Source organism: Priestia sp. AB (genome assembly GCF_028369225.1).
GTDB classification, from domain to species: domain Bacteria; phylum Bacillota; class Bacilli; order Bacillales; family Bacillaceae_H; genus Priestia; species Priestia megaterium.
The window spans coordinates 1-57,671 of the sequence record NZ_JAQMYN010000002.1; the positions used below are offsets into that span (position 1 = coordinate 1).

Here is a 57,671-nt window from a genome sequence, read left to right on the forward strand (position 1 = left end):
TAGTCCAAGGGTCCTTTTTCCGGAGTATGCAGCTTTTTATACATTGTTGACTGATCAACGTTTTCTCAGTAGGTGGATGAGAAACTAATGTATAAGAAGTGCACCTTTTATACATATGTTAATTTTAAAAAATATAGTATTTTCAGGTGAAATTTCCTCTTTTTTTAGTAAACCTTCATAAGATAGTCTGATAACATCCAAATTTGAGATGATATACAAATTTCTATTCTGCATGCTTATAAACATCCGGTCTCAGGCTTTCAAATATTGGAATGTATGTTTGTTGTTCTGTAACTTTCTGTATATGAATTTCCGCTGTTATAATTTCTTCTTGATCTCCCCCCTCTTCTACGATGTTTCCATTTGGATCAATGACCATTGAATGCCCTGCGTATGTGTTGCCGACATGATTTTCATTACTCACTTTTCCCACGCTGTTACATGCAATGACATAAACACAATTTTCTATAGCTCTTGCCCTCAATAGTATTCTCCAATGGTTTATATTTCTGGTAGTCCATTGTGCAACGTAGAATATGACTTTTGCACCTTGAGACGTTGGGTAGCGTGTGATTTCTGGAAAACGTAAATCATAGCATATAATTTGACTGGCTTTGATATTGTTAATCTCAAAGACATCTGGGACTTCATCTCCCCCTGTTAAATAATGATGTTCATCCAACATCGGCACGAGATGTATCTTATCTTTTTGATAGAGCAGCTTACCCGCTTTTGATACAGCAAAGGCTGTATTATAAATATTTTCATTTCTTTTATTTGAAACTGAACCTGCAATGATATTCACTTGATGGTTAATTGCTAAACGTTGAATAAAGGGAAAAGTTCTCTTTAAATCAATATCTGCTTTTTCTGCTACATTTTTTAAATCATAACCTGTATTCCACATTTCAGGTATCACAACAATCTCCGTATCTATATGCAGCTTTTCTTCAAATAAGGACTCAATGCGGTTTTCGTTTTGCTTAACTTCACCTTCTATAATCTCCGTTTGAAATAATTGTATTTTCATTTTTCTCCCTCTTATTCATATATAAATTTATAAATAGGATATAAATCACAGTTGTATTTGACATCTTCGCCATGTGATGAAGAAATAATAGAAGGTTTAATTTTATCTATAATTCGTCCGCTATTAATATTTTCACCCATATCAACTGTAAACTTTCGAATCGGCGGATGTAAGGATTCAGCATTAGAAAAGAATAAGTCTCCAGTTAGCAGCACATTGTCATCTTTATGATGGTATATCACATGTCCTGGTGTATGACCGGGTGTTAAATACACATCTACAGGTAACTTTTTAATGATGTTGTTACTTAGACTTTCGACTTGATGTTCCACCCCTGTTGTTTCCTTTTCTGCCTTATTTGGATATGGTTTTTCGCCATTGATAAAAGGCACTTCAACTTCGTGGGCGTAAATAGGAATATTTAAATTATCTCTTAAATACTTGGCGCCATTAATGTGATCTAAATGGCCATGTGTGAGTAAAATACTTTTGGGGATACCTAAAGATTTTGCTATATTTAACTGAGTATGTGCATAGTCTTTCATTCCTGTATCAATGATATGAACACTCTCACCATCTAGCACGTACCATGTATTAATTTTTACAGGAATTCCCACAACAGTTTTGTAAGTAAGTTTGTAAATATGTCTAGAAATTTGGACAAATTCCAATTGATGCACCTTCTTTTGTTTTATTTGATAATATAAGTTTAGTAAGAAAAAATAGACGTAACAAGAAGGCACAATTTTGTTACTAGCCATTGAGGTGAAAAAATGTCAGACTTTAAAAGTGATCAATACGGTCCTTGTACGTTAACTGTAAAGCGTGCTTGTCCAATTGAGTTAACGATGCATATGATGGGTGGTAAATGGAAAGGTATTATTTTATCTTTGTTATCAAAATCACCCATGTATTATAATGCAATGCGCCGTGAAATACCGGGTATTACCCAGCGTATCCTTACACTGCAGCTTAGGGATATGGAAAAAAACGGATTGATTGAAAGAGAAGAAACAAACGATAACCCTAAAAGGGTTTTATATTATTTAACAAACCTTGGAGAAAGCTTTGTTCCAATACTAAAATCTTTAGAGAAGTGGGGCAATGCTTATATAAGTCAGCAGGAAGAAGAATTAAAAAAATTGTAACGTTTTAAATAAACTCCTTAAATATATTTTACTTCTTTTTAATAAAGCCTTGTTTTTTTATAATGTAAGTACTTAATTAAGTAGTATCCGCGAAACTATATTAACTTGAAAATGCAAACTTATTCAATGAGAAAAACCTTTACCATGGCGGTAAAGGCTCTTCCTATGCTCTTCCCTAATGGGAATCTCTTGTTATCTTTATCTCTATTTTTAATTAAGGTCTATGAAAATTGACTGTTTTCTCGTCATCTCCTGTTCGTTCAAACCATCCTCTGAAAGCCCAGTTATCATAACCTCCATCGCCTTCATTAATAAATGTTCCTTCTTCAAATACCCAGACACCATAGGTAATACCATCATAATCTACGGTGTCAAAATATTGAACACCTTGTAATTGATCTGAATTATATCCTTGGCTCAAATTCATAACCATTACATTGTATTGTTGACCTGATTCAAAGAATGCTTTTTCCATTGCTCCCTTGACGAAACCATTTCGATTGTCGGCTGTTTTAGCCGCATCTGCAATCGCTTGTCCTATGGCTACGGGATCAACTGTTACGTCTCCTCCAACTTCTGCAGCTTCTGCGGAGCCTGCAGAACCTCCTAAATTCGGTAGAGCTAATGGCGTCGCTAACACAGCTAAACCTACGGCAGAAGCTACAACAGCTTGTTTCGCTTTTCTCATTTGATCTCCTCCTATTTTTAGGTGATTCTTAGAATATTTACCCTTTTTTTCCACGTTAAAACAAAAAATACTGTAATTAAAAATAGGAGGTAAACCATTTCATTCTTTTGAAGCATCTGTTCAACCAAAAATAGGCTTATAAGTTTTTTTCTAAAATCTCGCCCACTTTTTCTGCCATTTCTCTCGGTGAACATGGCATCTCATTTTTGAGCCATTATTCTACTATGACGCCGTATTGGAAAAAGTTGAGGTAACTCATTCAACATGATAACCAACTATTATTTAATGGATTTAGTTGCCAGATAACAAGGCATATATTCAGTGATTTTCCCTTTGTGGTGATGATCTTCATAAAGATCTTGTAGAGTGAACCCAGCTTTTAGCTGTCCACCAATTTGAGTTTCTAAAGAATGACTAAACTGTACACCGCCATCCTTTAGAAGTTCTTCATCATTTTCTATCATACTTTTAGTTCCGTCATAAGGTAATTTATGAACTACTTGTAATTCTTTCTCATCTTCTCCAAATAAATAGAGAGTAGGGTTTGCAAAGCCAGATAGCAGAACGCCACCTTTTTTAAGAACTCTAAAACATTCTTGCCAAACGTGTTCAACATCTTGAATATAGCAGCTTGATACGGGATTAAAAATCATATCGAACTTCTCATCTTCAAAGGGAAATGTCTTACTCATATCGCCTTTAACTAAATCAATAGAATAGCCTTCTCTAGCGGACACCATTTTTTCTAATTCTAATTGTTTATCAGAGTAGTCAAACACTGTAACTTCTGCATGCTGTGCTGCAAAGACTGGGCATTGCTGTCCTCCTCCGCTAGCAAGTCCCAATATTTTTGCTTTTTTAAATGGAATAAACCAGTTATGTGGAACAGGCTTACAAGGTGTTAAGTAAATATCAAAAATACCTTGAGTTGCATCTGCGAAATTTTGATGATTAATAGCTAATGACCATTCTCCTCCAGCTGAAGCCCACTCATCCCACATTTTTGAGTTGATTTTTGTATAATTAGCTTTTTGTGACATAGTTACTCCCCCTTTACCTCTTTTAGTATTTTGTTTAATTTTACCATGTCGCTAGAAGAATAATTTAGATATACTAATTAATTTTTTCCGTTTCAGATAATTAATCTGTACTGGAGAAGTACTTAATAGATATTTTTAAAAATAAAAACACCCTCTTAAAAAATTAAAAGGGTGTTTTTATCTTAAGTATAAAAGCTTGTATATAAATAAGATACGAGTTTTATTTTTAATCGCTTGTCTCGAAGCTTTCAGCCATCATTAGATCATTTTTGTAGGCAGCCATTGCGAGTTCATATCTCACCTTTTGACCCGCTTCTACAAAATCAGCTTCCTTCACAAGGCCTGATACTGAATATTGGTGACCTTTAAAATCTACGTTCAGTTCAGTAATTTGATTGAATTGAAAGCTCTCTATAGGAATTCCATTCACATCTTTCAGCAAATACTGGCCATATTTCTCGTTACATGTTTGTGCTACTTGCTCCATTACTTTGAAGGCATCTTCCGGATTTTGTCTATAGTTGAGAATAAGACTTTCATTTACCCGGCGTCTTCCTCGGGTTCCATTCTGAAGTTCCGTAATGTTGCTATATGAAACGGTATAGAGGTAGCCGTCATACTGGCGAATCTTTAAATAGCGCATAGTAATTTCTTCTATTTTCCCTTGACGGTTTCCGTTGAGAATAACATAATCTCCGTGATGGATCTGACGTTCAAACAGGTAAGTCAGTCCCATTATATAATCACGGATAATATGCTGGAGGATTATTGCCAGGGCACTGGCCAACACTACCGAACTAGTGAGAATCTTTCCGAAGTCAAAGAAATGGCTAAGCACATAAATAAAGAAAAAAGCCAGCCCCAATACCCTTGTCACCTGATTAGAAAAGTGCATGAGCGTCTCTTCTCGTTTTTCATCTAAAAAGCTCGTTTTATCAAAGAAAAGCTTAATGAATTTGCGAATAAAATAAACGATAAGTACAATCAGCAGCCCTACCGTTAAAACCTTTACGGGAAACTGCTGGAAAAATTCAGTAAAAACCAACTTACCCACTCCTTATTTCTAACACTATACCAAAAGAATGTACGTAAAGACAAAAATCTTTTGTTCTTTATAAACCTTAATGATAATAGCACGGTTTCATCAAAAAAAGAAGCGGTATCTATGCTTCTTGAAGGTCGGTATATTGATGATAATCTCTCAATTAATTGAAATTAAAGGGGGTAAGGTGAACTTTAATAGACTAATTTTCTTCGTTATATCTTGGTAATTAAGTCAATATACTGTCTATTTTAATTTTAACTATTCTAAGGAGATTATTCTGTTACACTAAAGTAGGCAAAGAAATCATGATCGTTCCTAAGGAAAAGTTGTCCTTTCTTTATCCAATTAGATATACTAAAAAGGCACTCTAATTTAATACTGCTCTTAAAAAATGTAAGAAAACCGATATGAAGTAAAGGAGAAAAGACATGAACCAACACACACAACCTTTAAGCTCTATCGCCTTCCATCTTGGTCCACTTGAAGTCCATTGGTATGGAATTATCATAGGAATAGGAGCTTTCTTAGGCTTCTTGTTAGCCTCGAAAGAAGGAAAGAAACAAGGGATCTCTTCAGAAACCATCTCTGATTTACTTCTGCTAGCACTACCCATTGCTATCATTACTGCTCGAATTTACTACGTACTTTTTGAATGGAGTTATTATAAAGACCACCTAGGCGAAATTATAGCAATTTGGCATGGAGGCATAGCTATTCACGGTGGAATTATTGGCTCTGTATTAACAGCTATATGGTTTTGCAGAAAAAAGAATCTTTCTTTTTGGAAAATGGCTGATGTTTTAGCTCCTAGCTTATTATTAGGCCAAGCTATTGGCCGGTGGGGAAACTTCATGAATCAAGAAGCACATGGCGGACCTGTTACACGTCAGTTCTTAGAAGCTTTACATTTGCCTGATTTTATTATTAACCAAATGTATATAAATGGAACCTACTACCATCCTACGTTTCTCTATGAATCACTTTGGAACATAGTAGGTGTGCTTGTCCTAATCGTACTAAGAAAATCCTTGTTAAAAAGAGGCGAAGTCTTTCTTACTTACCTGCTATGGTATTCGATAGGAAGATTTTTTATAGAAGGACTGCGTACAGATAGCTTAATGTTAACCTCTCATATCAGAATAGCTCAATTAGTTTCTTTCCTTTGTGTGCTAGGCAGCTTGATTCTGCTATGGTATAGACGCAAAAAAGGCTTAGCAACTAGTAAGGCTGTCTTTCTCTCATAAGAACCGATATTTTTATGCGGTTTTGTAAAATTAGTAGTTGATGGATTATGTTTCAGATATCAAAACGTGTAATGAGAAATAAAAAACCAATAAAAGCAGCAAGTTGATTTTCAGTGAATCTGAAAATCAACTTGCTGCTTTTACGCATTAATTATTAATATTTTTAATCTAAATTATGATTTATATATATTTTACTAATAATAAACCTTCTTTTATAGTTAAAGTATACTCTTCTTGTGTGAAGCTGCACTTGATAAGAATTCATATTGGAGATGAAATGTATGTTAAATATAAATAAAGCCCAAAAACGGACTCTATTCTCACGAACAAATGCCCAGACGTCACCTAATGTTTTTTTATGGGCTGAAGGAATTGCTTTTACTTTTCTTTTTGCTTTACTTGCTTATGGCTTAGCGAAAGTCCCGGGGTTCGATCATATTGGTCCACTAGCCTGTTCAATTATAATGGCAGTCATTTATCGTCAAATTTGGGGATACCCTGAAAAAATAAGATCTGGAATTGAATTTTCTTCTAAAAAGCTGTTACGCTATGCCATCATTTTATATGGCCTAAAGCTTAATATTGATGTTGTTATTCATCACGGGTTAGGATTGTTACTTCGCGATGTGGGAACGGCTGTATTTGCGATTGTTTTAACGGTTTTTCTAGCCAAATGGATGAAGGCTGATAGTGGTTTATCCCTTCTTTTAGGGATAGGAACAGGAATATGCGGTGCTGCAGCTATTGCGGCTGTTTCTCCGATTGTAAAAGCAAAAGAAGAAGATACTGCTATCGGAGCTGGTGTTATTGCTTTAGTGGGAACCCTATTTGCGATTGGATATACCATTTTAAGACCTTATATACATTTAACAAATATTCAATATGGAATTTGGTCAGGCGTAGGTCTCCATGAAATTGCCCATGTAGCTCTAGCTGCAGCACCGTCTGGACGCGATGCTCTAGCTATTGGACTGTTGGCTAAGTTAGGCAGAGTGCTCTTACTTGTGCCATTAAGCTTTATCTTAATGTACTGGATGAAGCGAACAGGAAAAATTGAAAAGGATACCAAGATTGAATTCCCTTGGTTTTTAATAGGTTTTATAATCATGAGTATTTTTGGGAGTTATGTCGTTGGTAAGCACCTTATAATACCTAAGACGATCATGAATGATATTTCAACTCTAACTACCTTTCTTTTAACAATGGCTATGGTCGGGCTAGGGTTAAATGTAAGTTTGAAGGCTCTTCGAACAAAAGCATTAAAGCCGTTGATTGCGATGTTTATTACCTCTATACTCTTATCATTTCTTACGTTTTGGACGATGTAAAGACAAGTAAATTAAAATGATTAAGTAACAACTAATATTTCCTATGCAACTGTTAATGCGAAAAAAGTTTCTTATTTCTCAGGTTTTAAATTTCTTCCCAAATTTATGGATTAATTATAGAGCAATCTAAACCTATAACCTAGATACTAATGGCAGTTCCCTCCCTAATAAACAGTTTCACTTAAAAAACAATCTTTATTGCAGTAAGTAGTGATGTAATAAAGGTTGTGTTTGTATATACTAGGGGTTGTAGTGCTGAACTTGGTGTTGTTTTAAGAGCATCAAGCGGATAAAAAGCCGAAGCATCTCCTACCATGAAATGCAGTAAAGCAGTGAAACATTTAGAAAATACATTGACGCCTCTGAATCAGTCATGGTATAAACACAATAGGAGAGTTTAGCACTTAAAAGCATAAAAGCGATAAAGTTTAAAACAATATTTATATAAATAGAATACATAGGAGGAAACAACTACCATGGGACATAATAGCAAAATTATAGACTGTACCATTCGTGACGGAGGTTTAATTAATAATTGGGATTTTAGTGTTGAATTTGTGCAAGACTTATATAACGGCCTAAGCGCAGCCGGCGTTGAATATATGGAGATTGGTTATAAAAATTCACCTAAGCTTCTTCAAGCAACCGAGCCCAATCCATGGAGATTTCTTGACGATAACTTTCTCAAAGAAATTATCCCTGAGAAAAAGTTTACGAAGCTATCTGCCTTAGTAGATATTGGGCGCGTAGATGCAAACGACATTCTGCCGCGTGAACAAAGTATGTTAGATATGATTCGAGTGGCATGCTATATTCGCGAAGTAGATAAAGGCTTAGAGCTTATAAAAATGTTTCACGATTTGGGCTATGAGACTTCACTTAACATTATGGCACTGTCTAGCGTACCGGAAAATCAGCTTATTGAAGCATTTGAAATGGTAAAGAAAAGCCCTGTAGATGTTGTATATATCGTTGACTCCTTTGGAAGCCTAGACCCTGCGGATATTGAGCATCAAGTAAAAAAGTTTCAAGCCATGATTCCTAGCAAACAGCTTGGGATCCATACGCATAACAACATGCAGCTAGCTTTTGCTAATACATTAACTGCGATGCGTAATGGAGTTACATTCCTTGATTCATCTGTTTATGGTATGGGCCGTGCAGCTGGTAACTGTAACACAGAGCTGCTTGTTAGCTACATCCCAAAACCAAGCTATGAGATGAAGCCGATTCTTGGCGTAATTGAAAAACATATGCTTGAAATGCGTCAAAAGTGGGAATGGGGCTATATCATTCCTTACATGATTTCTGGTGCACTGAATGAACATCCACGTGTTGCTATGGCTTACCGTGATAGCGAGGATCGTGACAAATTCGTAGATTTTTATGACAAAGTAACGTCTCCAGAAGTTACTACGTCTCCAGCATCAAAATAAGTTAAAATGCTAAAAGTACCTCTGTTAATCGGGGTACTTTTTTGTTTACGTACAAAGAGCCCGTGATTGTATAGCATCTACTTAAACTTTGATACCCTCGATCTCGACAATTAGCTAAATGTAAACAGTCACACTCTTCTTAAACTATTATTTATGTATGTAAACCGGCGTTCCAATGGGAACTACAGAGGAAAGTTCTAGAATATCTTCATTGTCCATTCTGACACATCCATGTGACATATCTCTGCCAATAGAAGCTGGATCATTAGTCCCATGTATTCCATATGTAGGTTTTGAAAGTCCCATCCATAAGGGACCAAATACAGCTGGAGGGGTAGTATCTTTATTAATAATTTTAAATTTTCCAGTTGGAGTTGGAGTGATCATTTTCCCTACAGCAATAGGATATGTCTTTACTAATTTAGCTCCATCATATAGTTTTAATTGATGCTGCTTTATTGAGACATCTATCCTTTTTGCCATAGCACTGCCTCCAATCTCTTATAAGTTACTATAAATAGAATTTTTTTATTGTTAACCACGTATATCGAATAACTGTTAACTGAAAAATATCTAAATTGATTCATAAAAATTAGTGCTATTTATACCGTTCTAATAGTGAAAAATTTCTTTAAAAGCCAAGGCCCTGGCGTAAATCCAAGTGTTAATTGCCAAGCTCCTATTGCTTGCAAACCAAATTTACGAACTAATACCATTTTTTCACTCATGCTTCTTACATCTTCAAACCATACTTCGTGCATCTGTCCCGCTTGATCTCTATACTGAAAAAATGGTGATTTATACTCCTTAGAATATTGGATGGGAGACTGATATTTCATCGCTGTTTTAATCGCATCTTGATTGGATATAGCAGATGCTACTGTGCCGGGCTTGTAAGGAATTGACCAGTTATATCCATACAAAGGGACTCCAATGATAAGTTTTCTTCGCGGAACACTTTTTATCGCAAATTCTATTGTTTTTTTTACTTCAGTAATAGGTGCAACAGGCCCTGGTTCGCTGCCTGCATGATGCCAATCATATGCCATAATGAACATATAGTTAACAACGGCACCTATTCCTCCGTAATCATATCCTTTTAACCAAGGAATATCTTCGCTTGTCTTCGCTGGAACCGCTATGGTCAGCACGTATCCGGCAGGTTTTAAACGTTCACCCAGCTGACGTAAAAATCCTGTAAAAAAATCTCTATCCTCGGCCTTTACACGTTCAAAATCAATATTCACCCCGCCGTAGCCTTTTCTAGATACTAAATAAAAAATATTATTAACAAGATTGTTTCTTGCTTGAGGATTATTTAAAACTTGATGGGCAAGATCAGAACTAAACCCTTCAGAAGTTAGATTAGTAATCGTAACTAACGGTGTAACTCGGTTTTTCCAAGTCGTTTCAATTGCTACTAAATCGTTTAAATCATTCATAATATCTCCATTGCTGCCAAAATGATATTCAAAGATAGAAATGGACGAGGAATAAGTTGCAAAATCAGTAATTAAATCGCGATCTAATTCTGGATTTCGAACGGCATAATACTCCAGTGTACCTGCAATATAGTCTGATATATTAGGGATTTTCATTTTCATTCCCACCTGCAAATAATTATAATGGACTGAAGGATTCGCTCTTTTTAATTGTTCTAAGGATACATAAGCTTTTTTAGCAATACTCCTCATCGTATCACCAGGTTGAACTGTGTATACATAAGAAGCTATAAGTAAGGCTTGACCTGGAACAATATTTGTTTCTTCTAACCCATTTACCCTCCTAAGCTGCGCAATGGGATAATCATATCTACTGCTTATTGAAGACAGGGTATCACCAGGTTGAACTATATGAACAAACATGTTTTCTCCTCCTGTGTACTCTTTATCGAATTATGTTTTATTTCGTGACAAGTTTAAAGAAGCCATTCAATAAATGTATATGAGTATTGTTTGTTTATATAACATAAAGAGGCAGGCATTTATAAAACAATCCAAACGGTTTCCTTACCTACAAGAAAACGATGGATTATTCCTTCTACACAGAGAAATATTGAATATGAGCAAAACTAGTATAACAACTGATATTGGATCATAAAGTAAAGGTAATTAAAAGTATAGTCTAGTTGTACAATTCTGCTAAAAAGGCAGCCACATATGTGGCTGCCTTTTTAGCCTTTTATTTTCTTGAAGACTCTGTGCCTTTATACATCCAAAACATCGTTTTTATCTTTGGGTTGCTTGAAAGGTTGGTAAAAAATACTGAAATATATTGCTACTATGCTAATAAAAACTGTTAATATCATTGAGATAATTAAGGATGCGTCTAATAACAAAATGAACCCTAATCCGGCTATGGAAGTAATAGTGGAAAGTATTGTCCATGTTGAAAATGTTTCTTTCATACTTAATCCAAAATATTCTTTAATCATCCAAAATCCTGCATCATTAACATGTGAGCAAATTGCACTTCCCGCTCCCGTTGCAAGAGTGACTAGGGCTAAATTAGCATCGTATTGAGACAGCATTGGAATAACTAATCCTGCAGTGGATATAGCCGCAACTGTGGCTGATCCTAAAGAGATACGTAATAGCGCAGCAACTACCCAAGCAAGTATGATAGGTGACATTGAAGTTCCTTTAAACAATTCTGCTACATAATCTCCTACACCACCATCAATTAGTACTTGTTTGAAGGCACCCCCACCTCCAATAATTAATAGCATCATACCAATTGCAGCGATTGATGATGTACAAGAGTTCATAACTTCTTTTATAGGAGTATTTCTTGCTATTCCCATTGTATAAAATGCAAGAATTAAAGATATTAACATTGCAGATGAAGGGTTTCCTATAAGACGAATTATTTCAATCGTTGTATCATCTTCAAATCCTACTGATTTTTGAATCATATCTAGAATTGTAGATATAGACATTAATAAAACAGGAAACATTGCAGTTAATACGCTTATGCCGAAACCTGGTGTTTCGTTAAGTTTGAATGTTTTTTGTTCACCTAAAGAAGCTATATTACCCGTCTTCTTGAATGCATCAGGTACAATTTTTTTAGCCATCTTAGTATATAAAGGACCTGCTATAATGACGGTTGGTATTGCAACAATAATACCGTAGAGTAAAACTAATCCAATGTCAGCACCATACTCACCAGCTATGACTGTTGGTCCTGGGTGTGGGGGAAGGAAACTATGAGTTGCTAATAAAGCTGCAGCCATAGGAATACCTAAGTGCAAGATAGAGGCTCTTAATTCTTTCGCAATCGAAAATACAATTGGGATTAATAAAACTAATCCTACTTCAAAAAATAAAGCTATACCTACAATAAACGAAGCAACTACAACAGCCCACTGAATTCTTTTTTCTCCAAATTTGTTAATTAGAGTCATGGCGATACGCTGAGCTCCCCCTGCGTCAGCAATTAATCTCCCAAGCATTGCACCAAGCCCAAATATTAAAGCTATATGACCAAGTGTACCTCCTAATCCAGCTTCAATGGATGTGACAACCTTTTCCATAGGCATTCCAAGTGCTAAAGATACAACAAAAGATACAATTATCAATGAAACAAATGTATTTAATTTAAATCCAGTAATCAAAATTAGCAACAGAATAATCCCAATCGCTACTATAAATAATGGCATGATATACCTCCAAAAAATAATTAAAATATTTTTACTTGCTCCACTTATTGAAACACTAACTTTATATTTTAATTAGTAAGTAACTCTAGGACGCTTATGCTATTTTGTTTACTAGTCATAAAGTACAATTATTCGAAAAAACGCCCTTTGGTAAACGCTTTCAATTAAGGCCATAAATATTTTTAAATTAATATTAATAGGTTAATTCTGTACTAATGTTTTTTCTTTGTCTAATGCTTCTACGCCTGCTTTTAGAACCTCAATAATTCGATCTGTGTCATAGATATTTCCACGCCACGTTCCTCCACTAACCGATTGAAGCGCAGCCCACAAACGAGTATCATCTGGAAGACCCGGATCCGGTTTTAGTTCTGGATGAAGGTCACGTTCTTGCAGGACTTTAGTTGCTTTTTCTAAAGAAAGTCTCGTATTCTCAGTTCCAACAAAATTAACTGAACCCACTAATTGATTACGGTCAATAATGATTTCAATTATGTCTCCATCACGCAATTTTCCAATTGGTCCCCCAGCTAATGCCTCAGGTCCAATATGTCCGATACATGCACCAGTAGAGACACCAGAGAAACGCGCGTCTGTAAGTAAGGAGACATGTTTTCCAAAAGACAAATGTTTTAGTGCCGATGTTAATTGATATGTTTCCTCCATTCCGGTTCCTGAAGGACCACCGCCCATAACCACCATTATATCTCCTGCTTCTATGCCTCCTGTTTTAATCGATTTTATGGCTGCTTTTTCTGAAGTAAAGACCTTTGCTTTTCCTATATGTCGATATACCCCATCTTCTCCTACCACAGATGGATCAATAGAAGTTGATTTAATTACTGATCCTTCAGGGGCAATATTTCCTTTCGGGAATGTAACTGTAGAAGTTAGACCTTTTTCTTTTGCTTTGGCTGGATCCATAATAATATCATCAGGATTGATTCCATCAGCTTCTAACAATTGTTTTTTCATAATTGCACGTCTTTCTGATTTTTCCCACCAATCGAGGTTTGAACCAAGAGTTTCTCCAGTAACTGTTAGTACATCTTCATGCAAGACACCTAATTTTCTCAAATGAAGCATCACCTCCGGTACTCCCCCTGCTAAGAATACCTTAACAGTTGTATGGCCTACAGGACCATTTGGTAGTACATCGACCAAACGAGGAACTTTTTTATTGATTCTAGTCCAATCTTCAACGTTAGGTATCTTACAATTAGCTGCATGAGCAATTGCTGGAATATGAAGTAATAAATTTGTTGAACCCCCGAAAGCTGCATGAATGACCATAGCATTCTCTATAGCTTTATCTGTAATTATATCTTTGGTGAAAATCTTTTTCTTCTCCATTTCTAAAGCCGCACGTGCTGATTGCTTAGCCATCTCCATCCATACTGACTGGCCTGAAGGTGCTAGCGCTGAGTGGGGTAAAGCCATTCCAATTGCTTCCGCAACAACTTGAGAGGTACCAGCTGTCCCAAGAAATTGGCATCCTCCTCCCGGTGTAGCACAAGCACGACATCCAAGGTCAGCAGCTTCTTGCAAAGTAATTTCGTTGTTTGCGTATCTTGCCCCAATTGTTTGAATCTTCCCTGCATCTTCTCCATTTGTAGGTGGAAGAGTAACACCTCCAGGGACAATGATAGTTGGCAAGTCATGCATTGATGCCAGAGCTACCATCATTGCTGGAAGACCTTTATCACATGTAGCTACTCCAATAACTGCTCTGCGAGTAGGCAGTGAGCGAATTAATCTTCGATAAACTATAGCCGCGTCATTTCGAAAAGGAAGGGAATCAAACATACCAGCAGTTCCTTGGGAGCGCCCATCACATGGATCGCTTACGAATCCTGCGAAGGGCACGCCACCTTGTCTACTGATCTCTTGGGCTGATGCCTTCATTAATAAACCTATTTCCCAATGCCCAGTATGATAGCCTAATGCAATTGGAGTACCATCATGATTCCTGATTCCACCTTGAGTACCGAGAATTAGAACTTGTTTTCCAAGTAGATTTGAAGGTGCCCAGCCCATACCAACATTTTGTGATAATCCAAAAAGGTCACCACTTGGTGAATCTAGCAACATTTCGGGTGTAAGTGGGAGTGAACCTTCTGCTCCCTTCGAATGAGTTTGAATTTTATAAAGAGATACATCCTCTTCGCCAAATATGGATTGCAATGACATATGTATTCCTCCGTTAATAAGATTTTTTATAAAAAAAGATATATTTTTATGTTGCTCATACTATTTTCTATTAATTGGAGAATATAGGTTCCTCGAAAACAACATCTTTCATTAATAATTTATGAAAATTTTTCTGTCCCTAGTGCCTGGCCTAGTATTTGTTCTACTTGTTCCTTCTTTCTTTCACTAAGTTCGCGAGCTGGAGCGATCATGTTTGTAGAAACTTTTATCCCCCTTAAAGAAAGAGCTTCTTTAATTACACTTACAAAAGGCTTATCTATTTGATATAAGGATAATAAACCTGACAATAGACGATGTGATTCAATTGCGCGAGCATAGTCTTTTTCCATAAAAGATTGATAAATATTTACAGAAAGCTCTGGTGCAAAATTTGCAGTGCCGGGAATGGAGCCATCTCCACCAAGAGATAACGTGTTTAAAAAATGATCATCGTATCCTGAGAAAACAGCGAAATCAGGATGGGCAGCTTTTACAGTTAAAATCATTTCCCTTGTATGAGAGACTGCATCAACGGTTTCTTTAATGCCTACAACATTAGGATAAGATTTGACTAATTTAAGAACAAATTCTGGCGATAAATCTTGGCCTGTTAATGCTGGGAAATTATATAAAAGGGTGGGCATATCTACTTTTTCAGCAATTTGAGCAAAATGCTGAAAGAGATTGTCCTCAGATAACGGCCAGTAATATGGGTTAATAACTACGATTCCGTCCGCCCCTATTTCTTTTGCATGCATACTTAGTGAGATAGTCTCTTTGGTGCTTGGAGTTCCAGTGCCAATTAAAACTGGCAAACGTCCATTTACATACTGAACTGCAAATTCTGCTACTTTCTTCCTTAAAGAAGTTGACATTTGACTAAATTCTCCGCCCGACCCTAAAAAAAATAGCCCATTTACTTTAGACTCAATTAGAAAGTCAATTAAATTTTTCATTCCTTTTTCATCTAAGCATTCATTTTGATCTACTATTGTAGAGACAGGCGGAATTACCCCATGAAACCTTGTTGTTTTTTTCATTATATTTCCATCCTTTTAAAATTTAATAAAAACAAATTTTTTAAGCTCATATAAAAACTTAACTTAATTGTTTAAATATAATTTTTTTGTATTTTGGCAAAAAGATATAAGAGATTACTATATCTTCTATTTGTTAAGAATTGACTTTCTTCTAATAAAGGGTCTCTTTAGATACGTGTAGTAGCTAGAATTGTTTCTTTTTAAATGCTTTAATTAACCTAATAATAATTTAGTTATTATTGGCTAAGCAATGTTATTATAAATCTTTGCTTAGCCTCCTTAATATCACATTATTTATAGTCATTTTATTATTCTACTCTCTCTTGAATAGGGTTTTTCACTAAAAACCAATAACAAAGTGCTGCACATCCTGCAATAATACCACCTGATATGAAGGCAAGAGAGTAAGATCCAGTCTTATCTACAATTAAACCTGCTATAAAGGGTGAGAGTGCACCTCCAAAATAACCTCCAAAGTTTTGTATAGCGCCTACAGATGCAACCATAGAAGGAGGGGCAATATCACCAGCAAGAGCCCAAGCACTTCCTGTAATTGCGGAAATAAAACAAAGTGCTAGTGTGAATAAAGTAATTTTTATAGCAAGACTATCCACAAAAGGAACAAAAATCACTACAATAGCAGCTAATATAGCACAGATACTAATTAGCGCACGTTTTGCCTTAACTGGAGAAGTTATGCCCTTATCTACTAGTTTTTTTGTAAGATACCCTCCAAAAATAGCACCAAATATTCCACCCACCCACGGGATACTTGCATAAATGCCTAGCTCTTGAAGCGTAACCCCATGCACTTCAACGAGATATAGAGGAAGGAAGACTAAGAAGATATTCCAAATCCAAATGGTACAGAAGAATCCTAAAATCATTCCCCAAACAGTTTTGTATTTAAATAACGATCTCCATTTAATTTTTGAATTTACTAGGTTTTCCTCAAAGCCAGCACCTTCTGATTGAATATATTCGAATTCTTCTTTAGAAAGTTTTCTGCTATGTTCAGGGTTTTTATAAAAAATCCAAAAAGCAATACTAAATAACACTCCTGCAATACCGGTAATATAAAATAATGATCTCCATCCAAAAGCCAACATGATTGCGACTAAAAGAGGAGGAGCAATAGCAGGACCCCATTTCGATGACGAATCCCAGAGGCCTGTTGCAAATCCTCTTTCTTTTTTTGGAAACCAATAAGATGTTATTTTTGCACCTGTTGGCCAGCAAGGTGCTTCACCAGCCCCTAGTAGTAACCTTACAATAATAAATGAAGGTAGCTTATTAAAGAGTCCCATCATAAATGTAGCTCCACTCCACCACAAAACTGCAATTGAATATATCTTTTTTGTGCCAAAACGATCAATTAGCCAACCAGCAGGAAGTTGCATTAAAGCATAAGACCATGAAAAAACTGTACCTAAAAGTCCTATATCTGTTTTTGTTAAATGTAACTCTTTCATCATTTGCGGAGCAGCAATGGATAGATTTGCCCTATCTAGGTAGTTGATAAACCCACCTATAATTAACCAGATTACAACCGTCCATCTCCAATTTTTTTTTGGTGCAGTAGAAAGCACGGGCTCTTTAGTTTCAATTTGCATTTGTTTATCTCCTAATCAATTAAAATAGATGAAAACAAACGAAGTGATAGTTATGCACCTCCTTATCATTATTTAATTTCATACAATGATTAAAGAATGGAGTTACGGTTTTACAAATACTGTTTTAATAGAAGTAAAGAATTCAATTGCAGCTTGACCTTGTTCACGAGAGTGAGAGCTAGATTGTTTCATTCCTCCGAATGGTGCTTGTAATTCTACCCCGGCAGATTCTGCATTGATACGCACAAGACCAGCATCCATCTCATTTACGAATGAAAGCATACGCCCAATTGATTTCGTGAAAATGGAAGCACTCAGTCCAAACTTTACATCATTTGCAACATTCAGTGCTTCTTCTAACATTTCAACTTTCATAAGGGCAAGTACTGGACCAAAGATTTCCTCTTGAGCGATAGTCATACCACTAGTCACGTTTTCGAATATAGTAGGCTCCATATAGAAACCATCAGCCAAATTCCCTTCATCTAGACGTTTACCACCATAAGCTAACGAAGCCCCTTCTTCAACACCTTTTTCTACGTAGGCAAGTACCGTGTTAAGCTGGTCTTCACTTGCACAAGGCCCCATCCAAACATCTTTTTCAAGGCCATTTCCAACTTTTATTTCTTTCACTTGTTCAATCAGCTTTTCTTTAAACTCATCATAAATTTTACTTTGTACAATTACACGACTTGTAGCTGTACATTTTTGTCCAGTGGAACGCAATCCTCCACTAATAGTTGCCTCTACTGCTTGTTCAATATCGGCATCGTTAGCAACGATAACTGGATTTTTCCCGCCCATCTCTAATTGATATTTTGCACCACGTTTTAGTGCGCCTAAACCAACTTGTTTACCGACTGCATCAGACCCTGTAAACGTAATCCCATTAATATCTGGATGATCAATAATACCTTGTCCGATAACAGAACCAGAACCCGTTACCATATTAATCACACCACGTGGCAAACCTGCCTCTGCAAAACATTCCATAACTTTTGCAGCAGTAACTGCTGCTTCTCGAGCTGGCTTCAAAATAACAGTATTTCCATAAATAAGAGCAGGAGCAATCTTCCAAATAGGAATAGCTACTGGGAAATTCCAAGGTGTAATAACACCCACTACCCCAAGAGGAGCACGGGTTGTGTACATAAATGCTTCAGAGTCTGTTGAAGGTAGGACATCTCCCACTTTTCTTAGACCTTCTCCTGCATAGTAGCGAAGAATTGCGACCCCTCTTGCAGTTTCACCTTTTGCTTCTGGAAATGTTTTTCCCATCTCGCGGGTCATTGTCTTTGCTATTTCATCTAGGCGCTGCTCAAGCATATTTGCTACTTTATACAAATATTCACCACGAGCAGCCCCGGACAGTTTATTCCAGGAAACCTGAGCTTTTTTTGCAGAAGCAACAGCGTGATCTAAATCTTCTTTTTCAGAATGCTGTACATAACCGACTACATCATGTCGATTAGCAGGATTGGTGCTGCTATCCACTTGCTCCACAGAACCCGTTACCCATTCTCCATCAATATAGTTTAAATACATTTTCTCTTCTGTTGTTATATTCATCATATTTCCCTCCATATTATCTGAATCAAAAGTTAATAAATTCATAAATTTCTGATATTTAAAATCAAAAAAATAATTTGAGTTTAATAATTAAGTTTGAAATCATTTAATTAGACCGAAATTTTGCTTGGTAACCTTACACTATTTTTTAATATACCAATGCTAGGAATTTCAATTTCAATCTGATCACCTTCTAATAATGTAAAGTCATTTGGTGGTACAATACATGTGCCAGTTAATAATACGGTGCCATCAAAAATTTCATTATCACGCACTAAGAACGAAACCAATTCTTCAAATTTTCTTTTTAATTGACGTGTACTAGCTGTTCCCTCTACTGCAAGGTTTCCATGACGATAAATACGGCATATGATATCAAAGTCATATGGATCTTTTACGGATTCGGTGAGGAGAATGGCTGGTCCAATAGAACAAGAATGCTTCCACATTTTTGCCTGTGGTAGATAAAGAGGATTTTCTCCCTCAATATCACGGCAGCTCATATCATTTCCAATTGTATAACCAAGGATTTCACCTTCCTGACTAATAATCAAACCTAGTTCTGGTTCAGGGATTTGCCATTTAGAGTCACTACGAATATAAACTTCCTGATTGGGTCCAACTGTGCGAGCAGCTGTAGATTTAAAGAAAATTTCTGGACGTTCTGCGTCATATACTTTGTCGTAAAATGTGGTAGCGTCTAATTTTCCATCTGTAGCTTCATAGTTTCGAGCATCGCGGCTACGTTCGTAAGTAACTCCGGAAGCCCATACTTCTTGAGCAATAATAGGTACAAGTAATGAAAGTTCTTCAATAGATTGTGGGATAGGCTTAGACTTAGAAATCATATTTTGAACAAAAGAAAGAGGAGAGATCTTTTGTGCGTTCGCTTGATGAATTAGTTCTATAAACCCTTCCTGCTCAAGAGGGTAAACTGTTTCTTCTAATGTAAGGGCTGCCAAAACAGGTTTTGAATCTTCACTTAAATATCGAATAATACGCATATAAATAACCTCCATTTGTTTTATAATATAAAACTCAGTTTTTTAATATAGACAAAAGAGAAGGGAACCTCTTTATTAAATCGGTATCCCATACCCCATCTGCTCTGATAATTCGGAAGCTGCTTGTTTCAGTTGCTGAACAAAGATTCCTAACTGAATGTCATCTACTCCTGCGATAAGTGTCGAAAGACTTATAGCGGCAATAACCTTATTTTCGTGATTTCTAATAGGTGCTGCAATGCAACGGACACCAGGTTCATTCTCTTGATTATCGACGGCATAACCCTGACTTTGAACTTTTTCAAGTTCCTGCAAAAATTCAATTTCATTTGTAATGGTGAATTCGGTTTGCTCAGTATACTCATACCCAGATAAAATTTTCTCTAGTTCATCCTTTTCTTTAAAAGCAATCAAAGCTTTTCCTACTGCAGAACAGTGAAGTGGAATTCTTTTTCCTATTCGAGAATAAAGAATAACAGCCATAGGACCTTCAACTTTATCAATATACGTTCCTTCTTTACCATCTAAGATGACTAAATGTGTAGTTTGTCCTGTTTTTGCTGATAAATCCATCAGATATTTTTTAGCTAATTGTCTAATATCTAAAGACTGAATAACATAGTTTCCTCTTTCAAAAAGTTTCATCCCTAGTCCATACTTTCCATTCTCGAGGTTCTGATGAATGTAGCCACGTTGTTGAAGCGTTTTCAATAATGAATGAACAGTGCTTTTGTGAAGACCAATTTGATCACTTATATCTGTTATTTTCAATTCTGTCGTATGTTCATCAAATAGGTCAAGGATACGAAGGGCGCGATCTACTGATTGAATAATAGGCATGGAGTTTCACCCTTTTGTTTTATATTATAAAACTTGTTTTTATTATTACAAACAATTTTATAATATAACTATAATACTAATTATTCTGAAAAGTCAACCACTTTTTTAGTTAAATGTAGAAGACTATATTACAAGTCATGATTTTTGAGAATTGATTATAATCAATTCTTTTCCTTCATAATCATATCTTATTCCTGTTTTAAAACTTACTCAAAATCTATGTATCATAAATGTGTGTTTTTGGTGTACTTGAAAAAGATCTTTTTTGTCAAACAGGATTTATATATTAGGAAGTAAAAAGAGCAAGCTCTCTAGCATGAGAGTTTGCTTTTCACAATTATAGCGAGTGTACGTTTGCCTGAGTAAAAGAGAACATTAAACTTAGTCTTAAAACAGTTTTACATGGGGGGATTCACCAAACATTTCTTAAAAAAACACCTATTTTCAATGAATAATTGAAACCGAAAAATCTTCTACTCTGTTAGGTAGAAGGTTTTTCGTGTGATTGAAATGTTAGTGTATCGTCTGTAAGAAAGGTAACAAATTTATTGATTGCCGATAAGTTTATTATTTAAACGAAAGTGGAAGAATACAAGTAAATTTGAGTAACATCATTTATTTGAGAGCCAGGCTTCCATACCACAGATAAATTAAAGTCCTTGACCTACTTTAACTTTATTTTCACCTGTACTCCTATAAGCCCATATGATAACCGGAATTAATATCAAAGATAGAATTCCTCCACTTAATGATAAAACGGCATAACTTGATTGAGCCACAACTATTCCTGATAAGGCTCCTCCTGAAGCTCCTGCTAAAGCAATTAAAACGTCTATAGTACCTTGTGTTTTCGCACGTGTTAATGGTTCTGTAGCATCCACTATTTGAGCTGTCCCGCTAATTAAACCTAAGTTCCATCCTAATCCAAGTAACGATAGAGCAACCACTAGAAGAACCATTGAATCACTCGGTGCCATAGCTGCTACCAGCCCAGCTAAAAGAAGGATAATTCCTGAAGCAATTGTCATCGCCGTTCGTCCAATTTTATCAATTAAGACCCCTGTAAATAATGAAGGAAGATACATAGAACCAATATGAAAGCCAATTACAACTCCTACTTCAGTTAGCCCGTGGCCATGATGTTTCATGTGCACAGGTGTCATGGTCATTATAGCAACCATCACAATTTGAGTAAGGACCATAACTGTGGCCCCAACAGCCACTCCTTTTTTGTTCGTTGATTGCTCAGTATTCATTAAATTTTTTTGAGTGTTACGTTCTTGTTTATTCGCTTCTATTGCTCTTGCAATCAGTAACGGATCCGGACGCAGCATAATATAAAATACAAGACCAGCTACTATATATGCAACTGCTGCTAAAATGAAAGGTCCCGCAAGTGCTGGGGCACCAATAGAAAGAGCAAAATCTCCCATTACATCAACTAAGTTCGGACCTGCAACGGCTCCAAATGTAGTGAAAACCATGGCCATACTAACAGCGGTCCCCCGTTGTTTTGCTTTGGCTAAATCTGTTCCTGCATAACGCGCTTGCAGATTAGTAGCTGTTCCTGATCCATAAACGAGGAGCGAAAGAAAAAGAAGAAAAACACTATTAAGAATGGCAGAAAAAATAACACCAATTGCTCCAACTCCCCCTAAAATAAAACCCGTCGTAAGTCCTGCACGACGCCCTTTTTTTTGAGAAAGCTTTCCTACTAACCAAGCAGCTCCTGCAGATCCTAAAGTAAATAGAGCCGTCGGTACTCCTGCATAGGCATCTGTACCAAGCATTTGCTGTGCAATAAGTGCACCGACAGTAACTCCTGCTGCCAATCCTGCACCGCCAAAGATTTGAGAAACACTTACAACAAATAAGGTTCGTTTATATAAAGCTTTTTGTTTCTCTGGTGAATTAACATATTCTTGTAAACAAGTTGGTTGAGTGTCTGAAGCTTTTACATGATCCTCGTTTACCATCATAACCTTCCTTTCAGAAAACTCATTCTATTTTTGAAAATATTCTTACTAGATTTGGATTATCATAACACGCATAAAAAAACCATACAATATTATAATTGTATGGCAAACAATATTATAAATGGTCGTTAAGTAAACGTTTAAGGATAATCAATCCTTGCTCAAGCTCTCCAATCGTTTTCGGTGCACAGACAGCGATCCTTACAGCTCTGTCTGGACAACTGTTTCCCACTACAAAGCGTTCTGCTGCATACACTTGTACGCCCTGCTGCGCAGCTAATGTTTCAAATTCAGCACCTGTAATCTTTTCTGGTAATAGTAACCAACGAAATATACCATTTTCCATACCTAAACACGTGTAATTTTCTAAATGTTGATTTGCAATTCGATTTCTGAGAATAGCTTGTTGACGATGATTCTCTACTAAGGATTCAAATTGATTTGACACAATAATACGTGCTGTTAGCTCTGCTAATAATGGTGAAACTGATATATTTAAATTATAAAGTGCTTTTGAAATAGGCTCTTTAAATCGACTAGGCGCTGCTACATATGCTAGACGTAACCCCGGTGCTATTGATTTTGATAAACTCGCAATATAGATGACTTGTTCTGGTGCATATGATGCCACTGCTGGCATTGGTTGCTCATGATGGAGATGATACGTTGCATCTTCAATAATAAATTGGTTATATTTTTTTGCAATCACGGCAAGCTTTTCTCGGTTTTCAACAGACATACAGCAAGCAGTTGGATTATGGTAGTCTGGTATCAAGTAAATGCCTTTAATATTATCATTTTTACATGCATATTCAAAAGCAGTTGGACTCATTTCATAATTCTTTGATTTTATCGGTACTAATTGTACACTAAGCATAGCTGCAACCGTTTTTAAACCTGGATAAGTGTGATGATCAACCCCGATGCGATCTCCAGGCTGACAAAGACTCGCTAGTATTGCAGCAATTGCATTTTGTCCTCCATTTGCAAATAAAATGTGATCAACTGTTGTTTTGAATCCGCCTCTTCTCATCAGCTTTACAGCTGCATCTTTTTGCCAAAGACTTTCACCTGGCCTCCCATAACTAAACCACTTTTCGTAATCAGTCTCTTGTAGCATATCTTTTAGTTGAAGGAGAAGTGGCTCGTATGAATCATTGTCTGGCAGTGTCGCGCCCATTTCAATTAAGTGGCTAGGCTTTATATCTTCGAGTAAATACGCATTCGATAACGCATCATACGATACGAATGTACCGCTTCCAACAGTAGCACTTAATAAACCCTTTAGCTCGCACACTTTAAATGCTTTTGAAATCGTACTCAAATTTAAATCTAAATAATCGGCTAGCTCTCTCTGTGGAGGAAGTTTTGTTCCAGGTAATAAAACTCCCTTGATAATATTCTGTTCCAATTGTCCTGCAATGGCTTGGTAAATAGGCTTTCTTGTTTTATCAACAGATGGTTTCCAGCTCATCGGATAGTTTTCAAACGAATTAATCGGCATAGTATCCATCCTTTTTTCACACAATTATATACTTGCACTGTTTATATCACAATTATCATTATTAATAATTTCCAAGAATCTATGGTTTTTGAGGCTTGATTATGATCAATTATTTTAACGATTAAATACAATTGCTCATACTTTTCTACACCTTTTTTTCATGTTTCTAAGCCTCTTGTGACTACTACGAAGAAACATTTTTGTCCTACTGCTAAGAGTTAATAGAGGAGAAACACATGCTGAAGGTACCAACTCACGCATGTGAAATATCTTAACCTTATCCTAGAGCAGGATCATCAGGGGATGATGTTTTTAGAGGCTATCTCCTATTCAATAAAGGAGTCTTTTGTAAAGAGGAAGTCCATTCTTTCTTAAACTTTTTAAAATTTTTTGACCTTAATAGTGCTTAATGAAAAATAGATTTTTCAGTCTAGATACTGATAAATCTATACAAATCTTTACCTACTGTTGTAGATAAATGTTTACAGTTTAACTTGTGTTCCTTTTACTTATTTCTTTTTTTTCCATTTTATAACCTGGATGTTAACGCCATGGTCTTCTTGAGATGATATGGTGAATTCGTCCATTAATTTTTTCACCCCTGATAAACCAACGCCTAACCCTCCTGACGTTGTATAGCCACTTTCTAGCGCTTTTTGAATATTTTTAATGCCTGGTCCTTTATCTATAGCTATTATTTTGAGTCCTATTTCAGGTTTTTCCTCTATTATTTCCATTGTAATTTTTCCGGTAGTGGCATATTTATATATATTTCTGGATAATTCTGAAATAGTCGTAATAATTCGGGCCTGATCAAGTGCGCTGAAGCCTAAGCAGTTAGAAAACATTCGCCCTTTCTGACGCGCTTCTACTATATCCACTTCCGTGTGTATCTCAACAGTTAAAAGTTCCTTTCCTTCATCCGATTGAAATAGCATAATTATCACCACTTTCTTTATTTTAATAGTAGTAAAAAAAACAATAGGCCAAAAAGAAAGGTTATATAACCTTTCTTTTTGGCCTACATCTAGTTCAGTGCCTAGCTTATCAATGCCGTTATGAAGTTGGGTTTAAAATCAGAAGAATTGTACTTTTATCTTTATGAAAGTCCCATGCTACTAGTATATCTGTTACCTTTGAATCTAAAATTACTTCTAACGATTGACTATGTTCATGAAGTAGCCTTTTTTCGAGATTTCTTTTAGCCAAAGTAAGGTTTTCTTCAAATCCTAATTGAACTAGCTCTTTCTCTATAGTTACCATAATACCTTCCCTGATTATAAGAAGTGTTCTCTGATCTAATAGATAAGAAGAAACATTGTGAGGGAACTTTTCTGCTTTTTGAGTTACTTCCTCAACTTCTTTATGCAGCAATTTCTGATTTTTATAGGAATGATTAGCTATGTTTTCTTTATCCGAATGGATCATGATAAACATCCCAGACTGCAGCTCTAAATTCCAATCATAATAAAATTCTTCAATATCTAAATGTATATTTAATTGTATATATCCTTTTATCTCTTCAATTAGAGTCTCCATTAACAAATCACGTGTTTTTTGAACATAGATAACTTGTCCCTTGTCTAACAAAGTCTTTTCTAAAGGTAATAAAAAGGCTTTAAAATAAACGGTTATAAAAGGAGGAGAAATGACGGTGAATACACCTCCAGGACCTCTTCCAAAGTTTTCACGAAGTAACCTTCCCATATAGCTACTTAATTCTTTTTCCAGTTTCGTTTTATCCATAGATGGTGCACCTAGTTTCTAGTTTCATAAGGTATACTATTCGTGATGTTTTATGAAAAATCCTTCTTCCTCATAAGATCATTTTCGGCAATAAGAATTCACTTTTTATAAAGTGTAAACGAGGCATACTAGTATAACTTTAATAGATTGGTTTCTGTTTAGCTTTGTATTTCCTGTGTTTAAAGATTCTTCTTTTATTTAAAATTCCAATTTTACTTCCATAGATAATGGTACTTAAAAGTAGTATATCCTTGCTAATTTCTTCTTTGTATAATTCATTGTCATACTTTTGGTAATCCTGCAACAATCGATAAAGCTCTTTCATAAACAATACAATCTCATGATTATCAGCCATCCCGACCAAATCCTTTCTGTTGGCACATCCTATTTTTAGGTGCTGTTTTAGGGGATTATTCCGTTACAAAAGGACTTACTCTTTTTAGACAACAAAAATAAGCCGAAAAAGAAAAGGTATGTCCTTTGCTTCCTCGGCTTATGTTTGGCACAGTGTGTCCAATTCATTACTGCCTCATTAATTTTTTGGTTTTAAGATAAGTGTAATAATACTATTATCCTTTTCAAAATCCCAATCTACAAAAATATCAAGAATGTCCGCATTTAATATCTCATCATAGTCATCGTTTTGTCGTAAGATTCCTTTTTCCAAAGGACGTTTAGAGATGCGTAAGGTGTCATCAAAACCTAACGAAATTAGCTGCTTTTCAATAGCCACCAGTATTCCCTCGCGTACGATGACCAATGTACGATCGCTTAATTTATATGAAGAAATTTTTTCAGGTCCTTTTTGGGCAATCTCACTCATCTTTATAATTCGATCATGAATTGCTTGTTTTCCTGGGTAAGGGTCCCCCTCAGTCAAATCGGCTTTCAAATCGTCCAGACACACTCCCACAAAAATTCCGGAGTGGTGATCTAAGTTCCAATCATAATATAAGTGCTGTATGTCGAGGTCTGTAATCCCTTTAATTTGCCCAGTGATTTGAGGTTCAAGAGTCTTTACCAACAGCTCTCTTGTAGTCATAACCTGAAGTTCTTCATTTTGGTTTAACAGTACTTGCTCCATAGGTGATACGAAGCCACTGACATAAATAACAACATAAGGTTCATATATCGTAACATGAACAGCCTCAGGGCCTTTTCCAAAGTTATCTCGTAACAATTTGCCCACATTATTCGCCAGCTTTGTTTGCTGAGCCTTAATATCCATATTTCTTCATCCTTTATTAAGAAAGAAGCATCATATCTTCTTTCCATCATTTTATTGTACCACCACGAACGAATAATTTAAATATACAGAATAAATAAAAAATAATTTGTTGCCTTATGTTTAACCTAATTATAAACGTTCAAAACCTCTTCTTTCTATTGCTTGGGAAGTATTTTGAATGTCACTGGAAAATACGAATCCGTTAGATTCGTATTGCTGTTTTCAATAAAGAAATTTATTATAAGATGATGAATGGAATTTTTTTATTCAGTCGGGACAGATAACGAATTTTTTAATTTCTTAGTAGAAATCTATATATTTTTAGAGCGAGGACAATTGTTTGTAAAAGAGTATTAAGCTTTAGAAACGTGCAAGAAAGCACTTGGCTGCGGCTGCTTGCTTATTTCTTACTTTACTTATTCATAATCGTAGCCTTTCTTAAATCCCTTGTTTTCAAGGAATTCTTTTTTGTTCAGATTTCAGAAAAAAGGGATTTCTGTAACAAAAAATGTAATATATTACTTTTCTCTGCTGATCACGTGCTTTTTCTTGAGTATAAATCAGCTCTTAAAATCATCTAATCTAGTGAAAAATTCCTGAAGGAAATCATAAAATAACTTTTCCGTTGGAAGTAGTGCTCGTTCCTTTGGGGTAATAACGCCTACAGTCCTTGTTACGCTTGGTTCAACCAATGGTATTTTCACTGTTGAGCGCGGCAAGCTATCGACTAGCGTGACTTCTGGCATGAGTGTTACACCTAAACCAGCAGAAACTAACCCTTTCAACGCATCGATATCATCCCCTTCAAAGGCAACATTTGGTATGAAGCCGAGATTCTGACAAGCATTCACAACAATATCTCGAAAGACAAAACCCTCAGGTAATAAAACAAACGGTTCGTCTACTAGTTCTTGAAGTTTTACGGAGGATTCTTTTGCAAGGCGGTGGTGAATTGGCAAAAGAGCCACAATATTTTCTGTAAATAAAACTTTTTGTTGAAGTTTTTTTTCTTTGAGAGGAAGTGGACCTATCAGACCAAGATTAAAATCTCCTTTAATCACACCTTCAATTAATTCCTGGTAAAGCGCTTGTTTTAACTGAAATTTTGCTTCCGGATAGCGCAATCTAAATGCATAGATTACAGTTGGTAATGTATACGCTGCTAAACTTATCGGAAAAGTAATGCGTATTGTTCCTTTTTCAGGATCTAAATATTCCTTAACCTCACGTCTCGCATCGTCTATCACATTCATGGCATGTTTCATTCGTTCAAAAAATATTTTTCCAATTGGCGTTAAATGTACCCTTCTTCCTTCTCTGATAAACAAATCAACTTCTAATTCATTTTCTAAATTTACTATTTGTCGACTTACCGAGGATTGTGCTACATGTAAAGAATGGGCGGCTTCAGTTACGTGTTCGCGTGTAGCCACCTCCATAAAATAGCGGATTTGTCTAAAGTCCATTTTATATCCTCCTTATTAGTTAATGCATAAAACGCATTGATATTATCGTTTCTTTATATTGATTCGATCATTATTTCAATTATAAAATATTTTATAATAACAAACCTAAAAAATTACGGCGAATTTTTTAAATTTTCATTATAAATCAATAAATAGGAGACGGATAAGTATGATAACAATTGAAAAAAATCAATCGGCGAATACAGAAAGCATGCAGAATTATGTTGATCAAGTATTTGAAACAGTAAAAAAACGAAATCCAAGTGAAAGTGAGTTTCATCAGGCAGTCAAAGAAGTATTCGATTCTTTAATACCTGTTCTTATAAAAAAACCTCAGTATATTAACCAAGCTATTCTGGAGAGAATCGTTGAACCTGAGAGAGTCATCTCTTTTCGTGTACCTTGGGTCGATGATATGGGAAATGTTAGAGTTAATCGAGGGTTTCGCGTCCAATATAGCAGCGCAATTGGTCCATATAAAGGCGGATTAAGATTTCATCCATCTGTCAACGCAAGTATTATTAAATTTTTAGGATTTGAGCAAATTTTTAAAAACTCTTTAACTGGTCAACCAATTGGCGGCGGTAAAGGCGGTGCTGATTTTGATCCTAAAGGAAAATCAGATGGAGAAATAATGCGTTTTTGTCAAAGCTTTATGCTAGAACTTAGCAAATATATCGGACCTGATACGGATGTTCCTGCAGGTGACATTGGTGTAGGAAGTAAAGAAATTGGCTTTTTGTTTGGGCAATATAAAAAAATGCGTAGCACCTTTGAAGCAGGTGTTCTAACAGGAAAAGGCCTTAGTTATGGTGGAAGTTTAGCTCGTAAAGAAGCAACTGGATATGGAACAGTTTACTTTGTTGAAGAAATGTTAAAAGATAATAATCTCAGCTTTAAAGGCAGTACAGTTGTTGTGTCAGGGTCAGGAAATGTCTCAATTTATGCAATTGAAAAAGCGATGCAGCTAGGGGCTAAAGTGGTCGCGTGCAGCGATTCGAATGGTTATATCTATGACAAAGATGGTCTTAACTTAGAGACAGTTAAACGGATTAAGGAAGTAGAAAAAAAACGCATAAGTACTTATGTAAATGATCATCCCGAAGCGGTTTACGTGGAAAGTTGTAATGGGATTTGGACAGTACCATGTGATATTGCTTTACCATGTGCTACTCAAAATGAAATCGATCAAAACTCTGCAGAATTATTAGTTTCCAATGGAGTAAAAGCAATTGGTGAAGGTGCAAATATGCCATCTACATTAGAAGCTGTCGAGATTTTCTTAGAGAACAATATTTTATTTGCCCCTGCTAAAGCAGCAAATGCTGGTGGTGTTTCTGTATCAGCATTAGAAATGGCTCAAAATAGCACTAGGCTTTCTTGGACTTTTGAAGAAGTCGATAGCAAATTACATGCGATTATGAAAAGTATATACCAAAATAGCAAGAAAGCTGCTCAAGAATACAACGCTCCTGGTAATCTTGTCGTAGGTGCAAACATTGCCGGATTTATAAAAGTTGCTGATGCTATGATTGAGCAAGGAGTTATTTGATACTTCATTAGGAGAATATACTAGTATGGATATCTTAAATTTAAAGGCTGTTAATAATGGGTGACTTACACATAGTTTCTACAATTATAAGTGCTGGTTTAATTGCACTTTCATATGCACTCAGCAGAAAAAAACCTACTATTAAATATATAGCACCTCTCATTGTAGGAGTGGTTAGTGTTGGCATTGTTATCGTAAGTTTCCTTATCGGAGGATGGATTGGTATGAGAGTAGGAACAATTAGCTTTACTGCTTTTATCTCATCACTTATCTCCTTACTAATTATATCTATAGCTGAGTCTGTAAAAAGAAAATTCAGTAAAAACATTCACCACTAAAGTATGTATAGCACATACAAAGTCAGTTTATATAAGGCGGATGATTGGTAGAAAAAGAAGCCGTCAAATAATACCAAGTATAAAAGCCCTTTAAAACCTCAGTTCTAAAGGGCTTTTATACCTCTTTATTATTTAGAAGTCACATATTCATTCTTCCCTGCTCCCATACCGGCGATAAAAATAAAGATTGAAACTAAAACTAGCATCAATAAAGGGATAGTCCAGCTGTGTGTAATGTCGTGTAGCCCCCCAAATAACACAGGCCCTACAGCAGATAAAAGATAACCGAATGATTGAGCCATACCGGATAATTCTGCTGCCTCGTTAGTACTTTGTGTGCGTAAACTAAAGAACATCATTGCCAAACTAAATACAAACCCGACTCCAATTCCAACCATAATAATCCACAATGGGATAAGGAGTGTATTTCCATACAAGATACCGAATAAGCCTCCAATAAGCAAAACAGCTGGAATGACTACTAATAAACGTTGATCTTGCAAACGGCCGGCTAAAATAGGAACGAGGAACGTAATAGGAAGTACAGCAAGTTGCATTAAAGATAACATCCAGCCAGCGTCCTGAGTATTCAATCCTTTTTGTTCAAGAATTTCCGGCATCCATGTAATAACTGTATAGAAGATAAAAGATTGAAATCCCATAAATAATGTGACATTCCATGCTAATCTAGAACGCCATAAGTTAATAGATTTAACCTTTTGCACTGTTTGTTGAGACTTCGTAGACTTATGTCGATTTCGCAATTGCGGTAGCCAAATGAAAATGGTAAGAAGAGATAAAATCCCCCAACATCCAAGGGCTCCGGTCCATCCTAAACCTGATACTGAAGAAATGGGAATACTTATACCAGACCCAATAGCGCCGCATAAATTCATAGAAACTGCATAAATTCCTGTCATCATGCCTATCTTTTGTGCAAAGTTATGTTTAATTAGACTAGGTAACAATACATTTCCAATAGCAATAGATAAACCAATTAAGATCGTTCCTACAAATAATGTTTCTACTCCACCAAAAGAGCGTATTCCAATTCCGATTGTTAATAAGATTAAAGAAATAAATAGCGTAAACTCCATGCCAAAACGCCGAGCTAACTTGGGAGCAAAAGGAGATAGGAATGCAAAAGCTAGTAAAGGCACTGTAGTTATTGTTCCTGCTAAAGTATTAGATATTCCTAAACTGTTACGAATAGAAGCTACCAGTGGGCCCACAGATGTTAAAGGGGCTCTGAGATTAGCTCCAATTAGGATAATGCCTATAATCAGTAATCCTATTTTAGGATTTATATTTAGTTTTGGCTGTTCTAGTTGATTTGTTGTGTGTGGGATACCCATGGTAGTTATAGACCCTCCGTATATAATCTTAAAGTTTTTAAAATTAAGTAATATATTCATTTACTGTGCAGATTGCTATGATAGCATCCACAAGTTTACAAAGTAGGTTCAATTAAAATCGGTATGAGAACTTACTTCAACTATTTGATGACCAGATGTATGTAAAGAATCTATCATATGGTTATTTAAATCAATTAACATATGATTTATGTGATGCTTCTAACATTGTTTTATGTAGCTGGATATCAGCTTTTTGATAAGCTTTTCCCTGCTTTGTTTGTAGTCGACCAGTATGTACGACAGATTGTATAGCCTCTCTCAATGTATTGCGTCTCACTTCAAATTGTTGCATTAATTTCGTTTCAGAAAGGGTCTGTCTTCCATTTTCCCATATACTCTATATTCATTTAAGAATTCGATTTGAGAAACAACTTCTTCTACAAGTGACATACGATTTGCCTTTAATATATCAACTGTACATACCTCTAATTTTTAGAGGGATTGGTTCATTGGTTATTTTAGCACATATATATGAGAGTATAAATATGGCTGCGGTATTAGACAGCTAAATGTATAAATACTAATACCTTGAGCAAACTATTCAAGATGCCTAAACGGCATCTTCTTCAATACACATAATATACAAAACAAAGTTGATATAATCGACTCTCTTAAGTTAACTGTTTATATAACGCTCCTGTTAAAATCTAGTGCCATGAATAACACTTTAAACACTTTGTACGTTATTCATTTAATTTCTAACATAAAGAAATAAACATCTTAGAGAATCAGCTAAGTGTATAAATCTATATATTACATTCACCCCTGCTCCAAGAGAGAAGAAGATTCTAATGAAAGGAGAGCGTAAAGTGGAAATCATCGAAGTAAGCTGGCGTACAGTATTATTATATGTTGTTATTATTATTATTTTTCGTTTTATTGGTCAACGAGGCATAAATCAGCTAAATGTCATTGATCTTGTTGTTGTGCTTATGATAAGTGAACTTGGAGTGGTTGCAATTGAGGATACGGGAGAGTCTTTACTACATCAACTTGTACCTATTCTTATATTAACACTTATCCAAATAGGGCTTACCTATATCCAATTAAAAAGTCAAAAGTTACGCAGAGTACTAGATGGGCAACCTATTATTGTAATAAGACAAGGAAAAATTGATGAAAAACAAATGAAAAAATCACGTTATAATTTGGACGACTTACTTTTACAACTGCGGGATAAAAATATAGGAGATATCCGTGAGGTAGATTATGCGATATTAGAGCCTTCAGGTACATTATCTGTATTTAAAAAATCAGAAAGCAAAGATAAATCAGGATCTGTATTTTTACTTCCCCTTGTTATTGATGGGATCATTCAAGAAAAGCATTTAAATCTAATAAATAAAAATTCTTCTTGGCTTTTCAACGAATTGAAAAAAAGAGGGTACAAAGACGTGAAACGTATTTTATATTGTAGTTTTTTAAACGGGCAACTTTTTGTGGATATAAAAAATGAATGATAAAAAAATCCAGGACGAAAATGGGTTTAAACTTGGCTAATTCTATAGAAAGCCATAAACTGCTGGAGCTATTGAATACAAGATCTTTAAAAGCTGTAATAGCAATGTGTTGTTATGTATAAACTAAGAACAAGCTAATTTTTATTAACTTGCTCTTATCTATAAGATAAAGTACAAAAAGGGCTTTTTTTATTTATTAAGCTCAGCAGGAGCTGAAATATTTTCAAGAACTTTTCCTGTTTCTTTATTTGAAGTATTACTTACCGCTAAATCTCCCAAAGAAACCATTCCAATGAGTTTTCCGTTTTCTACAATAGGAAGTCTGCGTATTTGATGCTGAGACATGAGATCTGAAGCCTGCTCTACAGACATGTATTTTGTACCGGTAATGACATCAGTGGTGATCATTTCAGATATTTGTGTATTCGTATTAAAATTATTAGCTAATCCCTTGACGACTAAATCACGATCCGTTATTAGGCCTATTAGCTTATCATTTTCACAAATTGGAATAACTCCTACATCTACATTCTTCATCATATTAGCTACCTCACCACATGAATTTTTAAGGTTACCTGTCTCAATATTAGAAGTCATCACTTCTGTTATATTCATAGCAACTCCTCCTTTATTTAATCATTGTCTTACTTCACTTGATTCCCGCACCTCATCTTCTAAAACGTCCATTTGAGTTTTAGGATACAAAGCTTTAGGTTTTAATGAGAAGAAAATGGTGAATGGATTTGAAAAATTCATCGCATTTTATTGGACAGTAAAAAGGTGTAAGAATGATAGGAAACGAGGTTTTAATAAAAGAGCACAACCCGTTGGTTCGTAATAAATTTATACTTCTCATCTTTATACTTTTACAAAAGAGTTATCCGAAGCTATTTTTCATTAAATTGAAATATTAAAACTATTATATAAATTGTATAATTTAGTAGTATAAAAACTACTAGGAAGGAATTACACACTATGTTATGGTTTATATCTGCTTTAGGGACAGCTGTATGCTTCGGAGTAAACAATACTTTATTTAAATGGGGTGCCCTTCAACATTTATCTAAAGTGTGTATTCAACTTTTCTTTTATTGGATTTCTTTTTTTATCCTCTTATTATTTACTCTTATTAAAGGAAGTTTTGAATTTCACGTTTTACCTGTTTTAACGGGGGCAATAATCGGTATCTTAAATGCCAATGGCAATATCCAAATGACGAAAGCCTTTGAGAAAGGACCTGCGAGTATTACATCTACCATTATTGCGATGAATACAGTCATCGTTGTCATAGCTACATCCTTATTATTTCCTCAATCCATTCCTTTAACAAATTGGATTGGTATCGTCATTATTATATTGGCAGCTTGTATTATTCAGTATCAACCAAACAAAACGGCACACATAGAGTATAAATTATGGATTTTAAGCTGCTGTTTAGCTCTTCTATCTATCGGTACAGTTGGTGTTGTTATGAAATTCAGCACGTTTCAACACTTTAGCATGGGCGAAATGCTTGTTTCAATGTACGGCGGAGGAGCTGTCTATTTAAGTTTATTAGCTCGGAAAGAATTTAAAAAATTAACTGCACATAAAATCGAAATAAAGATAGGTATACTAGTTGGTATATTAAGTACGATTGGTTACAGCTGTTATTTATTCGCCCTAAAGGAAGGTCCATCCAGTGTGGTTTATCCAATCATTAGTTTAAATTGTATTGTTGTTTTAATTGGGAGCTTAATTATCTTTAAAGAGAGACTTAAAAAATATCAATTAATAGGAATTATTCTTACTCTATGCGGAATCGTGTTGACTAAGATATAAGTTATTGCACCAATACCGACAGAAGAACGAACATATAGTGAAATAGGTCTCCCTCTGTATGGCAACTGAAGATGTATATAGTATACATACATAGAAAAAAATAGAAAAACTTCCCCACTGCATTAAGGGAGTTTTTCTATTTTTAGGAGTTAGCTAAATGATGATTCATCCATCTTGAGTAGTTTGCTTCGCGGATAAAATATTATTCGCTAACCAAATGTGGAGGAGATGCCATCGCAAATCATTTTAAATAAGAATACAGATTGAGCTTTGGTTACCAAACTTGCCTTGCTTCGTCGATTGGATCGACCGTTTTAACTAAGAGAGAAGATACTCTCTCTCCTAACCTGTTTTTATTTATTTCAACAGGTAACGTTAATGCCGCTAGCTTGCAGAACTTTTTCTAGTGCACTTTGCTCTTTATTGCTTAAAGGAACCATTGGCAAACGAACACCGCCAACTTGTATTCCATTTAGATTTAATGCAGCTTTTACTGGTGAAGGACTTGGCGCAATAAATAATGCTCTCATAATTGGAAGCAGATTGCGATGTGTAGCAGCAGCTTTTTGGACATCGCCATTTTTGAAGGCATTAATCATTTCTTGCATATCATTGCCAATGATGTGGGAAGCAACTGAAATAACTCCTGCCCCGCCAATTGCTAATACTGGTATTGTTAACCCATCATCGCCGCTGTATAGTGTAAAGTCGCTAGGTGTTTTGCTAATAATCTCTGCCATGGCATCCAAGTTGCCACTTGCTTCCTTAATTGACACAACATTAGGGATCTCTGATAGACGAACAATTGTTTCAACAGAAATGTTAACTATGCTTCGCCCTGGGATATTATAAAGCATAACTGGTAGAGAGGTTGATTCGGCAATCGTTTTAAAATGCTGGTACAAGCCTTCTTGAGACGGCTTATTATAGTATGGAGCAACGAGCATAATACCATCGACTCCTGTTTCCTCTGCAAGTTTCGTTAAGCTCATCGAAGCTTGCGTGTTGTTTGAGCCAGTTCCAGCGATGACGTGGACTCTTCCAGCAGCAGCTTCTACAACACATTTGAATAATTCAATTTTTTCTTCTGTGGTTAATGTTGGAGACTCTCCAGTTGTACCAGCTACAACTAAGCCGTCTGTGCCATTTGTAATTAAATGCTCAACCAACGTTTTCGTCGCGTTAAAATCAATTTCGCCATTCCGATCAAACGGGGTAACCATCGCTGTTAATACTTGGCCAAAATTCATAACTACACACCCTTTATAAAATTTTTAAAATTAGAGGGGTCAGGGCCATTCATAAGAAACGCAAAAAAGCAGCAACGAGGGATTCGTTGCTGCAGTAGAAACAATATTTATTAAAAATAGTTTCCGTGCGTAAGATAGCCCTCCATACAGTTTCCCATATGACAGTTCTGTATTTATTCAACAGCAGAACCAGCTTCAAGAACATGAGATTCTTTCAGCTTCGGCAAATACCCCTTTCCACAATTGTCATTGGATCTCATTCTCCTCAAATTGTATACTTATGATCTTTGCACCTCTATCCTCACTTCAAAAAATATTGAAATAAGAAAATATTTAATTGAATTTAATATAACAGTAAATTTCCTTTCACGCAAGAATCATTTAAGTATAATTTTATGGACACCATGTAATTAAGTCCTTACCCTTATTTTTGAGAGAATGCCTCCGGATTATTGACTCAAACCCACAATCTCAGTATCACTCATATTACTATTCCACCTTTCTTTTTGCTATTCACCACATATTTTAACTTACATATTATGCACATCATAAAAAGCCACCCGCTTAGAGTGACTTAGCATTAGGTTTATTCTTTACTTCATCAGGTACGTAATCTAAAAGTACGGATATTATTGTATTAAAATGCCATGGAGTAAGATTGTTGCCAGCACTTTCTTTTAATTCAGTTCTTAGCTTTTCACCCCATATAGGATATTTATTGTTGCTTTTTGCTGCCTCTAACATATAATCGACTACATTTAGTACTTTATAATATTCATTTTCTTTTGCGCTAATATAATAGTCCTTTTGTTTATAGTTCATATCTCCAATCCCCTTTTGGTTATTTATGAACAATAAATTTTTTCATAAGATAGCATCAAATTTAGACTGTATCTCTTATTTCCTTATAACATCTACATTGATTTAAATAGTTTATAATATCTTGGTTATTTACTTCTTTGATATTATCTCCAAAAAGTTCAGCGGCACTTTCTAAACGTTCCCTTTTATTATCAATCGTTAGTACATATCGAAGTGCATCAACTACTGGTGCATTATGGTATGTACGACGAACGAAATATTCTTCGATTGCCTTATTTAAGTATTCTGATTCAGCCTTTCTAAATTTAGTTCCTGACCTTTGAAGGTTCTTTACCTCCATCTCTATCATAAATCCCTCATCCTCTCCGATTTAATTTACTATTTTATTCCCCTACTAGAAGTAAAATAAAACTTAGTTTGTATACAAATAATATATTTTCTCAAAATAAAAAACACCTGTGAAGACAGATGTTTTTTGTAAACTTAACATATTAAAGGAGAAATGATTCGTCAGCAAAAGGAGGAATCTGATTAGGTACAGTATGTGCTCATTTTTCGTATTTATACGTGTTCGAATTAAAGAATAAAATGAGATTAAGCAAACCCATTGATGTTCGATTTTTGTAAGGTTAAAGGATAGATTAATTTTTGACGAAGTGAGTTATAGAATGTAGTCAAGTTATTGGTGAGGAAATATAGCTTTATCTTTTAATTGATGCATCACAAGGACATACTAAAAAATGAGGTGATAACATGGAAATAAATCGAGCTAAACAAATTCTTTCTTCTCCCAAGGAAATTGATGTTCATTACCACGGAGTTCCTATTTGGATTAAAAGTGTAGATGAAACATCAAGTATGGCTACCGTTCATGCGAGAGGAACACATGATGAAGACCGTATGGTCCCAGTCCTTGATTTAGAAGAAAAATAAAAAGTCGGAAAGAAAGAATGTAGTTTTTTACATTCTTTTCTTCCATCTCCAAATAGAACCCAATAACTGATACCATATTTCTGTAAGCTTTATTTATAAGAAAAAAGAGGTGCAGCATGAAAGAGAAAAAAGAACCAAAACTTAGAAGTGGCGAGCTAGAAAATGCGGAACTAAAAGGCTATTATGGAATGGATCCTGAAACTAGCCTTCAATCTGTTAATTTTGCTACGACAGAGAACCCATACTTAAATGAGCATTATCAAGAAGATTCTAAAGAAAATGAATAAAAAGAGAAGAAAATAACCGACCCTTATTTCTTTTCTGTAGTTATGCATTTTTATTAAGTTGACAATAGAAGAGTTTTCAGATAACATATTTCGTTTTCGGCTTATTCTTACTTTTGCAACGATATTACCTGACACCTAACCATTATAAAGAGCCACTTGTTTTACGCAAGTGGCTCTTTGCTACGTTAATTGAATACGCTTGAACCCCTAATAAATAATGACAAAAAGCAATCTATAATTGATTTAGATTATTCTTTGACTAATTTAACAAGCATATGAGCAAGATGATATTGTTCTTCCTCGTTTCCAACTTTCCATAACTCATGTAACAAGTATTGCTCTTCATTTTGTGGTTCCTCATGTGCTGCGAGATAGTCAGCTATTTTTTTAGCTGCTAGAGCTAATTGATTATCATTTAACCCTAGTTTCTCACCTTTTGTGACTTTATCTCCTAAGTAACTTTTAAATTCGTTAAAACTAGAAAGGATGTTGTCTTTCTTCTCTTGACTCATTTCATTTAGTTTATCCTCTACTTTATTTTCAACAGTTTCAGTATTATTGTTCATTTTTCATTATCCTTCCAATTAAGTATCAATGTTCTTATATGGTAAATCCCCCATTTACAGGTATATAAACATTTCGTAGCCTACTCATATATTAAGTAGAATAGTTTAACGGGCTTCAAAATAGTGAACACTTCTTTTTTGATGAGTTTAAATAGAAGATATTGGATATTAAAAAAAGAAAAACTCCCCTAGTACGTTAAGGGAGTTTTTCTTTTTTTAAATATTAAGGGTGTAATTGCTTGTTACTTACATATCATTTAATATTTTTGTAGATATTTATTATAACCTATCAAATGATTTCGAGAAAGTAAAAAATGAAAGCGATTACTTCGAATTTAAAATAACAAATGAAACATAACTGTTTTTTATGAGATGTATTTTGGTTCTGAAAAAATACAGAGCTTAAGCTTAAATGGTCTAAAGTTTCTCTTATATATTAATATATAAGAAACTTTTATTCTTTATCGTTTCGTGGCACAGCATTAGAAACCATAGAAATGTCTCCAGTATAATATTTATGCGGATAAGGATCAGAAGACGACTTAGCAGGCTTTGTTACAAACTCTTTCTCAAGATCACCTAATTTGGTTTCATCTGTATTGTTCTCTGATACCTGTTCTAAATTATTTGATTGATTATCGACCATATAAAATTCCTCCTTTTAATTAAACAATGCTCATTGCTCATTAAGGATACATTTTTTAATAACCTGGATATAAATGCTGTTTTTATTCTATACTTTCCTGTGCTTTTTCTTCATTTAGTATATATTTGAAATAAATACTTATTACTTTTTTGAAATTGTGAACAATTTATTTATACCTTTAAAATCTATTATGTTAATTAAGAAAGTATGTTATATTCAATTCAAAAAGCAGAGACCGATTGGCCCTGCTTGTTATTTGACTATCACTTTCCCCACCATTCCCCTATTAAAATGATACCTACATATCAGTTCATATGTACCAGGATTTTGTGGTTTTACGGTAATGGTTTTTTCTTTTCCAGGCTGGACTTCAGCGTCAATTCCGAGCTTTTCTACTGTGAAGGTATGCTCTTTCTGACCTTCATTTTTTAATATCAATGTTGTCGTTTTTCCACTCGGGATAGTGATGGTTTCTGGATTAAAGAAATCATCGTTCAACTGAACCTCCATGGCTTTCTGTCTTACCGCGTCGGATTCAGCCAAAACACCGAGTGATCCTGAAGTCATCACACTGATAACCATCGTAAACAAAACGACTAATCCCATTAACCAGTTTTTCACAGACATTTGCATTCACTCCTTTCATAAGCCATATTCTTTTCCAATTCATAAAATAATATCACTATTTTTTTGAATTAATCATTGTTTTTCCTTTATTTCTATTTATAGAAAGCACAAATTCCATTAAATTGCCTAACTTTATAAAATAGTATTGATACTAATAGAACAGTTACAATCATATTCTTATAAAAGAAACCATTAAAAAGGAGTGTCAAGTTAGTTGATAAAAGCTAAGGTTAGTTTACGGCCTATTGTTAGTAAAATAAATTTACCTACTGTGTTGAAAACGGCTATACTTCCTGGTGACTCATTTGAAAGTTTATTTATTGCAACCCAAGTAGGAGAGATCTTTTACATAAGAGACGAAGCTATACAGACTTTTTTAGATATTCGCTCACGAATCATAAAATTAGGTACGTCTGAACCAGGTGTTTCCCGCGGAGGATATGATGAACGAGGATTGCTAGGGCTAGCGTTTCATCCAGAATTTTATTATAATCGTCTGTTTTATCTTCATTACTCAGCAGCTGGAACACAAGGCCCAGGTGCACTTTCCGAACATTATAGGCCTAACCCGTGTGATCCTAAAACTTCAAACTTAAGGTGGATAAATAGAGAAACTAAATATGATCATATTGATACAGTGGAAGAATGGGTTTTCCAGCCAAATGCTCAGCCTCAAAAAAGACGGACGTTACTTAACTTAAGAAGACCATTTTTTAATCATAATGGTGTCAACAGCTTAAACTTTTCACCTGAAACTGGAAAACTTATCTTTACAACCGGAGATGGTGGATCAGGCTATGACCCCTTTAACTTAAGTCAGGATGATATAGAAATTTACGGGAAAATAATTGAAATTGATGTAGGTAAGAATACATTTATCCATAATCCACCCGTAGTCACACGTTTTAGTGAACTCCCCTCACCTATTCAGGAAACTCTTACGCTCATTGCTAAGGGTGTTCGCAATATAACGGGCATTTCATTTCAAAAATTTTATAATCAGTACATCAAATATGTGGGAAATGTTGGACAAGACGTAGTAGAGTCGATTTTTTCATTTGTTCATTATAAGCCAATACCTGTTCCTCAACTTGTTCAAGCTTCTTTAATGAGAGCCAAACCCAGCCAAGAAGGATTTATTAACCTTGGCTGGCGGGGATGGGAAGGAGATTTTCCGACTTCGTTTATAAAAAGGTGTTCTGAAAATCCGGCCTTGGATGAGAAAATAATTGCTTATTACAATGAAGCGGTAAAAACTTCAGTGAGACGTATTCAGCCTTTAACAAGTTATTTTCACAAAGATCCCCGCCCCAATAAATTTGGAGGGACCTCCCTTACAGGAGTTCAGCCATATATGGGGAATAAAATCTCTAGCTTAACAGGAAGCGTTATGTTTACGGATATTGCACAGGTTAAAGAACCTCAATCCCCAATTAGAGGAGTTTTAGCTTATACCAGAGCAGGTACAGATTGTAAGCTAAATGATTTTAGTGTTGTGGAAGTTGATTATAATTTTGGTTCCCAATCAGCTTACTACGTTAGTTTGGGAACGAACCTGGATCAAACCAGGCTTTATTTAGGAGTTTATGGCTCTATGAAAGTGTCTGACTTTAATCAAGGTACTGTTTTTGAAATTGTTCCATGATTTATATTTATAAAATTCGACTGGGTATTGATTTTCTCCTAAAAATTATAGCTTAATTTTTTTACCAGCTATTTTGTAGGAATGAACAAATGAACTTTCTAGAAAATAAAAAAGCCTTTAATCAATAAAGCCCATAAAAGATTCATTTTATGGGCTACAGTACATACCTTTAGAAAAATAAAGAAATTTATCTTAACGGATATGACCTATTCCTTTAAAAGTAAATGCGACTTATTAGTCCTCCCGCTTAATTTCTTTATATATTACATGTAAGAGTTGATATATCAGGCAATGATCTAAATCTCTCTTTACCCCCTTATAATGTAAAAACAGTTAACCGAGGTGAAATTCATGTACTTTTTAAAGTCTCTTTCAAGTGAAGTAAAATCTGCGCAGCTTTTTTTTAATAGACTATCTAAAACTAAGCAGCTTGTCTCAGGCGCTCTTTTCGCCAGCTTAGCAGCCCTTTTTCAATCAGCAGGAGGTTTCTTACCAGGAATAGGAGTTTTTATTAGTCCATTCTCTACTGCACCCATTCTTTTTTGTTTTATACTTTCGCTCCCTCTAGGGTTTATTACCTATATACTAACAAATCTGCTTCTTCTGATTATCCAGCCAAGTGAACTTATTATTTTTCCTTTTACAACAGGAATATTGGGAATGGGCATAGGAGCCGCTTTTTACTTTTTTAAAAAGAGATTGTACATTATTATAAGTGGGGCCACTCTATTAACTGTTGGGATTATTACCCTATTGTACGGTTTCAAATTCCCAGTACTAGGTCCCGTGATTTCTAAAAATTTTTCTCTTTCTACTACTGGTTTAATTTTTGTATTTACTTTCCTTTATAGTTGGATTTGGGTTGAACTCAGCTTAGCTTATTTCAAAAAATTAAAAACATTTATTTCCTAGTGAATCTACAAATTAATCCCTTAACAAAGATAACTCGTTAAAATAATGGAGAAATCGCAATCAGCTTTTTAGAAGAACGTCAATTAGGACAATCTCATCTAAACTTTGTAAGGCTCTTTTCATTATATTTTCAAATCCAACTAAACTATTTGCCTGTTCGCCTTTAATTCCAAAGCTTTTTGCCAGTTGAACAAAATCTGGGTTTGTAAAAGTTATTCCATAGCTCTTACCAAACTTTTTGTTCATCATTTCCTGCTCTATTTTTAATGTAGAGTCGTTTAAAACAATAATGATGAATGAAAGCCCTAAGCGCTTTGCCGTCTCTATTTCAGCAAAATTCATTAAAACTCCCCCATCTCCAGTAATACAAATAGCTGGATCATTAGGGCAGGCTAACTTAGCTCCAATTGAGCCTGGTAGAGCAATACCCATGGAAGCTAGACCATTTGATATAATGAGCCTGTTAGGGTTTTTAGGTTGATAAGTTCGGGCTATAGATACTTTATGAGCTCCCACATCTGAAATCACAATTGTTTTCTCTGAAGAGAGCTTGTCAATAATATGCAAGATATTCTCGATTGTCAAAGGCAGCAAATCGCTATCTATCTTTTTCTCTTCAATGTGATAAGATTGCTTAATTTGTTTCTGGAGATTACCAGAGGGAATCCATGGTTTAGAAGGAATATCAAGCTGATTGAATACTCGTAAAGTCTGCTTTATATCTCCAACCAATTCGACCTCTACAGGGTAATATTCATCTACTTCTGCCGGTAAAGTATCTATATGTAAAATTGGTGTTTTTTCTGTGTTCCATTCTTTGGGTAACCTTTCGACAAGATCAAACCCAATTACAATAAGTAGATCAGCTTCCTTTAAGCCTGCGAGCACTTCATCTTTTTCATTAAATCCAAACGTAAAGAAATTTTGTGGATGATCTTTAGACAGTACACCTTTAGCCATATAACTATGGGTAACCGGTGATTGAAGGCGTTCAATAAATCGTTGAAGCTCATCCACGGCTTCCTGTCTAACAGCGCCGTTACCGATAATAACAAAAGGTCTCTCATACTGCTTAATAAGAGTATTGGCAGCCTGAATGGACTCCATTATAGGTATACTTACGGGTATAGATGTAAGTGAAATAGGTTTAATGGGAACGATTTGAGTTGCCAAGTCTTCTGGCAATTCTACTACTACGGGTCCTGGCTTTTCCATTTGTGCAATTTTAAATGCTTTTCGAATAATCTCAGGAAGCGTTTGTGCATCTTTTATCTGAACACCCCACTTCGTTGCCGGTTCCACCATTTTGATAATGTCTATATACTGATGCGAATCTTTATGCTGCCTTCCCAAAGCAGCCTGTCCTGTTAAAGCAACAACAGGAGAATGGTCTAGCTTTGCACTAGATATACCTGTCAATAAATTAGTAGCTCCAGGGCCTAATGTTGATAAACATACCCCTACTTTGTTTGTTAACCTTCCGTATACATCTGCCATAAAAGCAGCTCCTTGCTCATGCCTCACATTCACGAATTGAATCTGTTTAGAGTTGGATAAGGAATCAATAAAATCCAAGGTCTCTTTACCGGGTATTCCGAAAATATATTCAACTCCCTCATTTTCTAAACATTGAACAAGTGTATCCGTCACTTTCATATTGTTCGACCCCTCTCTAGATAGTATTCTGACAAGCTTATGTGAAAGGAATAGCTCATTAATCTTTATCTCATTTTTTGAGTTTCAGCTCGCAAAAACCCCAAATTTATGCAAAGAAATCCTATTCACTAACTATTGTTTATAGTGTTGCCATTAGGTTCTTATGTTAAAGACATTTTTTAGAGAATGTATAAATAATTGAATGTAACATTTTGAGGAATGTAAAAAATCCCATATACAAATAATAAGGCGCATACTCGTTTAAATTGGAGGGAGCTTTTTATGAAAAGATTATTATTGATGGGATTTATGTTGTTATTTTCGCTAAACATGCTAGTTGAACCAAGTAGTGCTCGTGCTGAAACACAAGAACATCGTGTTAGTCAATCTCAGGTAACGTTTGAAAATGAATTTAGAAGACTTTGGATGGATCATGTACTGTGGACAAGTAATTATATTACAAGTGCAACAACAGCAGGATCAGAAGACCAAAAACAGGTGTTGGCAAGGCTATTAAAAAATCAGGAAGATATCGGGAATGCTGTGAAGCCGATATACGGAGAGAAAGCTGGGAATAAACTTACGGATTTGCTCAAGGAACATATTGTGATTGCTGGCAAGATTGTAGATGCGGCTAAAACGGGAAAGAAAGCCTTGGTGAATCAATTAAACCAAGAATGGTATAGAAATGCTGATGGTATAGCAGCGTTCCTTAGCCAGGCCAACCCTTATTTAAAAAATGAAGATTTGAAAAAATTACTGTATATGCATCTAAAATTAGTGACAAATGATTTATCTGCAAGCTTAGAAAGAGATTGGGAGGCTAGAATCGGTGCAATTGATGAAGGAGTATCACATATTATCTTAATGGCAGATACTATATCTGCGGGAGTTGTGAAGCAGTTTCCAAAGAAATTTAATAAATAATTTTAATAGGTAAACGTAGATATTCTGCATAAAGCATCATAACCAAAGGTTTAGTAAATTTAAACGCTGGGTATTATCAAATCAAGACGATGTGTTAAGAGTACCGCCCGTGCATAGGGTGTGTCCTTCTCTATTCTATAAAAATGGCGCCTCCAACGGCGTCATTTTTTATTTGGAAACAAGTTTACGGATCCTAGTGCGAAGGTTGTATTTATATGAAAAAGGTATATAGATTTCTATCTAATCGAATGTATTTTTATACCACTATTCAAAAATTTTTTAGTGAACTTCCCTTTATTTGGTACAGGCGGCTCCCATTATGCTCTCGCATCTAATTCAGGTTCCTATTTATGAATGCAATGCCCTTAATGATTGTGTGAACAGTGGCTAATATTCGACTTCTATCATCTCCATGTTTATTTGAAGTTCTTGCACGAGAACCTCACTATAATGTTATAGTCATACACTTGTTACATGTTAATGGAATGAGTGATGATAAAGAAAGTTAAAAAGATCAAATTAATTTAAGTTTAAGATGTCTCCATTGGGATAATATATAAATAAGCTAGATTTAATGATAATCTGGTTTATTTTCTACATTTTAGGAGGCAACAAAAAATGGAACACGGTAAAGTGAAATGGTTTAATGCTGACAAAGGTTTTGGATTTATTGAGCGCGAAGGTGGAGAAGATGTATTTGTTCACTTCTCAGCTATTCAAGGTGAAGGCTTTAAATCCTTGGATGAAGGTCAAGAAGTGACTTTTGATATCGAACAGGGGCAACGTGGACCACAAGCGACAAACGTAAATAAAGCATAAGAAACCATACTAAAAAACAGACTCTATTTTCAGAGTCTGTTTTTACTTAAAAAGATTTTTATATCAAAACTTATTCATCAATAATTATAGTTCGTGTTTTTTACATAATGACTTTTTAAAATTGTCACTAATTCATTCCATACTCTTCTATTTACTATTTCTCCATCACTAAATATTTTCTCACTCATAGCTCTTATCCTTTTTTGCGCCTGTGTATATTACTTACAAAATAATAAGCGTATTAAGAAATCTGCTGTTTTTGTGTATATGACTTTTTTCATAAAATTGATATCTTGGGCATAATACAGGATAGACACTTGGTAGAGGGGGGGGATTGTGTGAGACTGAAGGATGGAAACTTTTATACAGATAGTAGAACGAATAAGGTATATAGATTAAATGAAGATAACAAAGGAAGTTGGTACCTGAGTTCTCATGATGATGATGAAGATAATAATCAAATGTCAAGAACTTCAGGGCGTAACATGATGAAAATGTTAAAGAGTTTTTATAACAAAGTGAACGAGTGAACGATAGTTGAAAATTTACAGCTCTGGAAAACAGCATAAAAAATATAAAGCTAGCTTAACACAGTTAGCTTTATTTCTAATTTATAGAGCTAGTTATCATAATGTTTTTTAGGGATTAAGCAACGATACTAACAAAAAATTTTTAGCCTTGCCATTGGGAATCCCCTATTATTTAATTTCGATTGCAGAAGCCTTGTTGTCCCTATCCGACGCCATGATACCATTTCTATATTGTTTTTTGAAAAATCATCTATAATTGATATTGTTTTAATCTCATATTGAGATATATAATAAAAGCAAGAAAAAGAAAACGCTTTCTATTTTTAAATACATTGTTACTTCTCAAACTATAAGGAGGATTTAAAATGAGCCAAGTGGAAAGAAATTCTAAAGTGCAGAAATTAGTTGAGTATCAAAAATTCAATGAAGAAGAAGTTTCGAAGATGACAGATCCGCAGGTTGAATATTATCACTGGCTCTATTTTGATGATTCCGCTTATGATTATATGTAACTCACTATAAAATAAGAAAAAAGCACAAAAACGTTCGTTTCCAACGGGTTTGTGCTTTTTTCATTTCTTTAATTATAGGATTACTCGTTTTTAAGACCATTTCCTGTGACAACAAAGTGAGAGCTGTCTTCCTTCCGCTTGAAAAGTCTCCAGAACTCACTGTATTCATCGTCTTCTGACGTATCTGGAAACACCTCTAATAAATAACCTTGAGATAAAAAAATCTTTAGCCCTCCTACTTCGTCCGAGTCAACTCTTTCTACAATCGTGTGTTCGTTTATATCTTTTATAAAAGATGCAATTCGTTCATCAAATCGATTATTTCCTTGGATATCCCATTCAAAGTGCTCATTTTCATTCTCCAATCCTATTCTTGGAGAATAGAAATCCCCTGACCCTACTACAATTTTATTACCTTTGGCAATACGCCAAGAACATTGAATATGTAAAGCGTATTCAGCTGCCTCTTCCGTTCTCCCCCTTTTGAATACATAATCCAATTACCAATGCTTATTCTTTTACATGTAAATAATGTCTACTCTACTGTTTTCTAGACGAACGCTAGGAAACGATTTTAGCCACAGTAAATAAGTGCAGCTTGATGCTTCAGCTTTGCTTGTTTATTAAGCCCGTTTTTAAATAATTAATACCAAGAGCTCTTAATTGTTTAAAAATAGTATTTAGTTACTCCGATCATTAGCATTAAATGTATCTTGTTTAACGTTTAATGTATGGTCACTGATTTCAACTGTTTCGTCATTTATCCATTTAACCGTGGCTGTTTCCTGAGGATAGTTCCGATAGATGTTTTTTCTTTTATAGTATATATAAGTTATAGAACTACTCGTTATTGTACTCCTCTAGGTCTTTCCATTTTGCAAACTTGTTTCTAAAATACCTAGATACTTCTTCGTCCTTGCTCAGAAGTAAAATTAAAGATGAGTCCCAAAAAACTAATTCTATAATTGCTTTAGGGTGCTGAATTATTGGTGCTTCAATCCAAAAATCTGGATTACCATCAGCATAAGGCTCTTCTTTAAGCACATCTAAATTTATAATTTCTTTCTTATCAAAGGCAGAGAAAACTCCCCATATAAAATAGATGTCCTCTTTATTAGCAAGCTCCGTGAGCTTTTCACCTGTAATCCAGTATGTACTAGTGTTCGTTCTGTTGTTGTAAATTCTGTAGTCAGTAAAGTAATGAAGATACTTATCTGGAAAAGATCCATCTAAATCACTCAACAACCAATTGTACTTCTCATGGAGATTATTAAAAGAACTTACTATTTCCTTTAAATCATAAAAGCTCTCCAAGATAGTATTCTTGTATGTTTCCTCCATATGTTTTACCATTTTCCTAAGTGATTTTTTTGTACACTATATACAAGAATAGTTAACATAACGCTCATTCAAACTCACTAGGACACCAAATAGCTATGTCACCACCCGGAATTGCAACTAAAAGCCAATCAACTCCTCCAAAAGGGTCTCCTAATTGCCAGCATTCGTAGTTAGGATCGTAGCCATTCACAAATAAAATCCTCCCCGATTCTAGAGAAATGATAAGATGAGGCGATACAGTATCTAGCTGAACGTTTACTACTTTTTGTCTCCTAATATCCCAAATATGTTTAAAATGTTGCTCTTCTGTATTAAAGGGCACTTCACCCTCTGATGATGGGTATGTATCACAGGCTTCAGGATATACAGTCCAATTTGTTTCGATGTTTAAAACAAAATCACCATCATCTTTTCTATTATAATTAGTAAAATACAATAGAGTTGTAGAACTATCAATCCCAAATTTCAGGCCGTCTATTTGACTGCCAATAAGTAAGTGCTTCAGTACTCGTTCTGCAAATTTTTGGTCCTCTATTTTCACTGTGCTGGCTCCTTTAAAAGCATTTTTGATTTATGCCATATAAAAAGTGAGCTAAAAAACCCACTTTTACCTTTCTAGTTAACACTTGGTGCATTCATATTAAACATAGGGTAAATAAAAAAGCTCTGTATGAAAAAACCGTCTGTTTATTTCTGCTTTTTCCCTTCTCTTACTTCGCTGATTGTCTTTATAAATTCACCCTCAGTTACTCCTAGATAGGAGTCGGAGCGACGGACATACACAATCCTGAGGTTTCTGTAAGGTCCAGGTATTGAAAAGAGTTGTACTAACCCTTCCCGCTCATATCTTTCCGCTAATGACCGGGCTATAAGTGTCACACCAAGACCAGAAACAACTGTCCCCATAATCGTTTCAAGTGTAGCAAATTCCATGATTTTTGGTGATACTATTTGTTCGTCTTTTAACCACTGCTGTAGTCTTTCTCTATATTGGCAGCCTTCATTAAATAAAATGAATGGTAAGTGCAGCAACTCTTTGGCAGACTGAATCTGTTTCTTTCCTTTTTCATTTGCACTGCATACAAGTACAATTTCTTCATCAAAAGCTGGAATTTGATCAAGCGTTGACACATTTACTGGTTCTGCTACAAATGCCCCGTCTAACTGAAACTTAAGAACTTTCTCTATTAATTGTGTACTTACTCCTGATACTAGAGAAATATCCACATTTTTGTGCTTATTATGATAGGAAGAAATGATTTCAGGAAACCCTACTACCGTTTCAACTAATCCAATACGTAATGATCCAACAAGGTTACGCTCATCTTGAAATGCTTTCTGTATTTCATCCATCAGCCGCATCATTTGTTCTCCATATGTTAAAAGTTTTCGACCTTCTACATTTAATGTCATTCCTCGTCTGTGACGATGAAACAATGGGTGTCCAATTTTTCGTTCAAGAGACCGAATACGTGCTGTTACATTTGGTTGGACATAGCCTAGCTTATCAGCGGCAAGGCTTACACTGCCGTATTCTGCTACAGCCATAAATATGCGTATATCTTCTACTTCCATAAACATCCTCCTTTCCACTTACATTCATTTAGGTATTAATAATAGTGATATCTATAATCATTTATCATTATTTTACAAGATATCAAGCTCTAGATAAAATAATGACATCCGAGTGCTACTGCAATTATTTAGTAGCAATTACGTAAAGTTCTTAAAATGAGGTGACTGAAAGGAGGAGATCTAATTGTTTTATTTACTATTGTTTCTTGCCATCATCTTGGAGGTAGTCGCAGTATTTTTTCTTAATCTTACAAATGGATTCACAAACTTTGTTCCTACTGTTCTCGCCATACTATTTTATTGTTCTTCAATTGCTGCTTATATGCTACTTAACGCCAAAGGTGAAGTAGGAGTAGCAAGTGCTTTGTATGCAGGAGGAGCAACTGTACTTGTTGTTGTCACAGGTATTATCTTTTTTGATGAAACTATTTCTTTATCTAAAATTTTAGGAGTTTCTCTTATTATAATCGGTGCAGTTTCTCTTAACATTAAAGGGAGCTCTAAAGAAAGAAGGACAGCGTAATGGGATACGTATTTTTAACGATGGGCTTAGTTTTAGGCATTGCAGGCCAAATGTGTGTAAAACTATCTAAAGGCTTTAGACAAACTGTTCCCACCATAGGCGCATTTCTACTCTTCATTGCTTGTATTTATTTTATTTCTCTAACGACGCACTATTTTGAAATGGGAATCGTTTTTGCTATATGGGCAGGGCTGACGATTGTTAGTACAACGCTGTTAGGTATTTATATATTTAAGGAATCAAAAAACAAAAGAAAGATTATCTCGGTTACTCTTATTATTACAGGTGTTATTATACTGAAAGCTTTCTAATAAAAATAAGATAAATAAGGCCCTTACTTAACTTACAAGTAAGGGCACCATAGAAGGAGTTAAAAACAAGGAGGTATTGGTCATCGACCGTCCATTGCTATAGTTGGTTATTGGTAAATAGTAACAGTGTAATAAGTCATTGGATTATTGGTTTTATCACTTGCCATCACAATAGTACTTTGAGTACACTAAACATTCTTCTTCTATGCCTTGAAGGGAGTCTCACCTCTTCAAGGGTTAAAAATATTTATCTCCATCAAACTCTAACTCTATTTGATAGTTTTTAGCGTTAATTAAATTTGATAATCTATTTGCTTTCTTTTCAACCTCTAGACCTTTTAGGCGATATTCTTCAGGATCAAATGTAGCCACTTTAATAATGGATACCCCTTCTCCATAGTAAGGATATTCTTCTTTAGACGATGATCCAAACTCTTTGTATTTTCTTGCTTTGGCACGTAATTGAGTGGCGTATTCAATCGCTTCTACAATTGTTAGTTTGTGTTCATTATAAGTAATATTATTTTGAATATTGGCTTGATAAATTAATTTATCAAGTAGACGCAAATCCTTTCGAATATCCTCTAAATCCTGTTCAACATGAGATAGTGATCGAGCTTGAGGAGGAATCTTCTCCCCTTTTTCAATCTCTACAAATGCAACACGGTCCATCTCTTCTTCTAGTTCGTGTATTCGTTTTGATAATACACTTTTCAATTTCACAGCCTCTGCTAGAGAAATTTTAGACATAGATCAAAGCTCCTTTATTCATAAACTTAATTTTTACTATTTTATTGTTCTAATACCTTTTCATAATAAGGAGGTGTTGTACCACTTCCTCCATACCCTGAGACACTGCTGCGATTTACTTTATAAGACATTACATAGTGTCCTTTTCGTTTCCCGTTGGTCCAGTTTTCTTCAAAGGTCACAAGGTATAACTCTTTATTTAACTTTTTAGCACAGGTGCTTCTTTGAACGTGATATCCCTCAAACGTTCCTTTCCACGTTCCCGCTTTATCAGGAAATAGATCAATATCCGTTCCTTCACCACTTGTCGCAAACTCTATGGCATCTTCTTTCGTAAATGGCGGAAGACTAGGTGATATCGCTTTTAGTATACTCCAACTGAGAAGTAAAAGAATAAGAGGTATAATTAGCAATACTTTTGTACTTTTTTCCCTGTCAATTCTTCTTTCTACCCACCAATCTATACATGCATATAACATAGCAGCTGCCATCCCGTAATAAGCCAAATATGTATCTTGAAAAAACAAACCGTTAATTAAGCCTAATATGCCGTGGAAGAAGACAAATAGCCACCTCATGTTGGGAAGCCATTTCTTTCGAATAGCGTCCAGTTTAGCTGAGACAAAATTTCCGTATACAGCAATAACTGCCCCTACATAAAAAAGATATACAAGGAACCCCCCTGCCATGTCATTTCCAGTATGATACGATAGTTCTTCTCCGTCAGTTAGCTGTTGAACCAGACCTGTTATTGTCAAAAGGTAAGCTAAAATAAAGCTTGTAGAAAGAGTTGTTATCGTCTTTCTCAAAATCACATAATCTTTTTCACTTTCCATAAAGGGTACCTTTTTCTACTTATTTCTATATGTTTTATATTAAACCATATTTCTTCATATAAAGGTAACTTACAAACAAAAAATTGTGATTGATACTATTTATTTTAGTGGCTTTGTTATAGTAAGTCGTTAATCACAGAAGTACATATATTAAGCTGATTTGTGTTAGACTGTTACAAGCTTAATACTTTGAAAAAGAAAGGCTGAAAAAAACATGACACAAATGAATACAGCATTTCGTGATGCGCTTATCAAATCACTGCGAGGTGAAAGAGGCCATCTTCCGACGATTAACGCAATAACTGATATTAATATGGAGCTTGCTTCACATAAACAAGAAGAATTACCTTATTCTATTTATCAATTAGTGAAGCATATGAGCTATTGGCAAGACTTTTTACTTGCCCTTGCTAAAGGAGAAAACCCTGAAAGACCGAAAAGTGTAAGTGAAAGCTGGCCTGAACACCCTGCTCCGGTTGATGAGGAAGAATGGAAAAAGACAATCCAGCATTTTTGTGATGGAATTGACGAAGCTTGTCACTTAGCTGATACATTAGCAATCGAAGAACCTCTGGATGCTTGGCCAAGTGAAACCCCAGGGGGATTACTGCGTAATATTGCTTCTCACAACAGCTATCATCTAGGTGAAATTGTCATTATGAGAAGGTTAAATGGAGCATGGCCACCGCCAACAGGAGGCTTTCCTGCTTAATAAAAACCGATTGAGCCCCAATGATTGGCAGAAACAAAGCCCTAAGAATCGTCGATTAGACACTTTTAGGGCTTTATTTTAGTTATGTGCTATTACCTTTTATTTTATCTATAAATCAATTGATTACTGAATTCGATTTTCAGTACTCTAAAAATCTTTGTCTTCGTGTAATTAATTACCTATAAGAATAATATGTCAGACGAAGCAAGTCTTCTTCTGCATTTCTGACAATTGAAAGTGTGCAACATTGCAATGACCATGTAAACTTTCACTATGATGCTTTATAATTTGTTCCGTACTTAAACCTGTTGCGGCTCGCTGTTGAATACCCACCTCATTGATAGTAGCTGTTTTGACTGCATTATCTATGTAGTGTTGTATCTAAATTTATGACAAGCTCAGTGAGCAACTTAACGAATGTTCTTTACCCCTTGGTCTTTTAACTAGTTCTCCTCCACAGTTAGGACAAATATACATCTCGTTTTCACTACATTTATCACAAAATGTACATTCATGTGTACAGATATAAGCAACAGAGCTATTATGGAGTTTCTTATTGCACTTTTCGCATGTATTTCTCATTTCTAAAGCCATTAAATCCCTCCTTTTGATATAATTAAATTGTATTCTATAAATTTCTATTTTTACATATGTTTCTTATTGTATTACTAAGTAATAACTTTAATATTGACGGAAAACCTATTATTTTAATTTATAATTTAAAGCGGGGTATGTTTTATGGATGAAATTGATAAAAATATATTACTACATCTACAAGAGAATGCTCGTTTGTCCGTTACACAGTTGGGAAAGCTGGTTGGTTTATCTACCCCTGCTGTTAATGAAAGAGTAAAAAAACTTGAAGAAAAAAATATAATAGATGGATATAGAGCAATAATTAATCCTGAAAATTTTAACAAACCTGTAACTGCTTTTATTTTATACAGCAATACAAACTGCAGACAATTTGTAGAATATTGCAAAGAACACCCTGAAGTTATCGAATGTCATCGTCTGGCAGGTCAATACAACTACTTAGTAAAAGTTTTAACTAATTCCGTTCAATCTCTTGAAACATTCATTGATGAATCTATGGCTTTTGGTCAGCCATCTACATTGATTAAACTTTCCTCACCAGTTGTTTATAAAGCAATAAAGTAGATTAATAATCTACTCTTTTTTATTACTGAATCTATTCAAGGTAATTCTATTATAAGAAGAACATGTTCTGTTAATGGTCACCTTTTTAACTGACCAGCTAGCGGAATTAGAAGTGCATAGAATTTACAATTGCAGTTACCATACTGTCTGTTCTCGACAGGTATTTTTCTATACGTTCATATGTTATAATAGAGAAAGAACATAAATTAAAATTATATGGTCTCTTTGTACCCTAGGTTTCCTTATAATGGAAAGAGGTACTTTTATGAATATACTTGAAATAAAAAAAACGCTTTATACTCTGATTCAATATGAGGATAGTGCTATTACTCATACCATTCCTCAAGTACTGGAACTGTCGTATTGTAAAACATCTAAGATTTTTCAAATCACTACACTTACGGATCAAAAAACCTTAAATTATAACGATTATGATATAGATAACGCTTCTGAAGCTTTATACAAGATCTTAAACTGAAGAAAGCAATTCAATGATTCTTCTATCTTTTATTTAACAAACGTGCGATTGCACAATATGTTATTTTAAACAAAAGAAACTCCTGATATATGTTCAGGAGTTTCTTTTGTTTTTCTAACGTATACAAGATACAAATCTAATTTTAAAAAACCATTTAAAAATATTTAAAACAACACGAAACTATAAAGACGATGCCACTATTTCTTTAATCAGAAACTTCCTCTGAAAGTAGCACCATCTAAAGATTCATATCATATGTATCTTTAAAAACGTAGAAGTTACTTTAGTTATTTTCATTTTAAAGGTTATTTACTAGAAGTAATTCCCAAAAAATGAAGTGCGTTTTTTACAGTAGCCATTGTCCGGGTAGAATCTAAATTAATACCTAGCTGTACAGCAGAGCGAGATAATTCTGGCCTTAATCCTGTTAAGATACATTGCACTCCAAGTAGTGACATAACGCTATTAATTTTAAAAAGATGCTCCGTTACAATTGAATTCAATGTATAAATACCGGAAAAATCTATAATTAAACAATTTATATTTTGCGTCTGCACTTTTACTGGAACAGCCATTAAAAGTTGGTTTGCTCTTTCCTCATCTATGGATCCTACTAAGGGAAGTACAGCGATTCCCTCTAAAAGAGGAACAAGGGTTGTAGACAGTTCATTTATTTGCTTTATTATTTCTTTTTGTCTTGTTTCACTCTCTTTTTTTACCGTAATATCTCTCACATAGGTTTGGATTACTTTTTTATCTCCCAGCAGCAAGGGATGACAATATAATTCAACATTAACAGTTGTCCCGTCCAATCTAAATATGGTTTCCTCAATGAGCTCTGCTGGACGTTCATAAGCAGATTGGATTCTTTCTCTTATTGCTGCTTTAGATGTTTCTTGAAATATATCTAAAGGACTGGCACCTATAATATCTTCCCTTTTTCCTCTAAAAAAATGTTCAGCTGCGTGGTTAACATATATAATCTTATGATTTGAATGAATAATGAGTGGATCTAACGCATATTCAATGACTTCTTGATAATCAATACCCGAAATGTTTTCATTCATAATTTTCACTCCTTAATATGAAGGTTAGACTACTATTTCAAATTTATCAAGGGTTCAATTGCTTGTTTAAGATCTTAAAAAACGATAATAAAGTTTCTGTTGAAGTTATAAATAAGAAATAGTAAGAAAATAAAAGATTAAAAGGTCGTCTGTCCTTTACAGAATACAAATAAAAACAGCCCTTGGAAATGAATTCAAGGGCCCTCTCTGCATTTATTTAAATCATACCTTCTCAAGGTTTAAATATGGTGTAAGGCTGTATCAGGAACTGTAGGGTAAGAATGATTTACTTTCACTTCAAACTGAAATTCTTTTTGATGACGAAATATATTAATTCTTCTTTTAGATCATTTACAGAGTTTTATCTTTTCCTCTTTTGCCCTTTACCCTATTCTCATTTGAATGAATCGTTTGATCTCTATTTCTTTTTCTTCTACTAAGAAAATAGATAATAAAACCTACTAAAACTAATAAAGTAATTAGAAGGATGCTTGTAGGAAAGTATAACGTCCCTATGTGGATACCAAAAAATTGAATCATTATCCTTTCACCTCCATATGAGAGTAGTAAACGACTCTAGTAATATACTTTTCGTTCAGTATCTTTCATATTCATAAACCCTTTGTACAGAAGAACAAATATTATATATAAAGCAACATGCTAGTATGATTTACTAATAGTTCTCGATCAGTTAGTTTCTTCGAAAGTTATTCCTAGGAAAAACCATTACATATCTTTTTTTGCAATAATGATTATACGTTCTTGTTTCATTTCACCGACACACTGTTTAGCTTCTTCTTGGGTTAAACCTAACGAGGCCATTTTAGAATGAAGTTCATCTTCACGAGAAAATAACTTATTAACTGCGGATTCAAAAACTCCTTGTTCAGAAGCTCGATATTCTTTTGTATTTGTTGTATTTGTTAAATATTCCGAGCGCTCTTTATTATAGGTCAATAAATAAATTTCGTTTTTACTAAACCCGTTGGCAAAAAACTCTTCAATAAACTTATTTGCCTGACCACTATTTTCTGCTACTTTAATTTCCTTCACTATTTTCTCCTCCTCTATCCCCATAGAATATGTCGTTCTACTAATAGGTGTATCCTTCAGCAGCCAATTAAAACCAATTTATTCGGATATGGGATAAAAGACTATAAAATATCATCTAAATATTGTATAAAGTGGGGTAAATTATCTACTTCTAAGAGAATAAAATATAGACTTCTTTTCCTTTGTAGAAATATCAAAAGAGAACTTTTTATGTAACCTTAAAAAATTCCCCCTCTATTGTCAGAGGGGGAATTTTAGTTAACCTTTCGCTAAATCTAGCGCTTTATCTGCCTTTTTTAAATCGTGATTTACTTGTTCTTCTACATCATAGGCGTGATACATTTCATTAT

The 57,671-nt window shown here is 34.9% G+C and carries 62 protein-coding genes and 1 riboswitch (1 of these 63 running past the window's edge); of the genes, 20 read left to right on the plus strand and 42 right to left on the minus strand.

Features of this window, described 5'->3' with window-relative positions:
- Window positions 1-223: 223 nt before the first annotated feature.
- Both POF52_RS06275 and POF52_RS06280 read right to left on the minus strand, forming a co-directional pair.
- A complete protein-coding gene (locus tag POF52_RS06275; RefSeq protein WP_176583663.1) occupies window positions 224-1,030 on the minus strand; it encodes a carbon-nitrogen family hydrolase in 807 nt (268 codons plus the stop codon).
- Window positions 1,031-1,041: 11 nt separating this feature from the next.
- Window positions 1,042-1,701, minus strand: coding sequence for an MBL fold metallo-hydrolase (locus POF52_RS06280; protein WP_271990974.1), 660 nt, complete (start codon window positions 1,699-1,701; stop codon window positions 1,042-1,044).
- Window positions 1,702-1,803: 102 nt separating this feature from the next.
- Between POF52_RS06280 and POF52_RS06285 the strand changes: the two genes are divergently transcribed.
- On the plus strand, window positions 1,804-2,178 hold the full coding sequence (locus POF52_RS06285) for a winged helix-turn-helix transcriptional regulator (RefSeq protein WP_271990977.1): 375 nt from the start codon (window positions 1,804-1,806) through the stop codon (window positions 2,176-2,178).
- A 214-nt stretch (window positions 2,179-2,392) separates the two neighbouring features.
- On the opposite strand, the gene POF52_RS06290 is transcribed toward POF52_RS06285, so the two are convergent.
- From POF52_RS06290 to POF52_RS06300, 3 genes are all read right to left on the minus strand, one after another.
- Window positions 2,393-2,866: a hypothetical protein gene (locus tag POF52_RS06290; protein ID WP_034653014.1), complete on the minus strand. Its 474-nt coding sequence runs from the start codon at window positions 2,864-2,866 to the stop codon at window positions 2,393-2,395.
- Window positions 2,867-3,144: 278 nt separating this feature from the next.
- Window positions 3,145-3,906, minus strand: coding sequence for a class I SAM-dependent methyltransferase (locus POF52_RS06295; RefSeq protein ID WP_271990986.1), 762 nt, complete (start codon window positions 3,904-3,906; stop codon window positions 3,145-3,147).
- Between the two features lie 226 nt (window positions 3,907-4,132).
- Window positions 4,133-4,951 carry a mechanosensitive ion channel family protein gene (locus tag POF52_RS06300; protein WP_176583666.1) on the minus strand — a complete coding sequence of 273 codons (819 nt, stop codon included), beginning with the start codon at window positions 4,949-4,951 and terminating at the stop codon, window positions 4,133-4,135.
- A 428-nt stretch (window positions 4,952-5,379) separates the two neighbouring features.
- Between POF52_RS06300 and lgt the strand changes: the two genes are divergently transcribed.
- The 3 genes from lgt to POF52_RS06315 all read left to right on the plus strand — a co-directional run bounded on the left by lgt (window position 5,380) and on the right by POF52_RS06315 (window position 8,959).
- Window positions 5,380-6,195, plus strand: a complete 816-nt coding sequence (gene lgt / locus POF52_RS06305; protein ID WP_176583667.1) for a prolipoprotein diacylglyceryl transferase — start codon at window positions 5,380-5,382, stop codon at window positions 6,193-6,195.
- 281 nt (window positions 6,196-6,476) lie between these two features.
- Window positions 6,477-7,523, plus strand: coding sequence for a YeiH family protein (locus tag POF52_RS06310; RefSeq protein ID WP_013082626.1), 1,047 nt, complete (start codon window positions 6,477-6,479; stop codon window positions 7,521-7,523).
- A 476-nt stretch (window positions 7,524-7,999) separates the two neighbouring features.
- Window positions 8,000-8,959 (plus strand): aldolase catalytic domain-containing protein, encoded by a 960-nt coding sequence (locus POF52_RS06315; protein ID WP_271990994.1) that lies wholly within the window; start codon window positions 8,000-8,002, stop codon window positions 8,957-8,959.
- Between the two features lie 147 nt (window positions 8,960-9,106).
- On the opposite strand, the gene POF52_RS06320 is transcribed toward POF52_RS06315, so the two are convergent.
- From POF52_RS06320 to POF52_RS06395, 16 genes are all read right to left on the minus strand, one after another.
- Window positions 9,107-9,442, minus strand: coding sequence for a L,D-transpeptidase (locus tag POF52_RS06320; RefSeq protein ID WP_013082624.1), 336 nt, complete (start codon window positions 9,440-9,442; stop codon window positions 9,107-9,109).
- 119 nt (window positions 9,443-9,561) lie between these two features.
- Window positions 9,562-10,824, minus strand: coding sequence for a glycosyl hydrolase family 18 protein (locus POF52_RS06325; RefSeq protein ID WP_074897238.1), 1,263 nt, complete (start codon window positions 10,822-10,824; stop codon window positions 9,562-9,564).
- Window positions 10,825-11,165: 341 nt separating this feature from the next.
- The gene (locus POF52_RS06330; RefSeq protein ID WP_271991003.1) at window positions 11,166-12,620 is read right to left on the minus strand and encodes a GntP family permease; all 1,455 of its coding nucleotides are present in this window, start codon (window positions 12,618-12,620) and stop codon (window positions 11,166-11,168) included.
- A 201-nt stretch (window positions 12,621-12,821) separates the two neighbouring features.
- A complete protein-coding gene (locus tag POF52_RS06335; protein WP_271991006.1) occupies window positions 12,822-14,810 on the minus strand; it encodes a YjhG/YagF family D-xylonate dehydratase in 1,989 nt (662 codons plus the stop codon).
- 119 nt (window positions 14,811-14,929) lie between these two features.
- On the minus strand, window positions 14,930-15,850 hold the full coding sequence (locus POF52_RS06340) for a dihydrodipicolinate synthase family protein (RefSeq protein ID WP_271991009.1): 921 nt from the start codon (window positions 15,848-15,850) through the stop codon (window positions 14,930-14,932).
- 308 nt (window positions 15,851-16,158) lie between these two features.
- Window positions 16,159-17,463 (minus strand): MFS transporter, encoded by a 1,305-nt coding sequence (locus POF52_RS06345; protein WP_271991012.1) that lies wholly within the window; start codon window positions 17,461-17,463, stop codon window positions 16,159-16,161.
- Window positions 17,464-17,565: 102 nt separating this feature from the next.
- Window positions 17,566-19,032 (minus strand): alpha-ketoglutaric semialdehyde dehydrogenase GucD, encoded by a 1,467-nt coding sequence (gucD, locus tag POF52_RS06350; RefSeq protein WP_271992167.1) that lies wholly within the window; start codon window positions 19,030-19,032, stop codon window positions 17,566-17,568.
- 110 nt (window positions 19,033-19,142) lie between these two features.
- Window positions 19,143-20,036: a fumarylacetoacetate hydrolase family protein gene (locus POF52_RS06355; RefSeq protein ID WP_205662605.1), complete on the minus strand. Its 894-nt coding sequence runs from the start codon at window positions 20,034-20,036 to the stop codon at window positions 19,143-19,145.
- A 75-nt stretch (window positions 20,037-20,111) separates the two neighbouring features.
- Window positions 20,112-20,876 carry an IclR family transcriptional regulator gene (locus POF52_RS06360; protein WP_034653033.1) on the minus strand — a complete coding sequence of 255 codons (765 nt, stop codon included), beginning with the start codon at window positions 20,874-20,876 and terminating at the stop codon, window positions 20,112-20,114.
- 650 nt (window positions 20,877-21,526) lie between these two features.
- A complete protein-coding gene (locus tag POF52_RS06365; protein ID WP_271991022.1) occupies window positions 21,527-22,855 on the minus strand; it encodes an MFS transporter in 1,329 nt (442 codons plus the stop codon).
- Between the two features lie 112 nt (window positions 22,856-22,967).
- Window positions 22,968-24,356, minus strand: a complete 1,389-nt coding sequence (locus tag POF52_RS06370; RefSeq protein WP_271991025.1) for an aminotransferase-like domain-containing protein — start codon at window positions 24,354-24,356, stop codon at window positions 22,968-22,970.
- 509 nt (window positions 24,357-24,865) lie between these two features.
- Window positions 24,866-25,294 carry an anti-sigma regulatory factor gene (locus tag POF52_RS06375; RefSeq protein WP_271991029.1) on the minus strand — a complete coding sequence of 143 codons (429 nt, stop codon included), beginning with the start codon at window positions 25,292-25,294 and terminating at the stop codon, window positions 24,866-24,868.
- A gap of 118 nt (window positions 25,295-25,412) precedes the next feature.
- On the minus strand, window positions 25,413-26,102 hold the full coding sequence (locus POF52_RS06380) for a Na-translocating system protein MpsC family protein (protein WP_095379984.1): 690 nt from the start codon (window positions 26,100-26,102) through the stop codon (window positions 25,413-25,415).
- Window positions 26,103-26,241: 139 nt separating this feature from the next.
- Window positions 26,242-26,457 carry a hypothetical protein gene (locus POF52_RS06385; protein WP_176583672.1) on the minus strand — a complete coding sequence of 72 codons (216 nt, stop codon included), beginning with the start codon at window positions 26,455-26,457 and terminating at the stop codon, window positions 26,242-26,244.
- 177 nt (window positions 26,458-26,634) lie between these two features.
- On the minus strand, window positions 26,635-27,330 hold the full coding sequence (locus POF52_RS06390) for a Na-translocating system protein MpsC family protein (RefSeq protein WP_016766397.1): 696 nt from the start codon (window positions 27,328-27,330) through the stop codon (window positions 26,635-26,637).
- A 560-nt stretch (window positions 27,331-27,890) separates the two neighbouring features.
- The gene (locus tag POF52_RS06395; RefSeq protein ID WP_271991036.1) at window positions 27,891-28,796 is read right to left on the minus strand and encodes a LysR family transcriptional regulator; all 906 of its coding nucleotides are present in this window, start codon (window positions 28,794-28,796) and stop codon (window positions 27,891-27,893) included.
- 169 nt (window positions 28,797-28,965) lie between these two features.
- Here POF52_RS06395 and gdhA point away from each other — a divergent pair, with 169 nt between their 5' ends.
- Both gdhA and POF52_RS06405 read left to right on the plus strand, forming a co-directional pair.
- Window positions 28,966-30,348 (plus strand): NADP-specific glutamate dehydrogenase, encoded by a 1,383-nt coding sequence (gene gdhA / locus POF52_RS06400; protein ID WP_271991039.1) that lies wholly within the window; start codon window positions 28,966-28,968, stop codon window positions 30,346-30,348.
- 56 nt (window positions 30,349-30,404) lie between these two features.
- A complete protein-coding gene (locus tag POF52_RS06405; protein WP_271991042.1) occupies window positions 30,405-30,686 on the plus strand; it encodes a YesK family protein in 282 nt (93 codons plus the stop codon).
- Between the two features lie 128 nt (window positions 30,687-30,814).
- Here POF52_RS06405 and POF52_RS06410 read toward each other — a convergent pair whose 3' ends face one another.
- Both POF52_RS06410 and POF52_RS31145 read right to left on the minus strand, forming a co-directional pair.
- The gene (locus tag POF52_RS06410; RefSeq protein ID WP_271991045.1) at window positions 30,815-32,041 is read right to left on the minus strand and encodes a CynX/NimT family MFS transporter; all 1,227 of its coding nucleotides are present in this window, start codon (window positions 32,039-32,041) and stop codon (window positions 30,815-30,817) included.
- A gap of 190 nt (window positions 32,042-32,231) precedes the next feature.
- Window positions 32,232-32,435: a GntR family transcriptional regulator gene (locus POF52_RS31145; RefSeq protein WP_375347189.1), complete on the minus strand. Its 204-nt coding sequence runs from the start codon at window positions 32,433-32,435 to the stop codon at window positions 32,232-32,234.
- A gap of 475 nt (window positions 32,436-32,910) precedes the next feature.
- On the opposite strand from POF52_RS31145, the gene POF52_RS06415 reads away from it, so the two are divergent.
- Complete coding sequence (locus POF52_RS06415; protein WP_182006865.1) at window positions 32,911-33,561, plus strand: DUF421 domain-containing protein; 651 nt, start codon at window positions 32,911-32,913, stop codon at window positions 33,559-33,561.
- Between the two features lie 189 nt (window positions 33,562-33,750).
- Here POF52_RS06415 and POF52_RS06420 read toward each other — a convergent pair whose 3' ends face one another.
- Complete coding sequence (locus POF52_RS06420) at window positions 33,751-34,176, minus strand: CBS domain-containing protein (protein ID WP_176583676.1); 426 nt, start codon at window positions 34,174-34,176, stop codon at window positions 33,751-33,753.
- A 360-nt stretch (window positions 34,177-34,536) separates the two neighbouring features.
- On the opposite strand from POF52_RS06420, the gene POF52_RS06425 reads away from it, so the two are divergent.
- A complete protein-coding gene (locus POF52_RS06425; RefSeq protein WP_271991052.1) occupies window positions 34,537-35,382 on the plus strand; it encodes a DMT family transporter in 846 nt (281 codons plus the stop codon).
- A 362-nt stretch (window positions 35,383-35,744) separates the two neighbouring features.
- Here the strand turns inward: POF52_RS06425 and dapA are convergent, their stop codons facing one another.
- The 3 genes from dapA to POF52_RS06440 all read right to left on the minus strand — a co-directional run bounded on the left by dapA (window position 35,745) and on the right by POF52_RS06440 (window position 37,803).
- Entirely contained in the window at window positions 35,745-36,632 is an 888-nt protein-coding gene (gene dapA, locus POF52_RS06430; RefSeq protein WP_013082605.1) for a 4-hydroxy-tetrahydrodipicolinate synthase, read from the minus strand.
- Window positions 36,633-36,759: 127 nt separating this feature from the next.
- Window positions 36,760-36,938: riboswitch (Lysine riboswitch) on the minus strand.
- Between the two features lie 258 nt (window positions 36,939-37,196).
- Window positions 37,197-37,454, minus strand: a complete 258-nt coding sequence (locus tag POF52_RS06435) for a hypothetical protein (protein ID WP_271991057.1) — start codon at window positions 37,452-37,454, stop codon at window positions 37,197-37,199.
- Between the two features lie 61 nt (window positions 37,455-37,515).
- Window positions 37,516-37,803 carry a hypothetical protein gene (locus POF52_RS06440; protein ID WP_271991060.1) on the minus strand — a complete coding sequence of 96 codons (288 nt, stop codon included), beginning with the start codon at window positions 37,801-37,803 and terminating at the stop codon, window positions 37,516-37,518.
- Window positions 37,804-38,207: 404 nt separating this feature from the next.
- Here POF52_RS06440 and POF52_RS06445 point away from each other — a divergent pair, with 404 nt between their 5' ends.
- Both POF52_RS06445 and POF52_RS06450 read left to right on the plus strand, forming a co-directional pair.
- The gene (locus tag POF52_RS06445; RefSeq protein ID WP_013056420.1) at window positions 38,208-38,387 is read left to right on the plus strand and encodes an H-type small acid-soluble spore protein; all 180 of its coding nucleotides are present in this window, start codon (window positions 38,208-38,210) and stop codon (window positions 38,385-38,387) included.
- Window positions 38,388-38,503: 116 nt separating this feature from the next.
- Window positions 38,504-38,674 (plus strand): hypothetical protein, encoded by a 171-nt coding sequence (locus tag POF52_RS06450; protein WP_013082601.1) that lies wholly within the window; start codon window positions 38,504-38,506, stop codon window positions 38,672-38,674.
- Between the two features lie 248 nt (window positions 38,675-38,922).
- Here POF52_RS06450 and POF52_RS06455 read toward each other — a convergent pair whose 3' ends face one another.
- From POF52_RS06455 to POF52_RS06465, 3 genes are all read right to left on the minus strand, one after another.
- Window positions 38,923-39,240, minus strand: a complete 318-nt coding sequence (locus tag POF52_RS06455) for a DUF3243 domain-containing protein (protein WP_271991085.1) — start codon at window positions 39,238-39,240, stop codon at window positions 38,923-38,925.
- Between the two features lie 454 nt (window positions 39,241-39,694).
- On the minus strand, window positions 39,695-39,886 hold the full coding sequence (locus POF52_RS06460; RefSeq protein ID WP_013082598.1) for a hypothetical protein: 192 nt from the start codon (window positions 39,884-39,886) through the stop codon (window positions 39,695-39,697).
- Between the two features lie 252 nt (window positions 39,887-40,138).
- Window positions 40,139-40,513 (minus strand): cupredoxin domain-containing protein, encoded by a 375-nt coding sequence (locus POF52_RS06465; RefSeq protein WP_176583679.1) that lies wholly within the window; start codon window positions 40,511-40,513, stop codon window positions 40,139-40,141.
- 214 nt (window positions 40,514-40,727) lie between these two features.
- Here POF52_RS06465 and POF52_RS06470 point away from each other — a divergent pair, with 214 nt between their 5' ends.
- Window positions 40,728-42,158, plus strand: coding sequence for a PQQ-dependent sugar dehydrogenase (locus tag POF52_RS06470; RefSeq protein ID WP_271991089.1), 1,431 nt, complete (start codon window positions 40,728-40,730; stop codon window positions 42,156-42,158).
- Between the two features lie 351 nt (window positions 42,159-42,509).
- On the plus strand, window positions 42,510-43,070 hold the full coding sequence (locus POF52_RS06475; protein WP_034653074.1) for a hypothetical protein: 561 nt from the start codon (window positions 42,510-42,512) through the stop codon (window positions 43,068-43,070).
- Between the two features lie 60 nt (window positions 43,071-43,130).
- On the opposite strand, the gene POF52_RS06480 is transcribed toward POF52_RS06475, so the two are convergent.
- On the minus strand, window positions 43,131-44,726 hold the full coding sequence (locus tag POF52_RS06480; RefSeq protein ID WP_271991094.1) for an acetolactate synthase large subunit: 1,596 nt from the start codon (window positions 44,724-44,726) through the stop codon (window positions 43,131-43,133).
- Window positions 44,727-45,008: 282 nt separating this feature from the next.
- Between POF52_RS06480 and POF52_RS06485 the strand changes: the two genes are divergently transcribed.
- The 3 genes from POF52_RS06485 to POF52_RS06495 all read left to right on the plus strand — a co-directional run bounded on the left by POF52_RS06485 (window position 45,009) and on the right by POF52_RS06495 (window position 47,514).
- Window positions 45,009-45,653: a glycosyltransferase gene (locus POF52_RS06485; protein WP_176583682.1), complete on the plus strand. Its 645-nt coding sequence runs from the start codon at window positions 45,009-45,011 to the stop codon at window positions 45,651-45,653.
- Window positions 45,654-46,271: 618 nt separating this feature from the next.
- Window positions 46,272-46,472 carry a cold-shock protein gene (locus POF52_RS06490; protein WP_013056409.1) on the plus strand — a complete coding sequence of 67 codons (201 nt, stop codon included), beginning with the start codon at window positions 46,272-46,274 and terminating at the stop codon, window positions 46,470-46,472.
- A gap of 895 nt (window positions 46,473-47,367) precedes the next feature.
- Window positions 47,368-47,514, plus strand: coding sequence for a BH0509 family protein (locus tag POF52_RS06495; RefSeq protein WP_013056404.1), 147 nt, complete (start codon window positions 47,368-47,370; stop codon window positions 47,512-47,514).
- Between the two features lie 80 nt (window positions 47,515-47,594).
- On the opposite strand, the gene POF52_RS06500 is transcribed toward POF52_RS06495, so the two are convergent.
- From POF52_RS06500 to POF52_RS06520, 5 genes are all read right to left on the minus strand, one after another.
- A complete protein-coding gene (locus POF52_RS06500) occupies window positions 47,595-48,014 on the minus strand; it encodes a hypothetical protein (RefSeq protein WP_271991113.1) in 420 nt (139 codons plus the stop codon).
- A gap of 180 nt (window positions 48,015-48,194) precedes the next feature.
- Window positions 48,195-48,365 (minus strand): DUF5412 family protein, encoded by a 171-nt coding sequence (locus tag POF52_RS06505; protein ID WP_176583807.1) that lies wholly within the window; start codon window positions 48,363-48,365, stop codon window positions 48,195-48,197.
- Window positions 48,355-48,855: a hypothetical protein gene (locus POF52_RS06510; RefSeq protein ID WP_271991116.1), complete on the minus strand. Its 501-nt coding sequence runs from the start codon at window positions 48,853-48,855 to the stop codon at window positions 48,355-48,357. The genes POF52_RS06505 and POF52_RS06510 overlap by 11 nt, the downstream gene beginning before the upstream one ends.
- 64 nt (window positions 48,856-48,919) lie before the next feature.
- The gene (locus POF52_RS06515) at window positions 48,920-49,396 is read right to left on the minus strand and encodes a hypothetical protein (protein ID WP_271991119.1); all 477 of its coding nucleotides are present in this window, start codon (window positions 49,394-49,396) and stop codon (window positions 48,920-48,922) included.
- A gap of 146 nt (window positions 49,397-49,542) precedes the next feature.
- Window positions 49,543-50,430, minus strand: coding sequence for a LysR family transcriptional regulator (locus POF52_RS06520; protein ID WP_271991120.1), 888 nt, complete (start codon window positions 50,428-50,430; stop codon window positions 49,543-49,545).
- Between the two features lie 184 nt (window positions 50,431-50,614).
- Here POF52_RS06520 and POF52_RS06525 point away from each other — a divergent pair, with 184 nt between their 5' ends.
- Together POF52_RS06525 and POF52_RS06530 are read left to right on the plus strand one after the other, a co-directional pair.
- Entirely contained in the window at window positions 50,615-50,953 is a 339-nt protein-coding gene (locus POF52_RS06525) for a DMT family transporter (RefSeq protein ID WP_074897174.1), read from the plus strand.
- Window positions 50,953-51,264 carry a DMT family transporter gene (locus tag POF52_RS06530; RefSeq protein WP_047932960.1) on the plus strand — a complete coding sequence of 104 codons (312 nt, stop codon included), beginning with the start codon at window positions 50,953-50,955 and terminating at the stop codon, window positions 51,262-51,264. Before POF52_RS06525 ends, POF52_RS06530 begins: the two co-directional genes overlap by 1 nt.
- Window positions 51,265-51,501: 237 nt before the next feature.
- Here POF52_RS06530 and POF52_RS06535 read toward each other — a convergent pair whose 3' ends face one another.
- Both POF52_RS06535 and POF52_RS06540 read right to left on the minus strand, forming a co-directional pair.
- Complete coding sequence (locus POF52_RS06535) at window positions 51,502-52,014, minus strand: DIP1984 family protein (RefSeq protein WP_271991129.1); 513 nt, start codon at window positions 52,012-52,014, stop codon at window positions 51,502-51,504.
- A gap of 41 nt (window positions 52,015-52,055) precedes the next feature.
- On the minus strand, window positions 52,056-52,850 hold the full coding sequence (locus POF52_RS06540; protein ID WP_271991132.1) for a hypothetical protein: 795 nt from the start codon (window positions 52,848-52,850) through the stop codon (window positions 52,056-52,058).
- A gap of 214 nt (window positions 52,851-53,064) precedes the next feature.
- Here POF52_RS06540 and POF52_RS06545 point away from each other — a divergent pair, with 214 nt between their 5' ends.
- A complete protein-coding gene (locus POF52_RS06545) occupies window positions 53,065-53,562 on the plus strand; it encodes a DinB family protein (RefSeq protein WP_074897167.1) in 498 nt (165 codons plus the stop codon).
- Between the two features lie 387 nt (window positions 53,563-53,949).
- Here POF52_RS06545 and POF52_RS06550 read toward each other — a convergent pair whose 3' ends face one another.
- Window positions 53,950-54,156: a DUF1272 domain-containing protein gene (locus POF52_RS06550; RefSeq protein WP_016766371.1), complete on the minus strand. Its 207-nt coding sequence runs from the start codon at window positions 54,154-54,156 to the stop codon at window positions 53,950-53,952.
- A gap of 144 nt (window positions 54,157-54,300) precedes the next feature.
- Between POF52_RS06550 and POF52_RS06555 the strand changes: the two genes are divergently transcribed.
- Both POF52_RS06555 and POF52_RS06560 read left to right on the plus strand, forming a co-directional pair.
- Window positions 54,301-54,723: an Lrp/AsnC family transcriptional regulator gene (locus tag POF52_RS06555; RefSeq protein ID WP_016766370.1), complete on the plus strand. Its 423-nt coding sequence runs from the start codon at window positions 54,301-54,303 to the stop codon at window positions 54,721-54,723.
- A gap of 265 nt (window positions 54,724-54,988) precedes the next feature.
- The gene (locus tag POF52_RS06560; RefSeq protein ID WP_016766369.1) at window positions 54,989-55,201 is read left to right on the plus strand and encodes a hypothetical protein; all 213 of its coding nucleotides are present in this window, start codon (window positions 54,989-54,991) and stop codon (window positions 55,199-55,201) included.
- A 305-nt stretch (window positions 55,202-55,506) separates the two neighbouring features.
- On the opposite strand, the gene POF52_RS06565 is transcribed toward POF52_RS06560, so the two are convergent.
- The 3 genes from POF52_RS06565 to POF52_RS06575 form a co-directional block, all read right to left on the minus strand.
- Entirely contained in the window at window positions 55,507-56,268 is a 762-nt protein-coding gene (locus POF52_RS06565; RefSeq protein WP_176583691.1) for a PAS domain S-box protein, read from the minus strand.
- 726 nt (window positions 56,269-56,994) lie between these two features.
- Entirely contained in the window at window positions 56,995-57,321 is a 327-nt protein-coding gene (locus POF52_RS06570) for a general stress protein (protein ID WP_016766366.1), read from the minus strand.
- A 258-nt stretch (window positions 57,322-57,579) separates the two neighbouring features.
- Window positions 57,580-57,671 carry the end of a spore coat protein gene (locus POF52_RS06575; protein ID WP_016766365.1) on the minus strand. It continues 199 nt past the right edge of the window, so 92 of the gene's 291 nt are visible here — the last part of the coding sequence; its start codon lies off the right edge, out of view — the gene reads right to left on this strand; its stop codon occupies window positions 57,580-57,582.

Coding starts and splice junctions, on each gene's coding strand:
- POF52_RS06420 (WP_176583676.1), bottom strand. CDS start 34,176: ATGAATATAACAGAAGTGATGACTTCTAATATTGAGACAGGTAACCTT.
- POF52_RS06465 (WP_176583679.1), bottom strand. CDS start 40,513: ATGTCTGTGAAAAACTGGTTAATGGGATTAGTCGTTTTGTTTACGATG.
- POF52_RS06405 (WP_271991042.1), top strand. CDS start 30,405: ATGGGTGACTTACACATAGTTTCTACAATTATAAGTGCTGGTTTAATT.
- POF52_RS06340 (WP_271991009.1), bottom strand. CDS start 15,850: ATGAAAAAAACAACAAGGTTTCATGGGGTAATTCCGCCTGTCTCTACA.
- POF52_RS06535 (WP_271991129.1), bottom strand. CDS start 52,014: ATGTCTAAAATTTCTCTAGCAGAGGCTGTGAAATTGAAAAGTGTATTA.
- POF52_RS06380 (WP_095379984.1), bottom strand. CDS start 26,102: ATGGATAAAACGAAACTGGAAAAAGAATTAAGTAGCTATATGGGAAGG.
- POF52_RS06425 (WP_271991052.1), top strand. CDS start 34,537: ATGTTATGGTTTATATCTGCTTTAGGGACAGCTGTATGCTTCGGAGTA.
- POF52_RS06455 (WP_271991085.1), bottom strand. CDS start 39,240: ATGAACAATAATACTGAAACTGTTGAAAATAAAGTAGAGGATAAACTA.
- POF52_RS06545 (WP_074897167.1), top strand. CDS start 53,065: ATGACACAAATGAATACAGCATTTCGTGATGCGCTTATCAAATCACTG.
- POF52_RS06360 (WP_034653033.1), bottom strand. CDS start 20,876: ATGCCTATTATTCAATCAGTAGATCGCGCCCTTCGTATCCTTGACCTA.
- POF52_RS06485 (WP_176583682.1), top strand. CDS start 45,009: ATGAAAAGATTATTATTGATGGGATTTATGTTGTTATTTTCGCTAAAC.
- POF52_RS06560 (WP_016766369.1), top strand. CDS start 54,989: ATGAATATACTTGAAATAAAAAAAACGCTTTATACTCTGATTCAATAT.
- POF52_RS06555 (WP_016766370.1), top strand. CDS start 54,301: ATGGATGAAATTGATAAAAATATATTACTACATCTACAAGAGAATGCT.
- POF52_RS06310 (WP_013082626.1), top strand. CDS start 6,477: ATGTTAAATATAAATAAAGCCCAAAAACGGACTCTATTCTCACGAACA.
- POF52_RS06540 (WP_271991132.1), bottom strand. CDS start 52,850: ATGGAAAGTGAAAAAGATTATGTGATTTTGAGAAAGACGATAACAACT.
- POF52_RS06475 (WP_034653074.1), top strand. CDS start 42,510: ATGTACTTTTTAAAGTCTCTTTCAAGTGAAGTAAAATCTGCGCAGCTT.
- POF52_RS06315 (WP_271990994.1), top strand. CDS start 8,000: ATGGGACATAATAGCAAAATTATAGACTGTACCATTCGTGACGGAGGT.
- POF52_RS06440 (WP_271991060.1), bottom strand. CDS start 37,803: ATGATAGAGATGGAGGTAAAGAACCTTCAAAGGTCAGGAACTAAATTT.
- POF52_RS06295 (WP_271990986.1), bottom strand. CDS start 3,906: ATGTCACAAAAAGCTAATTATACAAAAATCAACTCAAAAATGTGGGAT.
- POF52_RS06520 (WP_271991120.1), bottom strand. CDS start 50,430: ATGGAAGTAGAAGATATACGCATATTTATGGCTGTAGCAGAATACGGC.
- POF52_RS06330 (WP_271991003.1), bottom strand. CDS start 12,620: ATGCCATTATTTATAGTAGCGATTGGGATTATTCTGTTGCTAATTTTG.
- POF52_RS06565 (WP_176583691.1), bottom strand. CDS start 56,268: ATGAATGAAAACATTTCGGGTATTGATTATCAAGAAGTCATTGAATAT.
- gucD (WP_271992167.1), bottom strand. CDS start 19,032: ATGAATATAACAACAGAAGAGAAAATGTATTTAAACTATATTGATGGA.
- POF52_RS06370 (WP_271991025.1), bottom strand. CDS start 24,356: ATGCCGATTAATTCGTTTGAAAACTATCCGATGAGCTGGAAACCATCT.
- POF52_RS06335 (WP_271991006.1), bottom strand. CDS start 14,810: ATGTCATTGCAATCCATATTTGGCGAAGAGGATGTATCTCTTTATAAA.
- POF52_RS06290 (WP_034653014.1), bottom strand. CDS start 2,866: ATGAGAAAAGCGAAACAAGCTGTTGTAGCTTCTGCCGTAGGTTTAGCT.
- POF52_RS06450 (WP_013082601.1), top strand. CDS start 38,504: ATGAAAGAGAAAAAAGAACCAAAACTTAGAAGTGGCGAGCTAGAAAAT.
- POF52_RS06460 (WP_013082598.1), bottom strand. CDS start 39,886: ATGGTCGATAATCAATCAAATAATTTAGAACAGGTATCAGAGAACAAT.
- POF52_RS06345 (WP_271991012.1), bottom strand. CDS start 17,463: ATGCAAATTGAAACTAAAGAGCCCGTGCTTTCTACTGCACCAAAAAAA.
- POF52_RS06435 (WP_271991057.1), bottom strand. CDS start 37,454: ATGAACTATAAACAAAAGGACTATTATATTAGCGCAAAAGAAAATGAA.
- POF52_RS06490 (WP_013056409.1), top strand. CDS start 46,272: ATGGAACACGGTAAAGTGAAATGGTTTAATGCTGACAAAGGTTTTGGA.
- POF52_RS06445 (WP_013056420.1), top strand. CDS start 38,208: ATGGAAATAAATCGAGCTAAACAAATTCTTTCTTCTCCCAAGGAAATT.
- POF52_RS06355 (WP_205662605.1), bottom strand. CDS start 20,036: ATGCGTATTATTCGATATTTAAGTGAAGATTCAAAACCTGTTTTGGCA.
- POF52_RS06495 (WP_013056404.1), top strand. CDS start 47,368: ATGAGCCAAGTGGAAAGAAATTCTAAAGTGCAGAAATTAGTTGAGTAT.
- POF52_RS06385 (WP_176583672.1), bottom strand. CDS start 26,457: ATGGCTGATAATCATGAGATTGTATTGTTTATGAAAGAGCTTTATCGA.
- POF52_RS06325 (WP_074897238.1), bottom strand. CDS start 10,824: ATGTTTGTTCATATAGTTCAACCTGGTGATACCCTGTCTTCAATAAGC.
- POF52_RS06530 (WP_047932960.1), top strand. CDS start 50,953: ATGGGATACGTATTTTTAACGATGGGCTTAGTTTTAGGCATTGCAGGC.
- dapA (WP_013082605.1), bottom strand. CDS start 36,632: ATGAATTTTGGCCAAGTATTAACAGCGATGGTTACCCCGTTTGATCGG.
- POF52_RS06395 (WP_271991036.1), bottom strand. CDS start 28,796: ATGGACTTTAGACAAATCCGCTATTTTATGGAGGTGGCTACACGCGAA.
- POF52_RS06375 (WP_271991029.1), bottom strand. CDS start 25,294: ATGCTATTTCAATCGGATGAAGGAAAGGAACTTTTAACTGTTGAGATA.
- lgt (WP_176583667.1), top strand. CDS start 5,380: ATGAACCAACACACACAACCTTTAAGCTCTATCGCCTTCCATCTTGGT.
- gdhA (WP_271991039.1), top strand. CDS start 28,966: ATGATAACAATTGAAAAAAATCAATCGGCGAATACAGAAAGCATGCAG.
- POF52_RS06480 (WP_271991094.1), bottom strand. CDS start 44,726: ATGAAAGTGACGGATACACTTGTTCAATGTTTAGAAAATGAGGGAGTT.
- POF52_RS06275 (WP_176583663.1), bottom strand. CDS start 1,030: ATGAAAATACAATTATTTCAAACGGAGATTATAGAAGGTGAAGTTAAG.
- POF52_RS06285 (WP_271990977.1), top strand. CDS start 1,804: ATGTCAGACTTTAAAAGTGATCAATACGGTCCTTGTACGTTAACTGTA.
- POF52_RS06365 (WP_271991022.1), bottom strand. CDS start 22,855: ATGATGGTAAACGAGGATCATGTAAAAGCTTCAGACACTCAACCAACT.
- POF52_RS06320 (WP_013082624.1), bottom strand. CDS start 9,442: ATGGCAAAAAGGATAGATGTCTCAATAAAGCAGCATCAATTAAAACTA.
- POF52_RS06510 (WP_271991116.1), bottom strand. CDS start 48,855: ATGGAGGAAACATACAAGAATACTATCTTGGAGAGCTTTTATGATTTA.
- POF52_RS06550 (WP_016766371.1), bottom strand. CDS start 54,156: ATGGCTTTAGAAATGAGAAATACATGCGAAAAGTGCAATAAGAAACTC.
- POF52_RS06390 (WP_016766397.1), bottom strand. CDS start 27,330: ATGGATATTAAGGCTCAGCAAACAAAGCTGGCGAATAATGTGGGCAAA.
- POF52_RS06410 (WP_271991045.1), bottom strand. CDS start 32,041: ATGGGTATCCCACACACAACAAATCAACTAGAACAGCCAAAACTAAAT.